The organism is Ruegeria conchae, from assembly GCF_000192475.1.
GTDB classification, from domain to species: Bacteria; Pseudomonadota; Alphaproteobacteria; order Rhodobacterales; family Rhodobacteraceae; genus Ruegeria; species Ruegeria conchae.
This window is the reverse complement of sequence record NZ_AEYW01000006.1, coordinates 1-57,100: the sequence shown is the minus strand read 5'-3', so window position 1 is coordinate 57,100 and position 57,100 is coordinate 1. Positions and strand designations below refer to the sequence as shown.

54 protein-coding genes and 1 pseudogene (1 of these 55 cut by a window edge) are annotated in these 57,100 nt (G+C 57.2%); 38 read left to right on the top strand and 17 right to left on the bottom strand.

All coding sequences use genetic code 11. The features are described from left to right. From G7G_RS0104710 to mdoH, 13 genes are all read left to right on the top strand, one after another. On the top strand, window positions 1–121 hold the 3' portion of the coding sequence (locus G7G_RS0104710; protein ID WP_010438968.1) for a bifunctional cobalt-precorrin-7 (C(5))-methyltransferase/cobalt-precorrin-6B (C(15))-methyltransferase. 1,079 nt of this gene lie to the left of the window's left edge; 121 of the gene's 1,200 nt are visible here — the last part of the coding sequence; its start codon lies off the left edge, out of view; the stop codon is at window positions 119–121. Then, window positions 118–486 carry a cobalamin biosynthesis protein gene (locus G7G_RS0104705; RefSeq protein WP_010438966.1) on the top strand — a complete coding sequence of 123 codons (369 nt, stop codon included), beginning with the start codon at window positions 118–120 and terminating at the stop codon, window positions 484–486. Before G7G_RS0104710 ends, G7G_RS0104705 begins: the two co-directional genes overlap by 4 nt. Further along, complete coding sequence (cobM, locus tag G7G_RS0104700) at window positions 483–1,277, top strand: precorrin-4 C(11)-methyltransferase (RefSeq protein ID WP_010438965.1); 795 nt, start codon at window positions 483–485, stop codon at window positions 1,275–1,277. Before G7G_RS0104705 ends, cobM begins: the two co-directional genes overlap by 4 nt. Next, window positions 1,270–2,586, top strand: coding sequence for a cobyrinic acid a,c-diamide synthase CobB (locus G7G_RS0104695; RefSeq protein ID WP_029621727.1), 1,317 nt, complete (start codon window positions 1,270–1,272; stop codon window positions 2,584–2,586). The genes cobM and G7G_RS0104695 overlap by 8 nt, the downstream gene beginning before the upstream one ends. Beyond that, window positions 2,583–3,311 (top strand): uroporphyrinogen-III C-methyltransferase, encoded by a 729-nt coding sequence (gene cobA, locus G7G_RS0104690; RefSeq protein WP_010438961.1) that lies wholly within the window; start codon window positions 2,583–2,585, stop codon window positions 3,309–3,311. Before G7G_RS0104695 ends, cobA begins: the two co-directional genes overlap by 4 nt. Then, window positions 3,304–4,047 (top strand): precorrin-6A synthase (deacetylating), encoded by a 744-nt coding sequence (cobF, locus tag G7G_RS0104685; RefSeq protein ID WP_010438958.1) that lies wholly within the window; start codon window positions 3,304–3,306, stop codon window positions 4,045–4,047. Before cobA ends, cobF begins: the two co-directional genes overlap by 8 nt. A gap of 76 nt (window positions 4,048–4,123) precedes the next feature. Beyond that, complete coding sequence (locus tag G7G_RS0104680; RefSeq protein ID WP_010438956.1) at window positions 4,124–4,588, top strand: DUF302 domain-containing protein; 465 nt, start codon at window positions 4,124–4,126, stop codon at window positions 4,586–4,588. A 79-nt stretch (window positions 4,589–4,667) separates the two neighbouring features. After that, window positions 4,668–6,287, top strand: coding sequence for a thiamine pyrophosphate-binding protein (locus G7G_RS0104675; protein WP_010438954.1), 1,620 nt, complete (start codon window positions 4,668–4,670; stop codon window positions 6,285–6,287). Next, window positions 6,274–7,458 (top strand): CaiB/BaiF CoA transferase family protein, encoded by a 1,185-nt coding sequence (locus G7G_RS0104670; protein ID WP_010438953.1) that lies wholly within the window; start codon window positions 6,274–6,276, stop codon window positions 7,456–7,458. The genes G7G_RS0104675 and G7G_RS0104670 overlap by 14 nt, the downstream gene beginning before the upstream one ends. Before the next feature lie 180 nt (window positions 7,459–7,638). After that, a complete protein-coding gene (locus tag G7G_RS0104665) occupies window positions 7,639–9,009 on the top strand; it encodes a tetratricopeptide repeat protein (RefSeq protein ID WP_010438951.1) in 1,371 nt (456 codons plus the stop codon). Window positions 9,010–9,044: 35 nt separating this feature from the next. Further along, the gene (locus tag G7G_RS0104660) at window positions 9,045–10,262 is read left to right on the top strand and encodes an OpgC family protein (RefSeq protein ID WP_010438949.1); all 1,218 of its coding nucleotides are present in this window, start codon (window positions 9,045–9,047) and stop codon (window positions 10,260–10,262) included. Further along, window positions 10,259–11,758, top strand: a complete 1,500-nt coding sequence (locus G7G_RS0104655) for an OpgD/OpgG family glucan biosynthesis protein (protein WP_010438947.1) — start codon at window positions 10,259–10,261, stop codon at window positions 11,756–11,758. The genes G7G_RS0104660 and G7G_RS0104655 overlap by 4 nt, the downstream gene beginning before the upstream one ends. Then, complete coding sequence (gene mdoH, locus G7G_RS0104650) at window positions 11,755–13,626, top strand: glucans biosynthesis glucosyltransferase MdoH (RefSeq protein WP_010438942.1); 1,872 nt, start codon at window positions 11,755–11,757, stop codon at window positions 13,624–13,626. The genes G7G_RS0104655 and mdoH overlap by 4 nt, the downstream gene beginning before the upstream one ends. Here the strand turns inward: mdoH and G7G_RS0104645 are convergent, their stop codons facing one another. Both G7G_RS0104645 and G7G_RS0104640 read right to left on the bottom strand, forming a co-directional pair. Further along, entirely contained in the window at window positions 13,627–14,442 is an 816-nt protein-coding gene (locus G7G_RS0104645; protein ID WP_010438940.1) for a CE1 family esterase, read from the bottom strand. Continuing rightward, the gene (locus tag G7G_RS0104640) at window positions 14,442–14,912 is read right to left on the bottom strand and encodes a rhodanese-like domain-containing protein (RefSeq protein ID WP_010438938.1); all 471 of its coding nucleotides are present in this window, start codon (window positions 14,910–14,912) and stop codon (window positions 14,442–14,444) included. Before G7G_RS0104640 ends, G7G_RS0104645 begins: the two co-directional genes overlap by 1 nt. Before the next feature lie 212 nt (window positions 14,913–15,124). On the opposite strand from G7G_RS0104640, the gene G7G_RS0104635 reads away from it, so the two are divergent. From G7G_RS0104635 to selD, 7 genes are read left to right on the top strand one after another with little or no spacing between them, the layout of a single operon-like run. Further along, window positions 15,125–17,995 carry a monovalent cation/H+ antiporter subunit A gene (locus G7G_RS0104635; RefSeq protein WP_029621726.1) on the top strand — a complete coding sequence of 957 codons (2,871 nt, stop codon included), beginning with the start codon at window positions 15,125–15,127 and terminating at the stop codon, window positions 17,993–17,995. Next, window positions 17,995–18,354, top strand: a complete 360-nt coding sequence (locus tag G7G_RS0104630; protein WP_010438934.1) for a Na+/H+ antiporter subunit C — start codon at window positions 17,995–17,997, stop codon at window positions 18,352–18,354. The genes G7G_RS0104635 and G7G_RS0104630 overlap by 1 nt, the downstream gene beginning before the upstream one ends. Then, window positions 18,351–19,898 carry a monovalent cation/H+ antiporter subunit D gene (locus G7G_RS0104625; protein ID WP_010438933.1) on the top strand — a complete coding sequence of 516 codons (1,548 nt, stop codon included), beginning with the start codon at window positions 18,351–18,353 and terminating at the stop codon, window positions 19,896–19,898. The genes G7G_RS0104630 and G7G_RS0104625 overlap by 4 nt, the downstream gene beginning before the upstream one ends. Then, window positions 19,898–20,395 (top strand): Na+/H+ antiporter subunit E, encoded by a 498-nt coding sequence (locus G7G_RS0104620; RefSeq protein ID WP_029621724.1) that lies wholly within the window; start codon window positions 19,898–19,900, stop codon window positions 20,393–20,395. Before G7G_RS0104625 ends, G7G_RS0104620 begins: the two co-directional genes overlap by 1 nt. Continuing rightward, window positions 20,392–20,661: a K+/H+ antiporter subunit F gene (locus tag G7G_RS0104615; protein WP_010438928.1), complete on the top strand. Its 270-nt coding sequence runs from the start codon at window positions 20,392–20,394 to the stop codon at window positions 20,659–20,661. Before G7G_RS0104620 ends, G7G_RS0104615 begins: the two co-directional genes overlap by 4 nt. Before the next feature lie 7 nt (window positions 20,662–20,668). After that, complete coding sequence (locus G7G_RS0104610) at window positions 20,669–21,055, top strand: Na+/H+ antiporter subunit G (RefSeq protein ID WP_010438925.1); 387 nt, start codon at window positions 20,669–20,671, stop codon at window positions 21,053–21,055. Between the two features lie 5 nt (window positions 21,056–21,060). Further along, window positions 21,061–23,220, top strand: coding sequence for a selenide, water dikinase SelD (gene selD, locus G7G_RS0104605; RefSeq protein WP_010438922.1), 2,160 nt, complete (start codon window positions 21,061–21,063; stop codon window positions 23,218–23,220). Here selD and mnmH read toward each other — a convergent pair. Continuing rightward, window positions 23,211–24,263 (bottom strand): tRNA 2-selenouridine(34) synthase MnmH, encoded by a 1,053-nt coding sequence (mnmH, locus tag G7G_RS0104600; RefSeq protein ID WP_010438920.1) that lies wholly within the window; start codon window positions 24,261–24,263, stop codon window positions 23,211–23,213. The genes selD and mnmH overlap by 10 nt on opposite strands. Before the next feature lie 146 nt (window positions 24,264–24,409). On the opposite strand from mnmH, the gene G7G_RS0104595 reads away from it, so the two are divergent. Then, the gene (locus G7G_RS0104595; protein WP_010438919.1) at window positions 24,410–26,062 is read left to right on the top strand and encodes a tetratricopeptide repeat-containing sulfotransferase family protein; all 1,653 of its coding nucleotides are present in this window, start codon (window positions 24,410–24,412) and stop codon (window positions 26,060–26,062) included. Window positions 26,063–26,114: 52 nt separating this feature from the next. Here the strand turns inward: G7G_RS0104595 and G7G_RS0104590 are convergent, their stop codons facing one another. Continuing rightward, window positions 26,115–27,692: a bifunctional metallophosphatase/5'-nucleotidase gene (locus G7G_RS0104590; RefSeq protein WP_010438917.1), complete on the bottom strand. Its 1,578-nt coding sequence runs from the start codon at window positions 27,690–27,692 to the stop codon at window positions 26,115–26,117. Between the two features lie 109 nt (window positions 27,693–27,801). Here G7G_RS0104590 and G7G_RS0104585 point away from each other — a divergent pair, with 109 nt between their 5' ends. The 4 genes from G7G_RS0104585 to arsC are packed head-to-tail and all read left to right on the top strand — an operon-like array spanning window position 27,802 to window position 29,961. Beyond that, window positions 27,802–28,140, top strand: coding sequence for a DUF952 domain-containing protein (locus tag G7G_RS0104585; RefSeq protein ID WP_010438914.1), 339 nt, complete (start codon window positions 27,802–27,804; stop codon window positions 28,138–28,140). Next, the gene (locus tag G7G_RS0104580) at window positions 28,137–28,568 is read left to right on the top strand and encodes a DUF1330 domain-containing protein (RefSeq protein ID WP_010438912.1); all 432 of its coding nucleotides are present in this window, start codon (window positions 28,137–28,139) and stop codon (window positions 28,566–28,568) included. The genes G7G_RS0104585 and G7G_RS0104580 overlap by 4 nt, the downstream gene beginning before the upstream one ends. Further along, window positions 28,565–29,623 carry a quinone-dependent dihydroorotate dehydrogenase gene (locus G7G_RS0104575; protein WP_010438911.1) on the top strand — a complete coding sequence of 353 codons (1,059 nt, stop codon included), beginning with the start codon at window positions 28,565–28,567 and terminating at the stop codon, window positions 29,621–29,623. Before G7G_RS0104580 ends, G7G_RS0104575 begins: the two co-directional genes overlap by 4 nt. Further along, window positions 29,620–29,961, top strand: a complete 342-nt coding sequence (arsC, locus tag G7G_RS0104570) for an arsenate reductase (glutaredoxin) (protein WP_010438909.1) — start codon at window positions 29,620–29,622, stop codon at window positions 29,959–29,961. The genes G7G_RS0104575 and arsC overlap by 4 nt, the downstream gene beginning before the upstream one ends. Here arsC and G7G_RS0104565 read toward each other — a convergent pair. Genes G7G_RS0104565 through G7G_RS0104555 form a run of 3 tightly spaced genes read right to left on the bottom strand, consistent with a single transcriptional unit; the run spans window position 29,958 to window position 32,213 of the window. Further along, window positions 29,958–31,274, bottom strand: a complete 1,317-nt coding sequence (locus tag G7G_RS0104565) for an MATE family efflux transporter (protein WP_029621722.1) — start codon at window positions 31,272–31,274, stop codon at window positions 29,958–29,960. The genes arsC and G7G_RS0104565 overlap by 4 nt on opposite strands. Window positions 31,275–31,276: 2 nt before the next feature. Further along, window positions 31,277–31,792 (bottom strand): PaaI family thioesterase, encoded by a 516-nt coding sequence (locus tag G7G_RS0104560; RefSeq protein ID WP_010438904.1) that lies wholly within the window; start codon window positions 31,790–31,792, stop codon window positions 31,277–31,279. A gap of 1 nt (window position 31,793) precedes the next feature. Continuing rightward, window positions 31,794–32,213 (bottom strand): PaaI family thioesterase, encoded by a 420-nt coding sequence (locus G7G_RS0104555; RefSeq protein WP_010438901.1) that lies wholly within the window; start codon window positions 32,211–32,213, stop codon window positions 31,794–31,796. A 117-nt stretch (window positions 32,214–32,330) separates the two neighbouring features. Between G7G_RS0104555 and G7G_RS0104550 the strand changes: the two genes are divergently transcribed. From G7G_RS0104550 to G7G_RS0104515, 8 genes are all read left to right on the top strand, one after another. Beyond that, a complete protein-coding gene (locus G7G_RS0104550) occupies window positions 32,331–32,699 on the top strand; it encodes a MerR family transcriptional regulator (RefSeq protein ID WP_010438899.1) in 369 nt (122 codons plus the stop codon). 174 nt (window positions 32,700–32,873) lie between these two features. Then, on the top strand, window positions 32,874–33,275 hold the full coding sequence (locus tag G7G_RS0104545; RefSeq protein WP_010438897.1) for a MerR family transcriptional regulator: 402 nt from the start codon (window positions 32,874–32,876) through the stop codon (window positions 33,273–33,275). A gap of 36 nt (window positions 33,276–33,311) precedes the next feature. Next, a complete protein-coding gene (locus tag G7G_RS0104540) occupies window positions 33,312–35,093 on the top strand; it encodes an acyl-CoA dehydrogenase C-terminal domain-containing protein (RefSeq protein ID WP_010438894.1) in 1,782 nt (593 codons plus the stop codon). A gap of 53 nt (window positions 35,094–35,146) precedes the next feature. Beyond that, complete coding sequence (locus G7G_RS0104535; RefSeq protein WP_010438892.1) at window positions 35,147–35,359, top strand: hypothetical protein; 213 nt, start codon at window positions 35,147–35,149, stop codon at window positions 35,357–35,359. 66 nt (window positions 35,360–35,425) lie between these two features. Beyond that, on the top strand, window positions 35,426–36,064 hold the full coding sequence (locus G7G_RS0104530; RefSeq protein WP_010438890.1) for a glutathione S-transferase family protein: 639 nt from the start codon (window positions 35,426–35,428) through the stop codon (window positions 36,062–36,064). Between the two features lie 12 nt (window positions 36,065–36,076). Beyond that, on the top strand, window positions 36,077–37,288 hold the full coding sequence (locus tag G7G_RS0104525) for an acetyl-CoA C-acetyltransferase (protein ID WP_010438887.1): 1,212 nt from the start codon (window positions 36,077–36,079) through the stop codon (window positions 37,286–37,288). After that, window positions 37,288–37,776 carry a cupin domain-containing protein gene (locus G7G_RS0104520; protein WP_010438885.1) on the top strand — a complete coding sequence of 163 codons (489 nt, stop codon included), beginning with the start codon at window positions 37,288–37,290 and terminating at the stop codon, window positions 37,774–37,776. Before G7G_RS0104525 ends, G7G_RS0104520 begins: the two co-directional genes overlap by 1 nt. Beyond that, window positions 37,769–39,970 (top strand): 3-hydroxyacyl-CoA dehydrogenase NAD-binding domain-containing protein, encoded by a 2,202-nt coding sequence (locus G7G_RS0104515; RefSeq protein WP_010438882.1) that lies wholly within the window; start codon window positions 37,769–37,771, stop codon window positions 39,968–39,970. The genes G7G_RS0104520 and G7G_RS0104515 overlap by 8 nt, the downstream gene beginning before the upstream one ends. 44 nt (window positions 39,971–40,014) lie before the next feature. On the opposite strand, the gene G7G_RS0104510 is transcribed toward G7G_RS0104515, so the two are convergent. After that, window positions 40,015–40,773, bottom strand: a complete 759-nt coding sequence (locus tag G7G_RS0104510; RefSeq protein WP_238528764.1) for a Hint domain-containing protein — start codon at window positions 40,771–40,773, stop codon at window positions 40,015–40,017. 215 nt (window positions 40,774–40,988) lie between these two features. Further along, window positions 40,989–41,933 (bottom strand): DMT family transporter, encoded by a 945-nt coding sequence (locus G7G_RS0104505; RefSeq protein ID WP_010438875.1) that lies wholly within the window; start codon window positions 41,931–41,933, stop codon window positions 40,989–40,991. Between the two features lie 148 nt (window positions 41,934–42,081). Here G7G_RS0104505 and G7G_RS0104500 point away from each other — a divergent pair, with 148 nt between their 5' ends. Then, the gene (locus G7G_RS0104500; protein WP_010438872.1) at window positions 42,082–43,095 is read left to right on the top strand and encodes a hypothetical protein; all 1,014 of its coding nucleotides are present in this window, start codon (window positions 42,082–42,084) and stop codon (window positions 43,093–43,095) included. 3 nt (window positions 43,096–43,098) lie between these two features. On the opposite strand, the gene upp is transcribed toward G7G_RS0104500, so the two are convergent. The 7 genes from upp to G7G_RS0104465 all read right to left on the bottom strand — a co-directional run bounded on the left by upp (window position 43,099) and on the right by G7G_RS0104465 (window position 49,491). Next, on the bottom strand, window positions 43,099–43,731 hold the full coding sequence (gene upp / locus G7G_RS0104495) for a uracil phosphoribosyltransferase (RefSeq protein ID WP_010438870.1): 633 nt from the start codon (window positions 43,729–43,731) through the stop codon (window positions 43,099–43,101). Then, a complete protein-coding gene (locus G7G_RS0104490) occupies window positions 43,728–44,714 on the bottom strand; it encodes an adenosine deaminase (protein WP_010438868.1) in 987 nt (328 codons plus the stop codon). Before G7G_RS0104490 ends, upp begins: the two co-directional genes overlap by 4 nt. Next, window positions 44,711–45,922 (bottom strand): phosphopentomutase, encoded by a 1,212-nt coding sequence (locus tag G7G_RS0104485; protein WP_010438866.1) that lies wholly within the window; start codon window positions 45,920–45,922, stop codon window positions 44,711–44,713. Before G7G_RS0104485 ends, G7G_RS0104490 begins: the two co-directional genes overlap by 4 nt. After that, entirely contained in the window at window positions 45,919–47,226 is a 1,308-nt protein-coding gene (locus G7G_RS0104480; RefSeq protein WP_010438864.1) for a thymidine phosphorylase, read from the bottom strand. The genes G7G_RS0104485 and G7G_RS0104480 overlap by 4 nt, the downstream gene beginning before the upstream one ends. Before the next feature lie 4 nt (window positions 47,227–47,230). Next, a complete protein-coding gene (locus G7G_RS0104475) occupies window positions 47,231–47,623 on the bottom strand; it encodes a cytidine deaminase (RefSeq protein WP_010438862.1) in 393 nt (130 codons plus the stop codon). A 97-nt stretch (window positions 47,624–47,720) separates the two neighbouring features. Beyond that, window positions 47,721–48,824: a cupin domain-containing protein gene (locus tag G7G_RS0104470; protein ID WP_010438860.1), complete on the bottom strand. Its 1,104-nt coding sequence runs from the start codon at window positions 48,822–48,824 to the stop codon at window positions 47,721–47,723. Further along, window positions 48,787–49,491, bottom strand: coding sequence for a hypothetical protein (locus G7G_RS0104465; RefSeq protein ID WP_139056594.1), 705 nt, complete (start codon window positions 49,489–49,491; stop codon window positions 48,787–48,789). Before G7G_RS0104465 ends, G7G_RS0104470 begins: the two co-directional genes overlap by 38 nt. Before the next feature lie 196 nt (window positions 49,492–49,687). Here G7G_RS0104465 and G7G_RS0104460 point away from each other — a divergent pair, with 196 nt between their 5' ends. The 3 genes from G7G_RS0104460 (at window position 49,688) to G7G_RS0104450 (ending at window position 55,753) form a co-directional block, all read left to right on the top strand. Then, on the top strand, window positions 49,688–51,961 hold the full coding sequence (locus G7G_RS0104460) for an NADP-dependent malic enzyme (RefSeq protein WP_010438856.1): 2,274 nt from the start codon (window positions 49,688–49,690) through the stop codon (window positions 51,959–51,961). A 287-nt stretch (window positions 51,962–52,248) separates the two neighbouring features. Next, window positions 52,249–54,138, top strand: coding sequence for a propionate-CoA ligase PrpE (gene prpE / locus G7G_RS0104455; RefSeq protein WP_010438852.1), 1,890 nt, complete (start codon window positions 52,249–52,251; stop codon window positions 54,136–54,138). Between the two features lie 181 nt (window positions 54,139–54,319). After that, complete coding sequence (locus tag G7G_RS0104450) at window positions 54,320–55,753, top strand: amidase family protein (protein WP_010438849.1); 1,434 nt, start codon at window positions 54,320–54,322, stop codon at window positions 55,751–55,753. Between the two features lie 281 nt (window positions 55,754–56,034). On the opposite strand, the gene G7G_RS0104445 is transcribed toward G7G_RS0104450, so the two are convergent. Next, window positions 56,035–56,796: an NAD kinase gene (locus tag G7G_RS0104445; RefSeq protein WP_010438846.1), complete on the bottom strand. Its 762-nt coding sequence runs from the start codon at window positions 56,794–56,796 to the stop codon at window positions 56,035–56,037. A 168-nt stretch (window positions 56,797–56,964) separates the two neighbouring features. Between G7G_RS0104445 and glyA the strand changes: the two are divergent. Beyond that, window positions 56,965–57,100, top strand: a pseudogene (gene glyA / locus G7G_RS24200) (serine hydroxymethyltransferase); the annotation flags it as partial.

Below are 57,100 nucleotides of genomic sequence, written 5' to 3'. Positions count from 1 at the left end.
GTGGCACGACAAGCTGGGCGGAGACCTGTTGCGTATCGAATTGGCGCAAGCTGCTTCGCTTGGTCCACGGCGGGGTTGGAAATCTGCCTACCCCGTGATGCAGTGGAGTCTTACGCTATGATCGTCGCCGGGCTCGGATTTTCGTCTTCTGCTACGCTGGTCAGTCTGCGCGCTGCCTTTGATCTGGCCTCGAAAGGAAAAACAGTCGATGCCCTGGCAACCGTTGCAGACAAGGACGGACATGCCGCACTTGTCGCACTTGCAGAGGTAACTGATCTACCGGTTCATTTCGTCCCGGCACATGATCTTGCCGGACAACGAACCCTCACCTGCTCGCCCCGCAGTCGTGCCACATACGGCACCAGCAGCGTGGCCGAAGCATCCGCTCTTGCTGCCGCCGGGCATGGCGCGCGGCTGATTTCACCCAGACAAATCTCGGACGACCGGCTTGCAACCTGCGCCGTCGCCATTGGAGGACAACCATGACCGTTCATTTCATCGGCGCCGGACCGGGTGCCGCGGACCTGCTGACTCTGCGCGGGCGCGATATCATCGCCTCGTGCCCGGTGTGCCTCTATGCTGGCTCATTGGTTCCCGAGGAGATTTTGAGCCACTGCCCCGACGGCGCGAAGATCGTGAACACGGCTCCGATGGATCTGGATCAGATCATGGCCGAGATCGAAATAGCGCACAAAGCCGGGCAAGACGTGGCGCGGCTGCATTCCGGAGACCTCTCTGTCTGGTCGGCAATGGGAGAGCAAATCAGACGTCTGAAAGAGATGGGAATCCCGGTCAGCGTCACGCCCGGTGTCCCGTCTTTTGCCGCCGCAGCTGCTGCTCTAGGAACTGAACTCACCCTTCCGGGACTGGCGCAATCGGTGGTGTTGACCCGGACGCCTGGGCGCGCGTCCTCGATGCCTGAAGGTGAGACGCTGAAAAACTTTGCTAAAACAGGTGCTACTCTGGCCATTCACCTGTCGATCGGAAATCTGGACAATGTCATCGCCGACCTGACCCCTGCCTATGGTGCGGACTGCCCGGTCGCCGTTGTCTACCGCGCCAGCTGGCCAGATGAACGGATCATCCGTGCGACTCTGGCCACGCTGAAAGAGGCGCTGGACGAAAGCATCTCGCGCACCGCACTGATAATGGTTGGTCCGGCGCTCGCAGGTGAAGGGTTTGACGAAAGCTGCCTGTATTCAAAAACATACGACCGCCGCTATCGCCCTCAAAGCGCCGACAGCCCGTGGTCGAGCTGGAGCCACGGTGATGACTAACCCTCCGGGACTACTGATTTCCGCGCCGTCGTCGGGTACAGGCAAGACTACAGTAATGCTGGGGTTGCTCCGGGCGCTGGCTGAGGACGGATTGACCGTGCAGCCGTTCAAAAGCGGGCCCGACTACATAGACCCAGCCTTTCACCGCGCTGCGGCAGGCCGCGCTTCGTTCAATTTGGATAGCTGGGCGATGGGAGAGCCGCTGCTCAGCGCGATCTCAGAGCAAGCCACGGGCGCGGATATCGTGGTGGCCGAGGGCTCAATGGGTTTGTTTGATGGCGTCGCCAAACCCGGAGAGCTGGGGCATGGGTCGAGCGCTGAAACGGCTCAGCGAATGGGATGGCCAGTCGTATTGGTTCTGGATGTCGGAGGACAGGCGCAATCAGCGGCGGCGACCGCGCTTGGGTTTCGGATGTATAACCCCGATTTGCCTTTTGCCGGTGTCATCCTGAACCGCTGTGCTAGCCCTCGCCACGAACGACTGACCCGTTTGGGCATGGAGCGTGCCGGATTACCCGTTCTGGGCGTTCTTCCGCGCCGGGGAGACCTTACCTTGCCCGAAAGGCATCTGGGCTTGATTCAAGCGGTTGAACATCCCGATCTGGAAACGGCGATCGCCGGTTACGCCGCATTCCTGCGTGAACATGTTGATCTGGATACGATCAAAAAGGCGGCCTCCTCAGGCCCTAATGGGCCATCGTCGGCCGCACTGCCGCACCCCCCGGCTCAGCGGATCGCACTTGCCCGAGACGCCGCGTTTTCGTTTACCTATCCGCATCTTCTGAAAGGATGGCGCAGCGCGGGTGCAGAGATACTGCCCTTTTCGCCGCTGGCAAACGAAGCGCCAGCTGCAGACGCCGATCTGGTCTGGCTACCGGGGGGCTATCCTGAGCTGCACGCAGGAACATTAGCAGCAGCAGATACCTTCTTGACCGGGCTGCGGAAACACGCGGAAACGCGGCCAGTGCATGGTGAATGCGGGGGGTACATGGCATTGGGGGAAGTGCTGGTCGACAAAGATGGCACCCCGCATCAGATGGCGGGGTTGTTGGGTCTGCAAACCTCATACCAAAAGCGCAAATTCAACCTTGGCTATCGTAGGGCTGAACTTTTGGCCTCGATGCCCGGCTTTGCAGCAGGTACCGCTCTGCGCGGACATGAGTTCCATTATTCCTCGATCATCGAACAACCTGACGCTCCTCTTGCGCGGGTCTTCGATGCCGAAGGGGCTGAAGGCCCTCAGACAGGATCGCGACGCGGCAATGTCACCGGCACGTTCTTTCACCTGATTGCGGAGGCAACGGTATGACCGGGTTTGTCTCATTCATCGGCTCCGGTCCGGGTGATCCGGAGCTGCTAACGCTCAAGGCCGTGGACCGGATGCAGAAGGCCGATGCGGTGCTGTTTGATGATCTCAGCAGTGGCCCGATCTTGACCCATGCACGTGACGACGCTGATCTGGTGGGCGTAGGTAAACGCGCCGGTCGCCCCTCGCCCAAGCAGGATCACGTCAGCCGGTTGCTGGTTGAGTATGCGCAGACCGGCCAGCATGTCGTGCGGCTGAAATCCGGTGATGGAGGATTGTTCGGTCGACTAGAGGAAGAACTGGTCGCGTTGCAGGCCGCCGGTATCAAATACGAGATCATTCCTGGCATCCCCTCTGCCGTCGCGGCGGCTGCGACTGCGGGAATTCCTCTGACACGACGCCTGACTGCGCGTCGTGTTCAATTCGTCACCGGGCATGATGCGAGTGGAAAACTGCCTGCCGATCTGAATCTTCCCGCCCTAGCTGATGCTGGCGCGACAACGGTCGTATTTATGGGCAAGCGCACTTTTCCATTGCTGGTCGAAGCGCTGAGCGCGCATGGCCTGCCGCTGGACACACCTGCCTTGATGGCCGAATCCGTTTCAACCCCCGAACAATCTTTGCATCGTTCCACCATCGGAGAGCTTTCCGACAAACTGCGCACCGAGATCGGTACTGCTCCTGCCTTGATCCTGTATGGCCCGCTGGCGGAGTTCGGCGATGTTTGATCTCACACTGATCGGGATCGGCACCGGCAATCCCGACCACCTGACCTTTCAGGGGGCGCAGGCAATCAGATCAGCAGACCTGATCCTGATCCCGCGTAAGGGAGAGAACAAAGCTGATCTGGCCGGTTTGCGCGAAGACATCATCGCGCAGGTCACCGATAAACCTGCGCGGATCGTCTATTTCGACGTTCCCAAACGCCGGGCAGATGACGGTTATCTACGAGGTGTCGACGAATGGCACGACGCAATTGCCCTGCGCTGGCACGAAGCGATTTCAGCCCACCCCGACGCGCAGAAGGTCGCGTTGCTGATCTGGGGTGATCCGTCGCTGTATGACAGTTCGCTCAGGATCGCCGCTCGACTGGACCCACAGCCGCAGGTCCAGGTTGTGCCGGGCATCACCGCGTTGCAGGCGTTAACTGCGGCCCATGCGATCCCGATCAATGATCTGGGGGCACCCTATGTCGTGACCACCGGTCGCCGCATCCGCGATGAGGGATGGCCTGAAACGGCATCGAAAGTGGCTGTTATGCTGGATGGCGAATGCTCGTTCCAAAGCCTAGAGATGGCCGATTATGACATCTGGTGGGGGGCATATGTGGGCATGAAAGAAGAGATTCTGATCAAAGGCCCATTGGCGGATGTGGCGCAAGACATTCTGGACTCGCGCGCGCAAGCCCGTTCTGATCACGGCTGGATCATGGATATCTATCTGCTGAAGAAACGTACGGCCTGACGCGCGCACAGGATTGTGAGCCCCGTTTCAGCGGTTTTCTGTCATCTATTCTCCAATCAACAGGAAGGGATAGAACATGAGGGCGCTTTGGGCTGCGATCTGCCTGCTGGCCATGCCTGCTTGGGCTGACAGCATCGAACCACTTGCCGGATGGGCGGTCTACCCCAGCGGAAAAAGCTATGAGAGCCTCGTGGAAGACACAAAGGCCGCGGTAAAAGAGAACGGCCTGATCGTGGTCACTCAGGCCGGACCGACCAAAGCAGCGGCCTCGCGCGGCATTACCATTCCGGGCAACCGAGTGATCGGCGCATTCAACAACGACTACGCAGTTCGGGTCCTTGAAACCTCGACCAATGCGATGATCGAAGCGCCCATCCGTTTCTACGTGACCGAGGAAAAGGATGGCACTGCGACCCTGTCCTACAAAACGCCAAGTTTTGTGTTCGCCCCATATACGGATGAAGGCGGTGAGGCGCTGCGCGAGATTGCCGCCGAATTAGACGCAAAGTTTCAGGCCGTGGCGGAACGCGCCGTCAAATAGTCACACTGACGTGAAGCTGCTTGCGTCCGGGCGCGTCCTCCGCAATCTGCTGAAAGATAAACTTGTCGGAGCTTGATTGATGCAGGACCTGTCCCCCCGCGCTGCGGATCTGTTGGCACAACGCCTTTTCGAGGCCGGATGCCGCCACGCGTTCGGAATGCCCGGTGGCGAGGTTCTGACATTGGTGGATGCACTGGAAAGCGCAGGTATCACCTTTCATCTGACCAAACATGAAAACGCAGCCGGTTTCATGGCCGAAGCCGTTCATCATCGCGATGGTGCACCTGCGATTCTGGTGGCCACGCTTGGCCCGGGCGCAATGAATGGGATTAACGTTGTCGCGAACGCATTGCAGGATCGCGTTCCGATGATCGTGTTGACCGGATGCGTCGATGCGGACGAAGCACTGACCTACACTCATCAGGTGATGGATCACTCGCAAGTCTACCGCTCGATCACCAAGGGCACTTTCATGCTAACTGCTGACGGGGCCGATATCATCGCCGACAAGGCGGTATCGCTTGCGAACCAGCCGCGCCCCGGTCCGGTGCACATCGATGTGCCAATCTCAGTGGCCGATACGCGCGTATCGGGGGTTAAACACCGTCGTCTCGCGAAAATCGCACCCGTCGCACCTGGCGCTGAATGTCTGGAAAAGGCTCGCCGTTGGGTGGCCGAGGCCGAACGCCCCTTGGCGATCATTGGTCTCGATATTCTCTACGACGACTCGCGCTTTGTCGTGCGGGCGTTTTTGGAGCATTTCAACATTCCCTTCGTCACGACCTACAAGGCCAAGGGGGTGGTGCCCGAGGATCATCCGCTATGTCTGGGTGGGGCGGGTCTTTCGCCGCTGGCCGACAAGCATCTGATCCCGTTGGTGGAACAAGCTGATCTGGTGCTATGCTTGGGCTATGACCCCATAGAAATGCGCCCTGGCTGGCGCGAGATTTGGGACCCGGAAGACAAGCGAGTGATCGACATTGCTGCTGTAGTGAACGATCACTATATGCATCAGGCCGGATTAAATTTGGTGGCGGACACCAGCGCAACGCTTGAGGCCATCGCCAAGGGCAACCCTGCCCGCAAGACTTGGTCGAATGGTGAACCGGATCAAGTCAAGACAGCACTGGCAGAAGCCTTCCCAACCGATGAAGACTGGGGACCGGCGGCGATCATCGCGGAAACCCGTGCAGTGCTACCAACTGAGTCACTCGCCACCGCCGACAGTGGCGCCCATCGCATTCTGCTCAGCCAGATGTGGGAGTGTTCGGAGGAGCGCGGGCTGATCCAGTCTTCGGCGCTATGCACAATGGGGTGCGCTGTCCCTATGGCGATTGGACTGAAACTGGCTGAACCGGACCGCCCCGTGATCAGCTTCTCGGGCGACGCCGGGTTTCTGATGGTCGCCGGAGAGCTTTCGACTGCCGCCGAAATGGGCGGCAACCCGATCTTTCTTGTGTTTGTCGATTCCAGCCTTGCCCTGATTGAATTGAAGCAGCGCCAGCGCCAGATGGGCAATCGAGGTGTCGATTTCGACCGCCACGACTTTGCCGCCATGGGGCGAGCCTTTGGCGGGTACGGTCATACGGTGCGCAACCGCGACGAATTGCGGGCAGCGCTGGATCAGGCGTTGAAAGCCGACAAATTCACTGTCATTGCTGCGGAGATCGACCGTGGAGGATATGATGGCCGCATCTGAAGGACCCCTGAAGGGCGTCAAGGTACTGGATCTGTCGCGCATTCTGGCTGGCCCGACCTGCACGCAACTGCTGGGTGATTTGGGAGCCACCGTCATCAAGATCGAAAACCCAGCGACCGGAGGTGACGACACGCGGCAATGGGGTCCTCCCTACATCGAATACGCGGATGGTAACCGCTCGGATTTGAGCGCCTATTTCATGTCATCCAATCGCAACAAGAAATCGGTCGCGTTGGATATCGCCTCGGCGGAAGGTCAAGCGGAAATCCGGAGATTGGCGTCTCATGCGGATATCCTGATCGAGAACTTCAAGCCCGGCGGGCTGGCGAAATACGGGCTCGACTACGCCACCCTGTCCAAAGAGTTTCCCAGCCTAGTCTATTGCTCGATCTCGGGTTACGGGCAGACCGGTCCGAACGCATCGAAACCCGGTTATGACCTGATGGCACAAGGCTATGGCGGAGTTATGTCGCTGACTGGAGATCCCGAAGGCGCACCAATGAAGGTTGGCGTTGGCATCGCCGATGTGATGTGCGGCATGTATGCCTGCGTCGGTATTTTGGCGGCTCTGCGGCATCGCGATCTGACCGGCGAAGGCCAGCAGGTCGACCTTGCGCTGGTGGATTCGCAAGTGGCCTGGCTGATCAACGAAGGCGTGAACTACCTGACCTCGGGCAATGTGCCTCAACGACGCGGCAACGGGCATCCAAACATTGTCCCTTACGACGTATATGCAACCAGCGACGGGCACGTGATTCTTGCGGTCGGAAACGACAGCCAGTTCAAAAGATTCTGCAGTTTCATCCAACACCCAGAGCTTGCTGACGATCCGCGATTTGCCACCAATCCTGCCCGTCTTGAAAATCGTGACGCATTGAATGCAATCCTTCGCCCCGCCGTACAGGCGCTGGATACCAGCCGCGTTATTGCAGGACTGGAAGAATTGAAAGTACCGGTTGGTCCTGTGCAAACACTTGATCAGGTCTTCACCTCAGATCAGGTCGCTGCCCGGCGGATGCAGGTCACCATGCAGGCTGCACCCGGTGAGGTGCAATTGATCGGAAACCCTCTGAACCTGTCCCGTACACCTGTAACATATCGCAGTGCACCTCCAGTCTGTGGCGCTGACACACAAGCTGTTCTAAACGCAGAAAATCCCTTCGAAGATTGAAACACTCTGCCTGATTAGGCGGCAAGTTGCTGAAACATGCCCTTGAATCGGCGGTTTTTTTCGCGTTTTCCACACACGCGTTTTCACCAATTCGAGAGCAGGGTCGATACTGTTACGACCCCGCGGCACACTCTGTTACATCAAACACTATAGAATGCCGCAATCAGATTGGACCCAAGCATGAAACAAGACGTCTTTGGACAGATGAACACCCTGACCCAGCCCGCAAGCGTCGAGGCGTGGGATGGTGTTCTCCTTGGGTTCATGGCGCACGCAGCCGTAACGCCGCAGCATCTGGGCAAGGTGCTGGAGCTTGAGCCGGACTTTGCCCTGGGTCACGCGATCAAAGGTCTGTTCATGGTCCTGCTGGGTCGCCGCGAGATGATCGCGGTCGCGGCCGAAGCGCTGACCGCAGCCAATGCAGCGATGGAGCGTCAGCCGGTTTCGGACCGTGAAAAGCTGTATGTCGAGGCACTGGCGATGTATATGGCTGACCTCCCCACTCAAGCGGTACAGAAATTCGAAGAAATCCTTCGGGCGCACCCCACGGACACTCTGGCGATGAAACTCAGCCACGCCACTCGGTTCGTTCTGGGGGATTCGCACGGTATGCGCCGTTCGATTGAGCGCGTGATGCCCGCTTACGAACCCGACCACGCTGGGCGTGGATATCTGCTGGGCTGCCATTCATTTGCTCTTGAAGAAACGGGTGCCTACGAGAAAGCCGAGATCGCCGGGCGTCAGGCCTTGTGGATGGTCTCGGACGACGCCTGGGGACTGCACGCCGTAGCGCATGTGCACGAGATGACCGGCAATGCCCAGTTGGGTCTGGACTGGCTCGCGGGACGCGAGGACGCCTGGGCGCATTGCAACAACTTCCGCTATCACGTCTGGTGGCACAAGGCGCTGATGCGTTTGGATCTGGGACAGGTCGATCAGGTGATGGCGCTTTACGATCACCACATTCGTCAGGACAAAACCGACGATTACCGAGATATCTCGAACGCCACCTCGCTTTTGTCGCGGCTTGAGCTTGAGGGCGTCGACGTAGGCAACCGTTGGGAAGAACTGGCCGATCTCAGCGCCGCCCGCACCGAAGACGGATGCCTGATCTTCGCCGACCTGCATTACTTGCTGGCCCTGACTGGCGACAACCGTTCGGATGCGACCAGCAAAATACTGCACCGCATCCAGAGCGATGCCCAGCGCAACCAGGGCGATACGCCGATCCGCATGTCTGATCCCGGCGTCGCTGCGGCCAAGGGGCTTGAGGCCTTTGGCGAAGGCCTCTATGGCCAAGCCTTTGACTTTTTGTCAGACGCACGTGGTGGAATGCAGCTGGCTGGTGGCAGCCACGCCCAACGTGATGTATTCGAGCGCATCACAATTGATTCAGGCCTGCGCGCCGGCCGTCTGGATGCTGTCGAGCGCATTCTTGACGACCGCCGCGCCAAGCGCTCCGGTGGCGAAGACAACTATGCCCTCGCCCGCCGCGCGTTGATCGAGGCCGCACGCGACAATGGCGACGCACAAAGCGTCCCCGCCGAATAAGAACAATAAAAAAGACCAAGAAGGACAGAAACCGTATGGCGACTGCATCGCCCGCTTCTGATTTTGCTCCGGTGGCCTCTCAAAGCGCTGCCCCTGCCCGCACGCGCGACCCGCGCCTTGATTTCTATCGCGGTATCGCGATGTTCATCATCCTTATTGCCCATATCCCGAACGATCCCTGGGCCAAGTGGATTCCTGCCCGGTTCGGGTTTTCGGATGCAACCGAAATCTTTGTTTTCTGCTCCGGCATGGCCTCGGCCATCGCCTTTGGCGGAGCGTTCATGCGCAAGGGCTGGTTGATGGGCACCGCGCGCGTATCGTTCCGTATTTGGCAGGTCTATTGGGCCCATATTTGTCTGTTTTTCTTCGTCGCTATGACCATGGCAGCGCTGAACCAAAGCGGGCTGTTCGAGAAAAACTATATCTCGTCGCTGAACCTGCAGCATTTCTTCAATGACCCCGCGCCACAGATCGTAGGGTTGTTCACCCTGACCTATGTGCCCAACTATTTTGACATCCTACCGATGTATCTGGTGGTGCTTGCGATGATGCCGCTGTTCATGGGGCTGCATCGCATCGGGTTTTGGGCAGTCGCCCTGGCCTCGGTCACGATCTGGCTGATCGCGCAATACGACTATCTCGATCTGCCTGCTGAGCCCTGGTCGGATCGGCAATGGTTCTTCAACCCGTTTGGCTGGCAATTGCTGTTCTTCACTGGCTTCGCGTTCATGCGCGGCTGGATTCCCGCCCCGCCGGTTTCAAAAACGTTGATCTGGGCGGCCTCATTATTCCTGATCTTCTCGATGCCGTTTGGTTCGTGGAAGGTTTTTACCTGGATAAATGCCGCAGCACCCGATCTGGCCGATGAAATCCGCAAAGTCTGGCCGGTAACCAAAGAGTTCCGCAACAAGACAGACTTTGGCCTTTTCCGATATTTGCATTTCCTCTCACTGGCCTATCTGGGCTGGGTTGTTGCCGGTGAGCATGGCCATCGCCTGATCACCACCGGTCAGGGAGCCGCAGCGAAGGTTTGGCAGTTGCTGCTGAGTGTCATCACCAAAGTCGGGCAGCAGTCGCTTGCGGTCTTTGTATTTTCCATGGCTGCAGCACGACTTATCGGCGTCGGATTGGACCTGAGTGGGCGGGATGTTGCCAGTGTCTTTGTCGCCAACATGATTGGCTTTGCCATGATCATCGGCGTGGCCTATCTGGCCGCGTGGTTTAAGTCACACCCTTGGAAGACTAAGAAATGAATTTTACACGCCGCGCATTCCTCGCCTCATCAACGGCATTGATCCTCGCTCCGGCAGCTCATGCGACCGGCGGTGAGGTCGCCTTTGACCGCAACACAGTTATCGAAATGGCGCGTGACCTGGCAAGCCGACCTTATGTAGAACGCGAGATGGTGCCGCAAGAATGGCAGGATCTGAATTATGAGCAATATCGCTCGATCCGTTTCCAGTTGGAAAAAGGCCTTTGGTACAGCACCAAGTCACCGTTCGAAGTCGACTTCTTCGCGCCCGGACTTTACTTCCCTCGCGCAGTGCAAATTTCAACCGTCGACCATGGTCATGTGACACCTGTTGCCTTTGATCTGGACATGTTCACAAAAAGCGAAGACGTTCCCTCTTTGCCTGCAGATGAAACGCTGGGCTTTTCGGGGTTCCGCCTGCGTGCCGAGATGCATCGGCCCGGGTTAACCGACGAGTTCTGCGTCTTTCAGGGTGCCAGCTATTTCCGCGCGATCGGTTTGCACGAAGCATATGGTTTGTCAGCACGCGGTTTGGCGCTGAAAACCGGCGATCCCGATGGGGAGGAATTTCCCGATTTCATTCGCTTCTGGCTCGAAAAGCCTGCGTCGGGACAGCGGAACATGGTGGTCCACGCCCTGATGGACAGCCCCAGCGTCAGTGGTGCGTACCGGTTTGAAATCACGCCAGGTGACGACACCATCATGGACGTCAGCGCAACGCTGTTTCCGCGCACCGACCTGTCCCATGTCGGCATCGCACCAGGCACATCCATGTTCCTGTTCGATCAGACCAATCACAGCCGGTTCGATGATTTTCGCCCCGCAGTTCACGACAGCGACGGGTTGCTGATCCGGAATGGTGCGGGCGAAGTCCTATGGCGGCCATTGGCCAATCCAACCCGCCTGCAGATCGCCTCATTTGTGGATATGAACCCACGTGGCTTTGGCCTGATGCAGCGTAAGCGCGAATTCTCAGACTACGCTGATCTTGAGGCCAACTATCACAAGCGCCCCAGCCTGTGGGTCGAGCCCAATGGGGACTGGGGCAAGGGGTCTGTCACGCTGGTAGAAATACCCGCAGATCAGGAAATCTATGACAACATCGTCGCCTACTGGCGGCCGATGGAACCGTACGCGGCAGGCAGCCAAGTTGATATGTCCTATCGCCTGATCTGGGGCGAAGAGCCTCAGCACACACCCGTCGCGCGGGTCATCAATACAGCCATGGGCGATAATACCTTTGGCGAAGGACGGTTGGCCGTGATCGACTTTGAACCAAGCGATCTGTTTGACGACCCCGAGGAGATGACTGTTTTTGTCGACTCGCCTCATGCTGAGACGTCGGACGGGGTGTTGCAGCGTAATCCAGATACAGGTGGATTACGACTGGCGTTCTCGTTTGAACCTGGTGAACGCAACCATGTCGAATTGCGCGCACAATTGCTGAAAGACAAACAGCCGGCCTCTGAAGTCTGGCTATACCGTTGGACCTCATGAGCCGCGATCTTCATATCATGCCGCCCGAGGCCCCTCTGGCGATGCCCGCGCAGAACTTTGCGCAGGGGTTCCGCGATGCGCAGGCCCCGACTGGCGGTCGGAGACCATCAGCCGGATTCTGGCGTGCGCTGGCCTTTTCACCGGCGATGGCGGCAACTTTGGGCCTGCTCTGGGTCATGTCTGACTGGTTCAGCGCCGAGGGGATCAACCTGGTCGAAGGTATCCTGCTAACGTTGATCTCTTTCAACTTCTTCTGGATTTCATTCACGGTCTGTACCGTGTTGCTGGGCATGGTTTCGCTGTCCCGTCAGGAGCAGCCCAAACGCGAAGGCCGACCGCAGCCGCTGCGCGTGGCGCTGTTGACGCCGGTCTACAACGAGGTGCCCTGGAACGTTCTGGGCAATGCTCGCACAATGCTTGAAGACCTGCAGCAACGCGGCGGTCAGCACCATTATGCCATGTTCATTCTATCCGATACCCGCGATCCCGAAATTGCGGCGCAAGAACAGGCCAGTGTCGAGGCATTGCGCACAACCTTGGCACCAGGTTTGGAACTTTACTATCGCCGCCGCCCTGCAAACACGGATCGCAAGGTCGGGAACATTGCCGATTGGGTCAGCCGCTGGGGCGCGGATTGGGATGCGATGCTGGTGCTGGATGCCGACAGCTTGATGACAGGTCGCGCGATCAGCCGTTTGACCGACGCGCTGGCGCGTGATCCGGGTGCAGGCCTGATCCAGAGCTATCCGCAACTGATCGGCGCGCAGTCGGTTTTCGCCCGGATGCAGCAATTTGCCAATGGTGTCTATGGTATCGCATTTGCCGAAGGTCTGGCCCGCTGGTGCGGGCAAGAAGGCAATTACTGGGGCCATAACGCCATCATCCGCACAAGCGCTTTTGCCTCCAGCGCGGGCTTGCCGAAGCTGAAATCTCTCAATGGGCAGGACAAGCTGATCATGAGCCACGATTTCGTCGAGGCCGGACTGCTGCGTCGCGCCGGATGGGCCGTGCGCTTTTTGCCACGCATTCGCGGATCGTATGAAGAAACACCACCCACCCTCATCGACCACGCCATGCGCGACCGCCGTTGGTGTCAGGGCAACCTGCAGCACCTGAAACTGCTTGGTTCGACGGGGTTCCGTGCGGTCTCACGCTTCCATATGTTTCACGGTGCGGTCGGATATCTGATGTCGCCGCTATGGTTTGCGCTTTTGGTGATGTGGGCTTTGATCGGCCAGGGCAAGGATGCCTCGGTTCTGCATTACTTCAGCCCCGACAATCCGCTTTTCCCGCAATGGCCTGAGATGTCCGAAACACGCCACGTACTGATCATTTTGGTGATGTACGCAATGCTGCTGGCCCCAAAGGTTCTGGGCGTGGCCGCACTGCCCCTCAGCGGCGTACGATATTCCGATTTCGGCGGTACCCGTAAGTTCTTTACTTCATTCCTGTCCGAGGTCGTTTTATCAGTTCTCTATGCTCCGATTTTGATGGTGCAGCAGATGATCGCGGTTTTCCGGACCACCCTGGGCATTCAAAAAGGCTGGTCACCGCAGGCCCGCGATGGCGGCAGCTATGGGCTGCGGACCCTGATCTTGTGTCACGCGCTTGAAACCGTAAGCGGTGTGGCATTGAGCGTTGGTATCCTTGCTGGTCTCGTCTCAGTTTGGTTGGCCCCAATCGCGATCAGTCTTGCGCTGGCAATCCCGCTTTCGGCGCTCAGCGGCGTATCAGCGGGCGCTGCGCGTCGTATGGTCGGGATGCGCGAAGACGTCAGCGAGCCTGCCATCACCCGGTCAGCACGGCTCTATCGTGATGAGTTGAAGCGCCTGATCGAAGGTAAGGGCATCGTCACCCCAGCAGAGTAATCAACTGCCGGGTAAGCCCTCGTACCAATCCACCATCATATCGGCCCAACCTTTGGGCACTGTATGTCCACCTGGAAACAGCGCGAATTCCAGCGCGCTGCTTTCAGCGCATCCCATCCAGTTCCGACGCATGAACTGGCCAGTGGTTGAAAACCCGCTGGGTTTGGTATCGACGCATTCATTGGCAACGCGCCAGATCTCCAATCCAGCAAAGATATCACCTTGATGGAACCGGCCTCCGCCCAGTATGCGCCCTTCCAACGGAACCACATTGTCTGTCCAACCGTGGGTGTGGAACAGACGGACCGGTCCTTCGCAAGTCTCGGGATGCGGCCTCCAGAAACCGCCTGAAACCGGTGCATAGGCCGAGAAGTTTTCCGGCGCAGCGCAGGCAAGGTAATAAACCATAAATGCACCCGCTGAAAAACCGCTTAGCACCACGCGACCGGGGTCTACGTCAAACCGCTTGGCCGCATCCTGAACGGCTTCGGTCAAAAATGCGGCCTCATCACGCCCGTCCCAACCAGGGAAGAAGTTCCAGCTTTGACGACCATTCCGCTCGGAACCTTCCGGGGCCATCACGGCGTAGCCGCGATTCAGGAGCGGATCGACCATTGCCCTGTTCTTGAGTGTCCCAGTACCCGTGCCACCGTATCCATGCATGAATACGACTAGCGGCGGATTGTCAGTTGCCGGCAACTCGATCTGATACGCGCCTGCATCTGTCTTGCAAACCCCATCTTGATCACCGCAAACGGCCAGAGCGGTTTCCCCCGTAAAGGCAAGGCCCAAAGCCAGCAATAATCTCGCTCGCATTACGTATCCTCTTTGTAATCATTGACTGGCAGACCCGCACGAACCCAACCTGGTCCGGCGGCCGACCCCAACATACCCTCAGGCACATCGATGACATTGGTGAAACCCGCTTCGGTCAGTTGGTTGCTTAACCGGGCAGAACGTACACCACGCGCGCAAATCAATGCCACCGGCACGGTGCGATCGCCCTCGAGCAATTGATCCAAAACGGGCACAAAATCTTTGCGTCGCATGTCGAGCGGATGGGCACCTTCACCGATCCCCGTTGCGCGCCATTCGCGAGGGGTACGGATGTCGATCAGAACAATATCCCCCTGCCGCACCTGCTGGTGGGCAGTGGAAACCGCGATCTGATGTCCTGCGTAATCCTGTGGAATCAAACGGTATTCCCGGAGCGCCAAGCCTCCGGCTATCACCGTTCCTGCACCAAGCAAGACCCATCGACGGGTTTTGATCGCGTGTTCTGCCAAATTGCGACTCCTGATGTAAATTTGGGTCATATCACAAGCACGCCACCATTTCGCGCCCCAGTTCGCGCGCGTCGTTCAAGATATCGTCATCGCCCCCCGAACAACTTTGCAATGGTCAATCTCTTCGAAAAAACAGCCCAATCTCTGGACAGTTCGGAATTTTTCCCTACAAAATCAGGACTAACTTGACCGCACAGACCGGAGTATCGCACTTGTCCCTATTCCTTATCGCGGCCCTTCCCTTCCTCGGAGCTGTTTTTCCAGCCCTCTTGATCCGGGCAGGACGAAACGCAGCAGCTTCCGCGGCAGGGCTGACCACATTCCTCGCCCTCATGGGACTATTGATCCATATTCCCAGCGTCATGCGCGGCGAGGTGGTGACTGCGCGATTTGACTGGATACCGGGGCTGGGGCTGAACGCGAATTTCATGCTCGACGGGCTGGGTTTTCTGTTCGCGCTGCTGATCTTAGGGATCGGCTTGCTGATAGTCCTGTATGCGCGGTTTTACCTGTCACGCGAAGATCCGATGGGGCAGTTCTATACCTATCTACTGTTGTTTCAGGGCGCGATGGTCGGTATCGTTCTGTCTGACAACATATTACTTCTTCTTATTTTCTGGGAACTTACGTCCCTAAGCTCATTCCTTTTGATCGGCTATTGGAGGCATCTGCCCGAAGGGCGGCAAGGTGCCCGGATGGCGCTGGCTGTCACCGGCTCAGGCGGGCTGGCGATGATCGCCGGGATGCTGATCCTGGGCAACATCGTTGGCTCCTACGATCTAAGCGTCATCCTGCAGAACAAAGAACTGATACAGGCGTCGCCCTACTACCTGCCCGCGCTGATCCTGATACTGCTGGGCTGTTTCACCAAGTCGGCACAATTCCCGTTTCATTTCTGGCTACCGCACGCCATGGCTGCACCGACACCAGTTTCAGCCTATCTGCACTCTGCCACGATGGTAAAAGCCGGTCTGTTCTTGATGGCCCGGATGTGGCCGGTTCTGGCTGGGACGGATGCGTGGTTTTACATCGTCGCCACCACCGGGCTGATCACCATGCTGCTGGGTGCAGTGATTGCGCTGTTCAAGGACGATCTCAAGGCACTGCTTGCATTTTCGACAGTCTCACACCTTGGATTGGTGACCATGCTGCTGGGCTTTGGCACCAAGATCGCGGCTGTGGCAGCCATCTTCCACATCATCAACCACGCGACGTTCAAGGCGGCCTTGTTCATGACCGCTGGGATCGTGGATCACGAGACCGGAACGCGCGATGTCAAAAGGCTGGGCGGCCTGCGGCACCTCATGCCAATCACCTTTATCATTGGCACCATTGCGGCGTTATCGATGGCCGGTCTACCACCACTGAATGGGTTCCTGTCAAAAGAGATGATGCTGGAGGAGACCGTTCACACCACCTGGCTGAACTCGCATTATCTGGTGCCCGGTCTAGCCCTGCTGGCGGCGCTGTTTTCGGCGGCCTATTCCTTCCGCTTTGTCAGCCATGTTTTTCTGGGCCCCGAGCGCGACGATTATCCCGCGCATCCGCACGACCCGCCCGTCGGTCTTTGGCTGGCCCCGGCGTTCCTTGTGGTGCTGGTCGTCCTGATCGGTCTTTATTCCGCAGCCATCGTTGGCCCGCTTGTCGCGGTTGTCTCCAGCGCGGTGATCGGGGGCGAGAAGCTGCCCTATTACTCGCTGAAACTATGGCATGGTTTCACTCCTGCGCTTTACATGTCGGCAGTGGCAACGCTGGGTGGCCTGTTCCTGCTGTCGCTGCATAAACGCGGCGACCAGATCTGGAACGTCCTGCCCCGCCCCGAGGCCAAGGTGATCTTCGAAGCGGTCATCGACGCGCTTACCCGCCTTAGCCGGTGGATTACGGATGAGCTGCACAACGGCGTGATCAGCCGCTATGCCATCATCCTGATCGCCTTCACGGTCGGCATCGGTTACTACGCCTTTGCAACTGGCACGATAGGCTTAGAAACCCGGGTGCCGCTCCCGGCCCAGATCATTCCCATCATCGGTTGGATTTGCCTTGTCGCGGCGACACTTGCGATCATGTGGTTCCACCGCAACCGCCTGCTCTCACTGGTGTTGATTGGGGTTGTCGGTCTGATCGTATCCATGGCGTTCAACTATCTCTCGGCCCCCGATCTGGCACTGACGCAGATCTCAGTTGAAGTTGTAACCATGATCCTGTTGTTGCTGTCGCTGAACTTCCTGCCCACCGAAACGCCTTGGGACAGCAGCGCCGCACGGCGCTGGCGCGATGCAGCGATTTCGGTTGTTGCCGGGGTCGGCTCGGGCGCGTTGATCTACGCGCTGATGATGCGGGATTTCGCCTTTCCGACGATTTCGGAATTCCATCTTGCGAATTCCTACAAGGGCGGTGGCGGTACCAATGTGGTGAACGTAATTCTCGTCGACTTCCGGGGTTTTGATACATTCGGTGAGATCATCGTGCTGGGTATTGCCGCCCTGATCATCTTTGCCCTGACCGAAGCGGTTCTGAGCACCAACGTGCGCGGCTATTTGCTGAACCGCAAACCGCACTGGCCGCAGTCAGGTGACTCGCATCCTCTGATGATGGTTGTCGCCACACGGGTAATGATGCCAATTGCCTTGATGGTTGGTGCCTACATCTTCTTCCGTGGCCATAACCAGCCCGGAGGTGGCTTTATCGCAGGCCTCATCGTCGCCATCGCATATCTGATGCAATACATGGCCAGCGGATACACATGGGCCATCGAACGGCAACGGTTCTACTACCACGGCACGATCGGCTGGGGTGTCCTGATTGCCGCCGCCACCGGTTTAGGCGCGTGGTTTAATGAGCGCCCGTTCCTGACAAGTGATTTCGGTTATATCCACTGGCCACCTCTGGAAGAGTTCGAATGGGCCACTGCAATTCTGTTCGATACCGGAGTGTTCCTCGCCGTATTGGGGGCGGTGATGCTGGCGCTCGACAGTCTGTCGCGGTTCGCCTGGCAGCCGGGCATGGCGCAGGAATTCCCGATGGATATCAATCCGTTGCGAGACAATCCTCCGGAAGATGAAAATGAGAAGGAGCAGGCCTGATGGAAGCGCTCGTAGCCTCTGCCGTAGGTGTGATGACCGCCGCCGGGATTTTCCTGATCCTGCGCCGCCGAACCTTCCCGGTTATTCTGGGCCTGTCTCTGATCACCTATGCCGTGAACGTATTCCTGTTCGCCACAGGACGTTTGGCGCTGGACGCCCCGGCCGTTCTGAACAAATACGAAGATGTGCCCTATACCGATCCGCTGCCGCAAGCGCTGGTTCTGACGGCAATCGTGATCTCGTTCGGGATGACCGCGGTGATCGTGATGATCGCCCTGTCTGCCTATCTGTCCTCGAAGGATGACCATATTGACATGAGTGCGAGTGACAGCGTGGATGCACCGGGAGAAGACGCATGAACCACTGGATCGTTGCGCCGATCGTCCTGCCCGCGATCCTGGCCCCGTTCATCATCATGGTCCTGCGATATCATCTGGATTTGCAACGCATATTCTCGGTCGCGGGGGTAGTCGGGCTGCTGGGGATCGCACTGACCATCACAGCGCAAGCCACAACCGGGGAAATCCAGGTCTATGAGCTGGGCGATTGGCCTGCGCCATTCGGCATCGTGCTGGTATTGGACCGGATGTCGGCCATGATGGTGCTGCTTACTGCGTTGCTGGCCCTGCCCATCGTTCTTTACGCCATCGGATCCGGGTGGGATGATAGGGGCAAGCATTTCCACGCCCTTTTCCATTTCCAGCTCATGGGTGTTTGCGGGGCCTTTCTGACAGGGGACGCCTTTAACCTATTTGTGTTTTTCGAGGTCCTTCTGATCGCTTCGTACGGGCTCATGACACACGGAGGCGGAGCGGTCCGGCTGAAGGCAGGGGTGCAATACGTCACCTACAACCTGCTGGGATCAACCCTTTTCCTGTTTGCGCTTGGAACTATCTACGCCGTCACCGGCACGCTCAACATGGCTGATCTTGCTGTTCGGGTCGCAGAAATTCCACCCGAGGATACCGCCCTGCTACGGGTTGGGGCCGTTCTGCTGCTGTTGGTGTTTTGTATCAAGGCTGCCGTGCTGCCGCTGCATTTCTGGCTTCCTGCAAGTTATGCCAATGCGCCTCTACCTGTGGCCGCCCTGTTTGCAATCATGACGAAGGTCGGGGCCTACTCTATCCTGCGGGTGTATACTCTGGTCTTCGGACCGGACGTTGCCGCAACCGAAGGCCTGGTTGGTGCGTGGTTGCAACCTGCAGCATTGGTCACCTTGGCGGTTGGTACCGTAGGCATTCTGGGCTCACAGCATATCGCACGGATGGTTGCTTTCTGCGCCATTACCTCGATGGGAACATTGCTCATCGCTATCTCGCTATTCAGTGAGGTCGCAGCGGCAGCAGCCCTGTATTACGTCTTCCATTCGACGCTCGCGACCGCTTTGCTATTCCTGGTGGCGGATATGGTGATGGAACGTCGTGGAGGTGCCATCTCGCCGACTGCACCGATGCCGCAAACCGGGCTGATCTCGGCCCTCTTCTTTGTTGGTGCCATTGCTATGGCAGGAATGCCCCCACTATCCGGCTTCATCGGCAAATTGCTTGTTCTTGACGCCTCGCGCGGGGCACCGGATGCCAATGCGGTCTGGGCTGTGATCTTGATCGGATCATTCGTGACCATTGTCGGACTGGCCCGTGCCGGCACACTCATTTTCTGGAAGTGCCACGACGTGCAGGCAATCCCGCCAACTGAACCAGATTCCGAAGAAGAACCTGTTGCCACCGCAATTGCGCCTGAACCGCACGCAGCCCTTGCGTTTACCTCAGTCTTTGGCGCGGTTCTTGGTCTGGTACTGCTCACACTATTTGCTGGTCCGGCACTGCAGTACACCAGTAAAACCGCAGAACAGTTGTTTACACCCGACAACTACATCTCTGCCGTGTTAGGGAGGGAAGAATGATAAAGCTGCTGCACCGGATTTTCCCCCACCCTCATTTGACCGTTTTGCTGACGCTTGTCTGGATTTTACTGGCGAATTCGCCGTCGCTGAATTCGCTTGTGTTCGGCTTGTTGCTGGGGATCATTATTCCGTTCATCACGCAACCCTATTGGCCTGACCGTCCCAAGCTGCGCAATTGGCCAATGGTCGTGGAATATATGCTGGTCGTGCTGTGGGATATCGTGATCGCAAACATTACTGTCGCCAGGATCATCCTGTTCAAACGGGATGCCGACCGCCAACCCGGATTTGTCTGCGTTCCCCTCGAACTGCGCACGCCCGAAGCGATCACAGTGCTTGCTGGAACTATCACCATGACACCCGGTACCGTAAGCTGTGATCTGTCCGCACAAGGGCACAATCTGCTGGTACACTGCTTGGATGCGCCAAACCCCGAGGAAGTGCGCGACCAGATCAAAAGCCGCTACGAGCGCCGCCTTAAGGAGATTTTCGAATGATCGAATATGCGATATATTTTGCATTCGCCTGTTTCGGAGCGGCGATCATGATGTGCCTTTGGCGGATCATCACTGCAGATGGCGTGGGCACCCGTGTACTGGCACTGGATACAATGGTGATCAACACCATCGCATTGCTGATACTGTATGGGCTTAGCATCGAAACCGAGATTTTCTTTGAGGCCGCGATGATCATCGCCATGCTGGGCTTTGTCTCAACCGTGGCCTACGCGCGCTTCATGCTGCGCGGCAACATCATCGAGTGAGGGCGGCATGACATTCATCTTCGAACTGCTCATTGCCTTCTTCCTGATCGTCTCGGGCATATTCGGCTTTGTCGGCTCGTTTGGCATGATTAAGCTGAAAGACCCGATGTCGCGATTGCACGCACCAACCAAAGCGACAACGCTGGGTGTGGGAGGTGTACTCCTGGCTTCGATCGCACATTCAGTACTGCTTGAGGGCAAACTTTCACTGCATGAGCTGTTGATTACGCTGTTCCTTTTCCTGACGGCACCGATCACGGCCCTGTTCATTGCCAAATGGCACATTCATCGACATGAAAAGCCCAGTGATTTGCCTGATGCGGGCGAGGATGAGCTTTGGGCCACCCACGCCGTTGAGCAGGTTGAAGACGTCCCGGACCACAGCGCGAACTAGTTACAATGCACACACCACCGCTGCCCCTGACCCGCGATCTGGTTCTGATTGGCGGGGGTCACACCCATGCGCTACTGCTACGCAAATGGGGGATGAACCCGTTGCCGGGTGCGCGTATTACGGTGATCAATCCCGGCCCGACCGCGCCCTATTCGGGAATGTTGCCGGGCTTTGTTGCTGGCCATTATCAGCGTTGGGAACTTGATATCGATCTGGTCCGTCTCGCCCGCTATGCAGGGGCTCGGGTAATATTGGGCACAGTTGAGGGGATCGATCCGGACAGACGTCAAATCAATGTTCCCGGACGCGCGCCGGTGGCGTTTGATGTCGCCTCGGTCAACGTGGGGATCACGTCAGATATGCCTGCCTTGCCCGGTTTTTCCGACCATGCGGTCCCCGCCAAACCCCTTGGCCGCTTCGCCGCACAATGGGAGGAGTATCTTTCAGAGCCCGGCCCCGCCTCGGTCGCGGTGATCGGTGGCGGTGTTGCCGGTGCTGAATTGGTCATGGCAATGGCCCATGCCCTGCGCGCCAACGGGCGTGACGCAAAGGTCACTTTGATCGATAATGCAACCGCCCTGTCCGCAACAATTCCAAAAGCCTCAGCAACCATCCGTCAGGCCATGAAGCAACTAGGGATCGAGGTTCTTGAGCACGCTTCCATTCAGCAAATTTCAAAGGGGCGAATTGATTTGTCAAACGGTCATCAGATCGTTGCCGAATTCATCACCGGAGCGGCAGGCGCACGGCCATATGATTGGATTTCCAACAGCGACCTCGCGCTTCAAGACGGCTTCATCCAGGTGAACGCGTTCCTGCAATCCAGCGATCCTGCGATCTTTGCCGCCGGCGATTGTGCGCACCTCTCAGATAACCCGCGCCCCAAAGCCGGGGTATACGCGGTGCGCGAGGCACCGATCTTGTATGACAATCTGCGCGCGGCACTGGGTGCCGGGAAGATGAGGCGATATGCCCCTCAAAAGGATTACCTGAAGCTCATCTCGCTCGGCCAAAAATCTGCGGTTGCCGAACGATTGGGAACCTCGTTCAGAGGAACGCTCATGTGGAAGTGGAAGAACCGCATCGATCAGCGTTTCATGAACAGATTTCGTGAACTGCCCCAAATGCCCGCCCCCCCTCTGCCTCGGTATCACACTGCTGGGATGCAAGAGGCACTGGGAGAAAAGCCGATGTGCGGTGGATGCGGTGCCAAAATCGGTCGAAGAGCGCTGCAAACCGCGCTGGCCGAACTGCCGCGGCTTGAAAAGCCTGACATCACTCAGCTGCCCGGCGACGACGCGGCATTGCTGAAGACCGGCGGTGTACGACAGGTTATAACTTCGGATCATCTGCGAAGCTTCACCAATGATCCGACCTTGATGACCCGGATTGCCGCAGTTCACGCACTTGGTGATATTTGGGCGATGGGCGCACAGCCACAAGCCGCGACGGCCACAATCATCCTGCCCCGCATGTCCGCTGAACTCCAGCAACGCACGATGGCCGAAATCATGCAGGTTGCCAGCTCTGTCATGCATCAGGCCGGTGCCGAAGTTGTCGGTGGGCACAGTTCGATGGGCGATGAATCGACCTTTGGCTTCACGTTGACAGGTCTTTGCGAAGCCGAACCCATCACGCTAGGCGGTGCGAAATCCGGTGATGCCTTGATCCTGACAAAGCCACTGGGCAGCGGTGTGTTGATGGCCGCTGAAATGGCCGGGCAAGCAAAAGGAGATTGGGTCGTATCCGCCTTCGAGCACATGATACAGCCGCAAGGCGAGGCATCCCACATCTTAAGAAGCGCCCACGCGATGACCGATGTCACAGGATTCGGTCTGGCAGGTCACCTGCAGGGCATGTGTGAGGCTTCGGGATGTGGCGCGACCCTGTCTCTGGCGCAGGTCCCGGTTATGAAAGGTGCAGTTGAACTAAGTGATCAGGGCATCCGATCCACAATCTACGCCGATAACCGCACCATAACCCCTGAACTTCCAACCGGAGGCAAAGCTGACCTGTTGTTCGACCCCCAAACAGCCGGAGGCCTATTGGCAGCCGTTGCATCCGAGGAGGCTGAACATCTGTGTGCCCAACTGCAGGCCGTCGGCTATCCTGCTGCTCTGATCGGCCACTTGAACACGACACCGGTCCTGCGCGTTCACAACTGATCAAGTATCCTTTCGATCTGTTCCGCTGTCGCGGACAACCCCTTGCCATCAAGTGACGGCGCATCAATCTGGGCGATTACCTCAGCGTGTTGTGCTTTACGGGATTTGGCGTAAGCCGGATCATAGTGCTGCTCCATCAGTGCCTGAGTCAGAGCCCTTTTGTCCCCCGCGTCAATCAAATCCAACCAACCATCTACAACATCATGGCCACGATGAAGCCGCAGCGGTGACAATCGGTCTCGTAGCCTTTCTCTATCTGACAAGATGTCGTCATAGGCCGAAACCAGATACTCCGTCCGCGCCTCGATCGGCGCATTGATTTGAATTCTAGGTGCCGAACACAGGGCAGACCAAAGGCTGGGTGGCAGGATCAGGCTTCCGATTTTCGACGACTCCGCCTCAACTACGATCGGCCGGGCCTCGTCCATTTCGACCAGAGCTGCGGTCAAAGCGGATTCAAACGCTTTCTGACTCGGTTGGCCGCCGGGCATTTCGCCCAACAATGATCCTCGGTGATTGGCCAACCCTTCCAGATCAACCACCTGAACACCTAACGTCTGCAGGTGTGCTAGCAGGTTAGTTTTGGCCGTCCCGGTGTATCCGTCCAGTGCGACCAGCCGATAGGGCAGCGCATCATCATAAAGGTATTGCTTCACCATCCGGCGATAGGATCGGTATCCGCCTTCAACCACCTCGGCGCGCCAGCCAATCTGCTGAAGCATCCAGCCGAAGGACCCGGATCGCTGACCACCACGCCAGCAATAAACCAAGGGTTTCCAGTCTCCCTCATGGTGGCTAAGTCGGTTCTCAATGTGATCCGCTGCATTGCGAAATACCAGTGCCGCACCCAACTTGCGGGCCAGAAACGGGCTTTGCTGGACATACATGGTGCCAACCCGCGCACGCTCTTCATCGTTCAGAACGGGAAGGTTGATGGCGCCGGGCATGTGATCCTCGACGAACTCAGCTGGGCTTCGCACGTCGATGACCGTATCAAACTCGTGGCTGTAAAGCTGTGCCAGACTGGAGAATTTCAATGTCATGCCAACGGTCTATCGCGCCTATCGGCAGAAGAAAAGCAAGCGGCCATCAGTGACACCGGAACGCCGCATTGATGAGCCATTGCAATACGCGTGCGCTTGGGTAATGAACTTTCTAAATAGATTTCATTCATGGGACCTGCGCTCGAATGGCACAACAGACCCCGAACTCTCTCAAAAGCAAAGCACTAAGTGATCTTGAGGCGGGAAAGCTGCCTCAGGCACTGAAAAAGGCGCAACTGGGCATCAAGAAATTCCCCAAGGATTCAGATTATCAAGCCATTGTTGGTTTTGTGCTGACTGAGATGAAGCGGTACAAGCAAGCCATTCCCCATTTCGCCGAAGCATCGCGCATGAAGCCAGACGATGTGCAATTTGTTGAAAATCTGGCAAATGCGCTGATGCAAACAGGGCAAATCCCACGCGCGCTTACGTATGCCGAACAAAAGCTGGCGCGTTTCCCCAACAGCAAAGAACTGGTTCGTGTCATCGACGAAATCCAGCTCAAAGGGCAGAACTGGCGCTTGATCATCGAACATGCCACGCAAAAATTGGCGACTGATCCTGATAATGCTGATCTGCTTTCATCGCGTGCCCGGGCCTATGGGCAGATCGGCTTTGCGCAACAAAGCACCGAAGATATTTCACGCGCCTTTGAGATAGCACCTGAAAAAGAAGACATCGCCATCCGAAAAGCAGTGAACCTGCATCAGGCCGGCGACAAGGACGGGTCAAGGCAGATCTTGCTCTCTGTTCTTGCGGCAAATCCTGTTTCAGCTGCGGCGCTATACCAAATGTCGATGGTAGCGGATGAAAAGCAAGCAGAGGAACTTGCCGACACCATTGAAACCGCGATTTCACAAAGCGATCACGACGATTCATTGCTTGGCTTTGCAAAGGCAAACGTGACTTTGGCACGCAAAGGGTTGCATGTGGCGTTGCCTCTATTCGCGCGCGCCAATGCGGCACAACATGCGACGAACCCGTATGACTTCGCAATTGAAGAGAAAAAGCAAAGCGAAATTTGCAGCCTGTTCACCGATGATATGTCTTCAATTGGTTCGATGCCTGACGGCGAGCCAAGACCGATTTTTGTGGTGGGGCAGCCCCGGTCGGGCACGACATTGATGGAAATGATGTTGAGTTCCCTACCCGGTGTTGTTGGCTGCGGAGAGCTTATGCTGGGGGCTGATCTTTCAAATTCCTATCTGGATTCGAACACGCCTTTTGACGCGAATGCAGCCGCAGACTTTGCACAGGAATTCCGCAGACTAATGCCACCGCCCCCCAAGGGTTCAACTGCATTTGTCGACAAGATGCCTCACAATTATCAGCGGGTTGGATTTTTATTAGCGGCTTTCCCTGAAGCCCGGGTTATCAACATGATCCGCGATCCGCGGGATGTTGGCCTGTCCAAATGGATCAGGCGTTTTCCTGAACCGGGGCTGCGCTATGCGTCTGATCTTAAGGCAATTGCGCATTCGGCCAACCTGTACAGGCGCTATATGGCGCACTGGAACAACATCTTCGGGGACCGTATCCTGTCGGTATCTTACGAAGAGCTGGTCGCCGATCCCGAAACTCATAGCAAGAACATTACAGCGTTTTGCGGCATCGGATGGGACGAACAGATGATGCACCCTGAAAGAAATACACAGCAAGTGCGCACTGCCAGTGTCGATCAGGTACGCCAGAGAATCTCGACCCGTTCCATAGGCGGCTGGCGTGATGTCACATACCACATTCAACCTATGTTAGACGGCTTCGACCAAGCGCTTTGGCCTGAGTACAAGTTCGACTGAACCAAAAAAAGGCCGCCTGCAATGGGCGGCCTTTCCGTTTGTTGTGCTAGCCTTACTTTTGTTTGATACGACCGTCCAGATAGGGCTGGTATGGGGCGTTTTCGGCAAGGTATTCGGCCGTTACATCCGCCAAATCGGGGCCAAAGTCATAAGCGTTCTTGTCATCGCCTGAGAATACGCTGTACCCGTCACCACCGTTGCGGACATAGTTGTTTGTGACAACCAGATATGTCGCCGCCGGGTCAATTGGTGCGAACCCGTCGCCGTTGGCGACCAAGACCTCGACAACCCGGCCTTCATTCGGTGCAACCGATGGATCCCAGGTAAAGGTCATACCCGCCACCTGCGGGAAGCGACCTTTGACCTCTTCAACCTGGCTCACGCCATTCTCAAGCGCATCAATGACACCCTGGCCGCTGATCTCAAAGGTCGAGAGCGTGTTCTGGAACGGCAGAACCGTCAGCACCTCGCCCATGGTCACCTCGCCTGGGTCGATTGAGGCTCGCAGCCCGCCCGAGTTTGCAATCGCAAGCTGGACGCCCTGATCCGCGACCCGCGCCAACATCGCATCCGCAACAAGATTGCCCATCGCGCATTCCTGTACGCGGCAGACCGACCGATCGCCTTCAATCGCGTCTGCAGCCTCGGCCACAACTTTTTTACGAATCTCTTCGAGCGGAACGGCCAGCTCAGCGATGCGGTCCAGCGAACTCGGGTCCTCGGTCACGGAATTGTCCATGATCAGCGGCTCACCAACAGCCGCAACGACATTGCCGTCATCGTCGAATGTCACATTGAGTTCGCCCAGGAATTTGCCATAGGCATACGCCTGCACGATCTGCACCCCGTTCACTACGGTCGGATACGGTCCCGCTGCTTTATCGGACGTGTTCGACAAGTAGGTATTCGAATGACCGCCTACAATCACGTCGACACCAGTGGTTTCCTGCGCCACGCGCTGATCCACCCCATAACCCGAATGGCTGAGGACGATGATCTTGTTCACGCCCTCTGCGGTCAATCTGTCCACTTCATCCTGAACCGCAGGCACTGGATCCGAGAAGGTGATATTCGGTCCCGGCGACGCCAGGTCATGTGTGTCTTCCGGCGTCAAACCAATCAGGCCGATCTTCTCACCGCCCACCTCAATCACGGTGGATTTCTTGATCTTGTCGGTCAGAAGTTCTTCGTCCGCTATATCGGCATTTGACATCAGAACCGGGAAATCAACCGAATCGATGAAGCCACGTAACACTTCGGGGCCATCGTCAAACTCGTGGTTGCCTACGGTCATCGCGTTATAGCCCAGTTTGTTCATGAACTCAGCGGCGACTTTGCCCTTGTAGTAGGTATAGAACAAAGAGCCCTGAAACTGGTCACCTCCGTCCACGAGAATCGAGTTTTCGGCCCGTCCACGCGCCTCTTCCACCGCGGTCACCAGACGTGCCGAGCCGCCAAAACACTTACCCTCGGCATTGTCTTCATCACCACAAGCGCTGTCGTACTTGTTGATCGGTTCAATGCGCGAGTGAAAGTCATTGGTGTGCAAAATCGTAAGCTTGTATTCGGCAGCCGCCATACCGGCTGTCAGGCCCAATACAGCCACCGAAGTTAAAAATCGGGTGAACATCTCAAAACTCCCTATCGTTGTTTTGTCGTGATCGTGCGCGTTGCGCGGCGAAGAGTCAAAGGGGGAAATCCGGCTTGATTCTACCCGACGCGCAAGGCATCAGACCGATATGCTGATTTACAAGATTTTCCGGGCCGACGAGTGGGCCGACTTGCAGGCACACGGAGCCTCGAACGGGGCTCCGATTGATGTGACAGATGGGTTCGTCCATTTCTCAACCGCCGAACAGGCTGCAGAGACAGCCGCCAAGCACTTCGCTGGTGTCGCGGGGTTAACACTTCTGGCATGTGATGCGGATGCCATGGGCGACGATCTGAAATGGGAGGTCTCGCGCGGCGGTGCGCTGTTTCCTCACCTTTATCGTCAAATTCGAATGTCGGACGTGATTTGGTCGCAAGACCTGCCCTTTGATGGTCAAGCCCACCGGTTCCCGGAGGGGATGGAATGACCCGCTTCATCGACCCGGATCGGGAACAGTTTGAGGCATTCAAAGACCTCAACCGTGACCATCCGATCGAGATGCTCAACTTGGTGAAGTTCCGCGACACAGCGCAGTATCCGTCGGATCATCCGCTGGCCAATGCTGGGTTGACCGGAGCGCAAGCCTACCGCAATTACGGGGCAGAGACTACCCCAATCATCGCCCGCATAGGTGCAACGATCCTTTGGCGCGGTACGTTTCAGACCACGCTAATCGGGCCGCAGGATGAAGAATGGGACGAAGTGTTTATCGCCCGCTATCCCACCACCCATGCGTTTCTTGAGATGGTGACCGACCCAGCTTATCGCGCTGCCGTGATGCACCGGCAAGCCGCCGTTGAAACCTCGCGCCTGATCCGCTGCGCGCCAACAGAGGGTGGAGCTTCCTTCGGATGAAACTGACTGAGAAACTGGGGCTGGCCGCCCTGCACCGCCTTGACCCTGAAACTGCACACGGGCTTTCGATCAAGGCCCTGACCTCGGGGCTGGCACCGACGCCCGGGCCGGTCACATCGGATCGTCTTAAAACCCGTGTTGCAGGCCTGGATTTGCCAAACCCCGTTGGACTGGCTGCGGGGTTTGACAAAAATGGTGAGGCGCTGACACCGCTCTCGCGCGCCGGATTCGGGTTTATCGAAGTGGGCGCGGTGACACCCCGCCCACAGCCCGGCAATCCAAAACCACGCCTCTTCCGCCTGACCGAAGACCACGCGGCGATCAACCGCTTTGGTTTCAACAATGAAGGTATGGAGGTCATGGCCGCGCGTCTGGCGCAGCGCCCAAAGGATGCAGTGATCGGGTTGAACCTTGGGGCCAACAAGGACAGTGACGCTAGGCCTGGAGACTTCGCCAAAGTGCTTGCCCATTGCGCTGCGCATCTGGACTTTGCCACCGTCAACGTGTCCTCGCCCAATACCGAAAGACTACGAGATTTGCAGGGCAAAGCGGCGCTAACTGCGCTGCTCAGCGGTGTGATCGAAACCCGAAACGCCCTGCCCCGCCCGATCCCGATCTTCCTGAAAATCGCCCCTGACCTGACCGAGGCCGAATTGCAGGACATCGCCGATGTCGCCGGTGAAACCAGTGTGGACGCGGTGATCGCAACCAACACCACACTGTCGCGCGATGGCCTGCGCAGTGCACACAAGGATCAGGCTGGTGGCCTATCCGGCGCGCCCCTGTTCGAGAAATCGACACGTGTGCTGGCGCAGCTCAGCCAGTTGACGGGCGCAGATATCCCGCTGATCGGGGTTGGCGGCATCAGCTCAGCAGAACAGGCCTATGCCAAGATCTGCGCCGGTGCTTCCGCAGTGCAGTTCTACACGGCGATGGTTTATGGAGGGATTTCTCTGGCCGCTGAAATCGCGCAGGGGTTGGATGACCTGCTGGCACGCGACGGATACACCTCGGTCGCGCAGGCGGTGGGCAGCAAACGAGAGGACTGGCTATGATCGAATATTGGCACAACCCGCGCTGCTCCAAGTCCCGCGCGGGTTTGGCATTGTTGCAGGAAAACGGTGCACAGCCTGAGGTGCGCAAATATCTTGAAGACGCGCCCTCGGCTGATGAAATCCGGACAGTTCTGGCCAAGCTGAATATCCCGGCGATCAGCATGATGCGCAACGGAGAGAAGACGTTCAAAGAGCTGGGTCTGACCAAGACCTCACCCGATGAGGTGCTTATTCAGGCCATGGTCGACCACCCAATCCTGATCGAGCGCCCGTTGGCCATCGCGGGCGACAAAGCCGCTATCGGACGCCCGCCGGAAAACCTGCTGGACTTGCTTTAGGCGATCTGTGCCTCAAGTCGAGGATAGCGCCAGCCAAGCGTAAGCCCACGCGCGATGTTCAAGACCATCAGCGCGGCCCAGAGGCCATGATTACCCATCGTCGGCACCAGCACGAACAGCGCGACCACGTACAGTGCGACCGACTGGATCATCGCATTGCGCATATCGCGGGTCCAGGTGGCACCGATATAGATACCGTCGAACATCCAGCTTGCCACCCCGATGACCGGTGCCAGAGCAGCCCAGAACAGATATTCGCGTGCCGTCGCCCGAACCTCGGGCGATGTTGACATCAGATCGATGAGCGCCGGCCCTGCCAAATAAAACATCAGCCCAAGCCCGACGGCCCCGCCAACGCCCCATTGCGAAGCCATGACCGATGCGCGCCGGACTTTCCGGCGGTCGCGCGCGCCGACGGCTCCACCGACAAGCGCTTCAGCCGAAAAGGCAAAGCCGTCCAAAGCAAAGGCAGTGATTTCGAGAAACTGCAACAGCACCTGATTGGCCGCCAAATTCACGTCGCCCAGATCGGAACCGACAAACAGAAACGTTGTGAATGCCCCGGTCAACAAAACCGAGCGCACCATAATATCACCGTTTACCTGCATCATCCGGCGCAAACGCATTGGGTCAAAAATTCGCGGCCAATCCCGCCACTGGTTGCCGCCAAACGCCTCTCGACACAGGCATAAGCCCAACGCAAGGCCTGTCCATTCGGCGATCAGAGTGGCAATGGCAACGCCTTCGACACCCCATCCAAGGCCAAGCACGAACCATAGATCCAGCACGATATTCAGCCCGTTCATCCATATCTGCAGGATGAATACGCCTCGCGTGCGTTCGACTGCGATCAGCCAGCCTGTCACCGCATAAAGGGCAATCGTGGCCGGAGCGCCCCAGATGCGAATTTCCAGATAGGCGCGCGTCAGAGACTCGACCTCGGCGCTGGCTGGAGACAGTGCAAAAGCCCCAAGGAATACCCAAACTTGTGCAGCGATAAAGACCAAACCGGCCGTTGCGCCCAGCAGCAAGCCGCGCATGAGCAACGCTCCGGTTTCTGCTGTATCGCCCGCACCGCGCGCCTGTGCGGCCAGCCCGGTGGTCCCCATCCGCAGAAAGCCGAAAATCCAGTAGATCGCCGACAGGATCACCGCACCCATGCCCACTGCCCCGATAGGTGCTGCCAGCCCCATCTGACCGACAACGCCGGTATCGACCGCGCCAAGGATCGGCACGGTCGCGTTCGACAGCACGATCGGCATCGCGATTTTCAGGACGCGCCGATGGGTGATGGGCGCGTTGGCCTCCTCCAAGCTCACGGCTTTGTCGGAGGCTGCGGCATTAAGAAATGCCCGGTGCCTTGCGCAAAGAGTTTGGCGTGGTTGTCCTGCCAAGCCTCGACCCGGACAGAAGCATAACGTCGACCCGATCGGTTGATGAATGCGCGTGCATAAGCGTCTCGCGGCAAACCAGACCGCAGGTAATCGACCGTGAAGTCGATGGTTTTGGGAAAGCGGATATTCTCGTCGGTCAAGATATCTTCGGCACCGATCTCACCGCTTTCAATCCTGGGGAACATATGCTCCCAACTCAGCGTGATAACGGCAGTGACTTCCAGGAACGCCGCCGTCACACCGCCGTGGATGGCAGGCAGAAAGGGATTGCCGATCAACTTCTCATCGAAATTCAGTACACCTGTCAGTTCGTCCCCACGCCGGTCGAATGTAATGTTGAGGAACCGAATATACGGCACACCTTCGACCAAAGCGGTCAGAGCGGCATCACGGCGTTGCTTGACTACCTGCATGGGTTCGGGGCGAGGTCTTGCCATCTCAGCGCCCCTCCACGGTGAATGCGCCCGAGGCAGTAGCAACCGGTCGGTCGCTGTCATCATCCGTCGCCGTCGCACGAACAAAGGCCACATTGCGCGTGATGTGATAGCAGGTCGCCCGTGTCCGGATACTTTGACCGGGCGTCGCGGCCCGCATGTAGTCAATACGAAGATCGATTGTAGCGGTTCCTCCGGGGGCCGATGGGTGGCTCATCACCGCAGCACCACAGCAAGTATCAAGCATGGCAGAAACCGCGCCACCATGGATTACTCCGGTTCTGGGGTCGCCGATTAGTTGCTCGTTGTAGGGCATCGAGATTTCGGCCTCACCCTCTCCGATATGGGTCAAATCAAGCCCCAGGGCTTTTGCATGCGGAATCGCCTCGATGAACTGCCGCGCTAAAACTGTCTTATCGACCATGGGGTTGGGTCCTATCCTTATAGCCACCCCTTTATGGGCCTGCGTTTACGCCAAGGGCAAGCCCACCTGTTGCGCTTGCCGCAACGACGCCCTAGGTTGCAGCCGAGGAGACCCAGAATGTCCGACACCCGTTTGTCATTCAAAGAGATGTGCGCCGAGTTCGACGTGACCCCGCGCACCCTGCGCTATTACGAGTATATCGAGTTGCTGCAACCGGACCGCGAAGGTCGGTCGCGGTTCTATGGTGCTCGTGAATGCGCAAGAATGAAACTGATCCTACGTGGTCGCAAGTTTGGATTTCCTCTGGAAGAGATTCGCCAGTGGTTGCTGATCTACGAAGATCAGGGCGATCAGGCCCAGATGGCGACCTTCATCGAGATGGCAGATCGGCAAATGGAAGAGCTGCGTCAGCAACGCGCGCAGCTGGATGAGGCGATGGATGCGCTGCAGCAATTGCGCGACCAGACCGTCAATCTGTTGAAGTAATCGCCCTTCCCTTACGGCAACAAAATTGCCGAAACCCCTGCTTACGCGACCGGATGTTACGTCAACTTATTTGTGACGTAGCGTCCGCATTACGTAAACGTCACTTGTGTGTTGTAAAACGCTCATCGACTGCGCAACTCAGGTTGCATGACGCCAGTGATGAGAGTTTGAACCATGACCGAAGATCTGCTGACCATCCGCGAAATGTGCGAGACATATGATGTCACGCCCCGCACATTGCGGTTCTACGAGGCCAAAGAGCTTTTGTTTCCGATCCGCGAGGGCCAAAAACGCCTGTTCACCAAACGGGATCGTGCACGCCTGAAACTGATCCTGCGCGGCAAGCGCTTTGGCTTCAGCCTCGAAGAAATCCGCCAGCTTCTGGACCTGTATCACGTCGGTGACCAACAGCTGACACAGATGTCCCGCACATATGGAATCGCGTGCGAGCGCCTTGCTGACATGGAATCGCGCCGCGAAGAGCTGACACAGGCCATCGACGAGTTGAAAGAGCAGTTGCGCTGGGGCGAGAAGGTGATCGCCTCGATGAAACAGGAAAAGAAGGCGGCTGAATAAACCCGCCTCCGGACATATGAATTAAGGGAGCTTCACATGCCCGTCTACAACGCGCCAACCAAAGACACGCAGTTCATCCTGCACGACGTTTTGAAAATCTCACAGTCGGATATCCCCGGCTATGACGAACTGGAAGCCGAGTTTACCGGCGCGGTTCTGGAAGAGGCTGGCAAGGTTGCCTCCAACGTATTGCACCCGCTGAACGTGGTGGGCGACACCGAAGGGTGCCGGTTGGAAAACGGTATTGTGTACACCCCCACAGGTTTCAAAGACGCCTTTGAGCAGATGAAAGAAGGTGGCTGGACGGGCCTCGACATGCCGGGAGAGTATGGCGGCCAGAACATGCCCTATGTGATGGGCACAGCGGTGGGTGAGATGTTCTCGGGCGCGAACCAGGCATTTGTGATGTATCAGGGCCTGACCCACGGCGCGGCCTCAGCCATTCTAGCGCACGGCACTGACGAGCAGAAGAACACCTACCTGCCGAACATGGTCAGCTGCGAATGGACCGGTACCATGAACCTGACGGAACCGCATTGCGGCACCGATCTTGGGCTTATGCGTACCAAAGCCGAACCGCAGGACGACGGCAGCTACAAGATTTCCGGTCAGAAGATCTTTATCTCGGCTGGCGATCACGACATGGCCGACAACATCATCCATCTGGTGCTGGCCAAAATCCCTGGCGGCCCCGAGGGCATCAAGGGCGTATCGCTATTCATCGTCCCCAAATTCATCGTGAACGAAGACGGTTCGCTGGGCGAGCGCAACGGTGTTTCGGTCGGCAAAATCGAAGAGAAGATGGGCATCCACGGCAACTCGACCTGCGTCATGAATTATGACGAGGCAACCGGCTGGCTGCTGGGCGAAGAGCACAAAGGTATGCGCGCCATGTTCACCATGATGAACGAAGCGCGTCTAGGTGTGGGCATGCAAGGCCTGTCTCAGGCCGAAGCGGCCTATCAAAACGCCTTGGAATACGCAAAAGATCGCCTGCAAGGCCGCGATGTAACAGGCGTAAAAAACCCGGACGGCCCCGCCGATCCGCTGATCGTACACCCCGACATTCGCCGCAACCTGATGGATCAGAAAAGCTTCACCGAGGGTGCGCGTGCGTTCATCCTGTGGGGCGCGACCATGATCGACAAGGCGCACCGCTCGGGAGACAAAGACGCGGACGGGCTGATCTCACTGCTGACGCCAGTCATCAAAGGCTTCCTGACTGACGAAGGCTACGACATGACTGTTCAGGCGCAGCAGGTCTATGGCGGCCATGGCTACATTGAAGAATGGGGCATGTCGCAATACACCCGCGATGCCCGGATTGCGATGATCTACGAAGGTGCAAATGGCGTTCAAGCGCTGGATCTTGTGGGTCGGAAGCTGGCCCAGGACGGCGGCAAGCATGTCATGGCCTTCTTCGAGATGGTCAAAAGCTTCTGCAAGGAGAACGGTGGCAAGGACGAAGCTTATGATAAAGCCTTCATCGAACCACTGAAGGCCGCCTCCAAGGACCTGCAGGCCGCCGGCATGTATTTCATGCAGGAAGGTATGAAGAATCCAAACAACGCTCTGTCCGGGTCATACGACTTCATGCACATGTTCGGCCATGTCTGCCTGGGCCTGATGTGGGCGCAGATGGCAAAGGCCGCTCAGGACGCACTGGACGGCGGTGCCTCGGATAAAGAGTTCTACGAGACCAAGATCAATACCGGTCGCTTCTATATGGCCCGCCGCCTGCCCGCGACAGCCATGCATCTGGCCCGCATCCAGACCGGAGCGGACACGGTAATGGCGCTGGACGCGGCGAACTTCTGATCTCAGTGTGGGCTCGGTTAAAGCAACCCGAGCCCACCAACGGAGGAGACAAGATGCCAAAACGCTTTCGCCTGACCCGCCGATTTCCGGTCGCGATGACCGAGGACGGCTACCGTAAGCTCCGCGGTTTCGCACGTGAAGCGGGATTGGATGAAGGTGAGGCTTTGTCGTTCCTTTTTGAGAACTTCAACAGCGTGATCGATCACGAAAACCTGACGCATAGGCTGCGCATATTTAATTCAGAGCTGGAAGCTCGAAAACGTTAAAACTTCGTGCTGGCCACTGAAGGTAGCACCGAAAACATATCTTTATGCCTTGGGAGGGGCGCACTCATGACCATTCAACTGCATTGCTTTGGTGAAAGCGGAAACAGCTACAAAGCCGCGCTTGCGTTGGAAATGTCCGGTCTGGACTGGGAGCCGGTCTTTGTTGATTTCTTCGGGGGTGTGACGCGCACCCCTGAATTTCGGGCAGAAGTGAATGAGATGGGTGAAGCCCCCGTGATGGTGGACGGTGATTTTCGCACCAGTCAGTCCGGCGCGATTCAGGCTTATGTGACGGAAAAATCCGGAAAATTCGGTGGCAAGGATCGTGATGAGAATTACGAGATTTTCAGATGGGTTCTGTGGGACAACCACAAGCTTAGCTCGATGGCCGGGCTGACCCGTTTCCTGATCAACTTCTTGCCCGAGAAGCACCGCAACCCGGATGTTATCGCGTTTAATCAGGGTCGCCTAAAGGCAGCTTATCAGACGCTGAACGCCCATCTTGACGGCCGTGACTGGATCGTTGGCAACGGCGTGACCAATGCTGACATCAGCTGCTGCGGCTACCTCTATTACCCCGAACCATTCGGCTTTAATCGCGCCGACTGGCCCAATATTGACGCCTGGTTGACGCGCCTCAGCGAACAGCCCGGCTGGAAACACCCCTACGACCTGATGCCCGGCAACCCGTCGGATCGAGCTTAAGGAGAAGACCCCATGACCGAAGCCTATATCTATGACGCCCTGCGTACTCCGCGCGGCAAGGGCCGCAAGGATGGCAGCCTGCACGAGGTAACCTCGGTGCGTCTGTCGGCCCTGACTCTGAACGCAATGAAAGAGCGCAACAATCTGGAAGGTCACGCCGTCGAGGATGTGATCTGGGGCAACGTCACGCAGGTGATGGAGCAAGGTGGCTGTCTGGCACGCTCGGCAGTTCTGGCTTCGGATCTGGATGAATCGATCCCCGGCCTGGCGATCAACCGTTTCTGTGCCTCGGGCATGGAGGCCGTGAACTTGGCCGCAAACCAGGTCAAAGGCGGCGCGGGTGAAGCCTATATCGCAGGCGGTGTCGAGATGATGGGCCGGGTGGCCATGGGCAGCGATGGTGCGGCGATTGCCGTTGACCCGTCTTTGGCGATGGAAACCTATTTTGTGCCGCAAGGTATCTCCGCCGACATTATCGCAACCGAATATGGTTTCAGCCGCGACGATGCGGATGCGCTGGCCGTTGAATCTCAGAAACGCGCGGCTGCTGCGTGGGAAGACAACCGCTTTGATAAGTCGGTGATCTCGATCAAGGATCAGAACGGCCTGACCATTCTGGACCGCGACGAATACATGCGCCCCGGCACCGACATGCAGAGCCTCGGCGCGCTGAACCCGTCCTTCCAGATGATGGGTGAGCAGATGCCCGGCTTCGACAAGGTTGCGATGCTGAAATACCCGCATCTTGAGCGCGTGAACCACATTCACCACGCCGGCAACAGCTCGGGCATCGTGGACGGTGCGGCCGCCGTTCTGATCGGCAACAAGGAATTCGGTGAGAAGTACGGCCTCAAGCCACGCGCCCGCATCAAAGCGACTGCCAAAATCGGCACAGACCCGACCATCATGCTGACCGGCCCGGTTCCTGTGACCGAGAAAATTCTGGCCGACAACGGTATGAAGATCGGCGATCTGGACCTGTTCGAAGTGAATGAAGCCTTCGCCTCGGTCGTGCTGCGCTTCCAGCAAGCGTTCGATGTCGATCCGGCTCTGGTGAACGTCAACGGTGGATCAATCGCGATGGGCCACCCGCTGGGCGCGACCGGCGCGATGATCATCGGCACGCTGCTGGATGAGCTTGAGCGTCAGGACAAGGAAACCGGTCTGGCAACACTCTGCATCGCGTCCGGCATGGGTGCGGCAACCATTATCGAGCGTGTCTGATGCCTAAAATTGATCTTTCCAAAATACCGTTTCGGAACGGTTCGGGCTATCCCGGCAAACTGGCAAGAGCGGGCGATGACCGCTACGTCCAACCCTTGGGCGATGCGAACGGTCTGACGCAATTTGGGGTCAACATCGTACGGCTGGAACCGAACGGCCTGTCCTCGCTGCGCCATTACCACATGGAGCAGGACGAGTTTGCCATCATGCTCAGCGGCAAATGTGTGCTGATCGATGATGATGGCGAGCATGAGATGCTGCCCGGTGACTGCGCCGCCTGGCCTGCAGGTGACGCCAATGGCCATCACCTTGTGAACAAAACCGACGCGCCCGCGAGTTTTCTGGTGGTGGGCACACGGACCCCGACCGAGACCGGCTATTACAGCGACATAGACATGATGGTGAAGTTCGAAGGCGACGACTTTCGCTTTACCCGCAAAGACGGCAGCCCGCTGACGGCTGACCAGATTGGAGATGACAATGACTGATTTTACCCTCAGCAAAGACGCCGACGGCGTTGCCTTCATCACCTGGGACGTTCCGGGCAAATCCATGAATGTTCTCAGCCGCGAGGCTTTTACTTTGGTCGGTGAACTGATCGATCAGGCGCTGGCAGATGATGAGATCAAAGGGATTGTTATCACCAGCGGTAAGGAAGGGTCGTTTGCGGGCGGCATGGATCTGAGCACCCTCGCCACGATCCGTCAGGAAGCCGGAGACGAGCCGGCTCAGGCTTTGTTCGACTTTGTCATGAGCGGCCACAACATCCTGCGTCGATTGGAGCTGGCGGGCATGGACCCCAAGTCCAAAAAAGGCGGCAAACCAGTGGCTTGCGCCATCAACGGCACTTGTGCTGGTATCGGGACCGAGATCGCATTGGCCTGCCATCACCGCGTGATGACCAGCAATCCCAAAGCTAAAATCGGCTTACCTGAAATCCTTCTGGGCATCTTCCCCGGCGGCGGCGGCACCATGCGCTACAGCCGGATGGTTGGTGCAATGGCGGCGGCTCCGGTGCTGCTGGAAGGCAAGATGATGGACTCAAAGAAGGCCAAAGGCGCGCAACTGATCGACGCCGTGGCGGACGATCCGGTTGCCGTGGCCAAGGAATGGGTTCTGAACGCCAAGGATGCCGATCTGGTCAAACCATGGGATGCGAAAGGCTACAAAATGCCCGGCGGTGCGCCCTATCACCCTGCAGGCTTCATGACCTTCGTCGGCGCAAGCGCAATGGTGAACGGCAAGACCCAAGGTGCATTCCCCGCCGCCAAGGCTCTGCTGAGTTCAATCTACGAAGGCGCTTTGGTTGACTTTGACACCGCCCTGAAGATTGAGGCGCGTTGGTTTACAAACGTCCTGATGAACCCGTCCTCATCGGCGATGATCCGGTCGCTGTTCCTGAACAAGGAAGCGCTGGAAAAAGGCGCTGTGCGGCCCAAGGATGTGCCCGATCAGAGGGTCAAGAAGGTCGGCGTTCTGGGTGCTGGCATGATGGGCGCAGGCATTGCTCTGGTCTCGGCTCAAGCGGGCATGGAAGTTGTTCTGATCGACCGTGATCAGGAAGCAGCCGACAAAGGCAAAGCCTATTCCGAGACCTATCTGGACAAGGGCATCAAGCGCGGCAAGGTTACGGCTGAGAAGAAAGAGGCCATGCTGGGCCAGATCACCGCGACCCCCGACCTAGAGAACCTAAGAGGCTGTGATCTGATCATCGAAGCCGTGTTCGAGGACCCGTGCGTCAAGGCTGAGATGACCAAGAAGGTCGAAGCGATCATCCCCGAAGATTGCATCTTTGCCTCGAACACTTCGACCCTGCCGATCACCGATCTGGCTAAAGCTTCGGTGCGGCCCGAGCAGTTCATCGGCATCCACTTCTTCTCGCCCGTAGAGAAGATGTTCCTGGTCGAAATCATCAAAGGCAAGGAAACTGGCGATCGCGCGGTGGCCAAAGCGCTAGATTACGTGCGCCAGATCCGCAAAACGCCGATCGTGGTCAATGACGCACGCTTCTTCTACGCCAACCGCTGCATCATCCCCTATATCAACGAGGGTGCTCGGATGATCACCGAGGGCGTCAGTCCGATCTTGATAGACAATGCCGCGCGGCAGTTGGGTTTCCCGGTAGGACCGATCCAGTTGACGGACGAAACCTCAATCGATCTCGGGGCCAAGATAGCACGGGCAACGAAAGCAGCGATGGGCGATGCCTATCCTGATAGCCCCTCGGACGATCTGATCTTCTGGATGGAGGAACAGGGGCGTCTGGGCCGCAAGGCCAATGCCGGATTCTTCGACTATGACGACAAGGGTAAACGCGTCGAATACTGGAAGGGTTTGCAGGACAAATACCCGCTGGCTGCCGAACAACCCGACCTGATCGAAGTGCAGGAACGCCTGATGTTCGCGCAGGTTTTGGAAGCGGTTCGTGCGTTGGAAGAAGGTGTTCTTGAGGACATCCGCGAAGGCGACGTGGGTGCAATCCTTGGATGGGGTTTTGCCCCTTGGTCGGGTGGTCCGCTCAGTTGGCTGGACATCATCGGCACGCCCTATGCATCTGAGCGTTGCGACCAACTGACCGAGGCCTATGGCGAGCGTTTTGCGTGCCCACCGCTCCTGCGCGAAATGGCCGAGAAAGGTCAGAGTTTCTATGGTCGCTTCAACCCAGAGGCCGAAGCTGCCTGATATTGAGCTGCTGGCGCAATCTGTTTTGCGCCAGCAGATTACGTTCAGATGCGCCAGTCCGATCGCAGAAACAAGATCGGGGCATTAGGCCGCCCTGGCCGCCCTGGCCGACGCATGCCCTTGGGGGGGCGAATAGGGAATATTGGTTCCTGCGGGATGGGCGCAGGCAGCGCACCCAATGGGTTTGCAAAAACCGATATGTCGCCTTTCATGGCCACCGCTTCGATCAACAGATCAGCATCTTCTTGGTCGGCAACTTCGTATGTGCAGACCGGTCCCATACCTCCCGCAGGACAGTAGGCTTGGAATCCCCCCTCGATAAAGACAATCTCATCCTGATCAAAATACAACGACGTCACATCAAAGGTTTGCGCCGGAGTATTTGATCTGAGATTGCCAACACCGCTTAGCATACGCGCAGGGACAATTGAGAGCCCCTCAATTCCCAGATCCAGTTTAGTCTGATCCAGCGCCATTCCCTGCTCTGGCATCAGCCAGACCGGCCGCCCATTATACGCGGCGCGAGCCGGGACAAGGACCGGCAGATACTCTGGCCTGCGTTCCCCCCCTGGAACCACAACGCTATCGGCGCAGACACGGCGCAATTCTCTAAACCCGTGATCCAGCGTTCGCACCAGTTCGCCAGTAACCAGATTTTCAACCGGCTTCCAGCCACTGGTTGTTGCAACCCTGGTCCCATGCAGCAATCCACCGCGGCGCACTGAAACGGCTGACTCTTGAACAGGTTGCGGGCCTTGACCCTCACGTTTCGAATACCCCGAAACACTCACTAACTCTAACACTTGCGCCCCCCTCTTGGCACTTCGACATAGTTCAGATTGACCATGCGAATGTGCCACGAGCTGGCTAAGTTTTGCCACAATTGCGGCGAAACAAGGACCTTTTGGCCATATTTCACGTGACGTTCCGGAACAATATGGGCGGCGAAGATCGCTTTGCACGACACCTGGAAACTATAAGCGATGTGCAAGTAACTTTGCTTTATCTACACACGTCCTCAATTTGGCAGAGCTTTGGGCAGCTTTCCGGCAGTGCGCTTCTCTCTCCATGCCAATAAAATTCCTGCAGTTGCGATCATGCCAATACCGACGACCTGCATTAATCCTACCGATTGTCCAAAGGCGATCCATGCAAAGAAGGGTCCGAATATCATGACCGAATACTCGAATACGGCGACGTAGGAAGGCTCTCCTAATTGGTAAGCTTTGATCAGCATGAAAACGGCGATCGTAGACCCAATCGCCTGCAGCACCACCCAAGGCAGGGCTTCATGTATCGGCCAGACCCAACCGCGCATGGCAAACCCCTCTGGGCCTTCAGGCACGTCAACCGGAAACACAGCCAGCCATATCAGACCAATCAACCCTGCCAATCCCAGAGTTACCACCATCGCGGCCAGCAGGGCGACGGTGCTTTCATCACGGCAATGCGTGCGGGTTACAACGGCGCTGAGAGCATAGAAAAAACCTCCAGCTACTGGGATCAGCGTCTTGAGATCAAATGAATTGGGGTCAGGCTGCAAAACACTGAGTATTCCGGCAAAGCCCAAAAGAACGGCCACGATCCGCCAGGGGCCGATATGCTGCTTCAGAAAAAGCGCGGAAATCAGCAGCACAAAAATCGGTGAGGTAAACAGCCCTGCCAACGCCTGCGCAATCGGCATCAGAGCCAGAGCTGTAAAATAAAAAAGCATCGCCATGGTTATCAATACGCTACGCACCGCGACGATGCCGTACCGGCGCGGTTTCAAACCGCCCAAGCCAAGAACCGAAAGAAGCGCAATCAGGGGTAACATCAACGTCGCGCGGCTTAGATGAAACTGCCAAAGCCCAATGCTTTCGGCGACCCGGATCACAAAGTTATCGATGACGCCGATAATGGCCATCGAGGCGACCATCAGTAAAGAGGCCAGCATCGAATGGGATTGTTGTTGTGACTGCATTCCCGCCTCTGCGCTTGATTAGCCAGTGCTGGCCAGAAAACTACCCGCTACAATCAGCACATTTCACAAACCTGACGCAACAGGTTTGCGCCGCTGGTTTTTGCCATGCTAAGCTTAGTGCAAAATAATACTCGAGCAGCATTAACCGATGACCGCACTCAAACAGTACCAGCGGATCGAAGCCACCGGTTTGTGGCGCCCTTCGCCCGATGAACAGCGGCGTGAGGTTGTGGTTTCGATTGGCGAAGCCACTCTGACGATCTCGGATTTCAATGACAGCGCGCTCACGCATTGGTCTTTGGCTGCGTTAGAGCGTCAAAACCCGGGTGCGTATCCCGCCATCTATTGTCCCGACGGCGATCCCGGCGAAACGCTGGAGCTTGCAGAAACGGAAACCACGATGATCGAGGCCATCGATCGTCTGCAACGTGCTATCGACCGCGCCAGACCGCACCCCGGCCGTCTGCGCTGGCTCAGCGTTGCGGGGGTGGCGCTGGCCGTTGTGGCAGTTCTTTTGCTGTGGTTGCCCAGCGCTTTGCAGCGTCATGTCGTTTCAGTCGTGCCAGAGATCAAACAGCAAGAGATCGGTGATACGATCCTGCAGCGCATTGAAAGGGTCTCAGGCAAGGCATGCAATTCACCCGAAGCGCAGGACTCGTTGGACCGGCTTGCAAAACGAACTGGTGTTCGACAGATCGTAATTCTGCCCGCAGGTTTGTCCAACAGCCTAAGCCTGCCGGGGGGGACTGTATTGCTGAATCGCGCGCTGGTGGAGGATCATGAAGACCCCGCCGTTGCCGCGGGGTATGTTATCGCCGCGCGCGCTCGCGCGGCACAACAGGCACCGTTGGACGACCTGTTAGATCGTACCGGCCCAACAACCGCGTTTCGGCTGTTGACGACTGGCGAGTTGACCACTGAAGTAGTCGATACCTACACCGAAGAAATCCTGGCTGAACCTCAACCACAAATTAGCGATGATGATCTGCTGGCAGTGTTCGCTCAGGCCGCCCTTCCCTCAACACCGTACGCTTATGCTGTTGACATCACAGGCGAGTCCGTTCTCGGGTTGATAGAGGCGGACCCCATGGCAGGTCGAACTTTGGAACAGGTATTGCCGGACCGCGATTGGGTCCGGCTGCAGAATATCTGCGGGCAATAGCGCCTATTTGGTGCCGAACATCCGATCCCCGGCATCGCCCAGGCCCGGCATGATGTAGCCCTTGGAGTTCAACTCACGATCCAGCGCCGCAGTCACGATTTTGACATCCGGATGCGCCTCTTTCATGCGAGCCACGCCTTCGGGTGCAGCCAGAAGACAAAGGAAACGGATATCTGCGGCCCCCTGCTCTTTCAGCAGATCGATCGCTGCGGCCGAGCTGTTGCCAGTTGCCAGCATCGGATCAACAGCAATGACCAGACGGTCCTTCAGCCCTTCGGGGGCTTTGAAATAATACTGAACAGGTTTGAGCGTCTCTTCATCGCGATAGAGACCCACAAAGCCGACCCGTGCCGAGGGGATCAGCTCCAACACCCCGTCCAGCATCCCGTTTCCGGCCCTCAGGATCGAAACCAACGCAAGCTTCTTGCCCGCCAATATGGGTGCGTCCATCTCTTCCATCGGGGTTTCGATGTGGCGCGTCGTCAGCGACATCTCGCGGGTGACCTCATAGGCCAACAGCAACGTGATCTCGCGCAACAACTGCCGGAACACGGCGGTCGAGGTGCCCTTGTCCCGCATGAGCGTCAGTTTGTGCTGCACCAGCGGGTGGTCGACGACGGTCAGGTGATCGCTCATGATGTCTCCAGTCTTTTCTTGACCCGCGCGCGGGTCTCTTCATCACAAAAGGCCGCATTAAGGGCCGTTACATTAAGGGCTGCAAAATCTTCGGCTTGCCAGCCGAATGCTGCACCCAACATCTCATATTCGCGCCGCATCGTGGTATGGAAAAACGGCGGATCATCAGTAGATACGGTGACATTGACACCTGCATCGCGCAGTTTCGCAATGGGATGCGCCGCGAAATCGGGGAATAGGCCAAGAACCACGTTCGAGCCCGGACACACTTCCAACGTGATATCTCGGTCGATCAGTTCATGCACAAGGTCCGGGTCTTCGATGGCACGGACACCATGGCCCACACGCTCGACCCCCAGATCGCGAATTGCGTCCCGCACACTATCGGGACCGCCAAATTCGCCAGCATGTGTGGTCAACTGCAGCCCTGCCTCGCGCGCGCACTCAAAGGACCATTTGAAATCACCCTGCGTTCCGACGGATTCATTGCCGCCCATGCCAAATCCGGTGATCCAGTTACCAGCAGTTTCGGCTGCACAATGTGCACTGCGCTTGGCTTGCTCGGGTCCGAAATGGCGCACACAGGTCACGACACCGCGCAGCGTAATCCCGAATTTGCGCTCGGCCTCATCAGCGGCATCCTGGATCGCGGTCAAATAGTCCTTCCATGCATGCAAATCTCCTCCGCCGCAAAAATCGGGGCTAAGGAAAGTTTCAGAATACGCCACCCCGTTGGCTGCGCTTTCTTCGAGAATGGCCAACGTCAATCGGCGAAAATCCTCTGGCGATTTCAGAACCTCGCAGGCAGCCTCGTAGACACTGAGGAAATGTGCAAAGTCGCGAAAATCATACGAACCATCTGGCTTGAAGATCCCGCTCAGATCCACGCGTTTTTCATGCGCCAACTGGCGAATAAAGGCGGGCGGTGCTGCACCTTCGTGATGCAGGTGAAGTTCGATCTTGGGTTGGTCAGCCACAGTCATAGAAAACTCCGCCCCGGTCCTTGCGCCGGGATATTCAGGTGATGCGCGATACTGGCAGCGACATCGGCAAAGTTGATCCGGCCGATTTCACCTGTGCCATGTCCGGCAATCAATACCGGCACTTGTTCGCGCGTGTGATCGGTTCCGATCCAACTGGGATCATTGCCATGATCGGCGGTTAGCAGCATCAGGTCGCCGGGGAGCAGTTTTTGAAGAATGGCACCCAACTCGCGGTCAAACCACTCCAACGCGCGGGCATAGCCGCTGATATCCCTACGGTGGCCATAGATGCTGTCGAACTCGACAAAGTTGGCAAATGTCAGGCTGCCATCTTCGGCTTCGTCCACCAGATCAGAAAGATGGGTCATCAGTTCGGCATCCGAACCTTTGCGCAACGTATCGATCCCCTGCATCGAGAAGATGTCGCCGATCTTGCCAACTGCATACACGTGCCGACCCGCGTCCTGCGCCCAGTTTGTCAGCACCGGGCTTGGGGGTACGATGGCAAAATCCTTGCGGTTGGTGGTGCGGGTAAATCCAGTTTCCGGTGTTCCGATGAATGGCCGAGCTATCACACGGCCAACTTTCATTTTGTGAAGCTGCGGCGCGAGCACCTTGCACAAATCCAGCAAACGGTCGAGGCCAAAGCTCTCCTCATGTGCGGCAATCTGGAACACACTGTCGGCAGATGTATAGCAGATCGGCCAGCTGGTTCGCATATGCTCAGCCCCCAATTCAGCGATGATCGCCGTGCCAGAAGCGTGGCAATCGCCCAGAATGCCCTCGGTACCTGCAGCCTGGGCCGCTGCCCGGCTCAGCTCGGCGGGAAAGGCAGGTGTCGTATCCGGGAAATAGTGCCAGTCCCACGGCACCGGAACGCCTGCCAATTCCCAATGGCCAGAGGGCGTGTCCTTGCCCGGCGAATACTCTCGCGCACATCCCCAGAGACCTGCTGGTGTGGCTTCTAACCCCGGCGTGACATCATTTGAGGCCAGTCGCGTTGCAGCGCCCAGTCCCAGAGCGTCGAGATTTGGCAAATGCAATGGGCCGGAGCGTCCTTCTTCTGCGCGCCCTTCGGCACAGGCCTGCGCAATATGAGCCACCGTGTTCGCACCCGTATCGGGCGTGGCGCCGTTGTAGAACTGATTGGCATCTGGCGCGCCGCCGATACCAACCGAATCCATAACAACAAGGAAAGCGCGGCTCATGCGCTGATCCTTTCGTGTATATGCGGAGGTTGTTCTACTGGCGCATCGCCAAGCGCTACGGCATTCAATACCGCCTCGGACGCAAGTCGCGCTGCATCTTCTCGGGCTGCGTGGACCACGGCCAATGGCGCGCCCTTCTGAACGTGCTGACCCAACCGCAAGATATCCGACAATCCAACCGCCGGGTCGATCTCATCACTCTCAACCTGGCGTCCACCACCCAGGGCAACCACCGCCAGTCCTAGTGCCTCACCATCTATCGCAGAGATGTAGCCATCGCGGGGCGCAGGCACCTCTTGGATCACGTTTGCTTCGGGCAGGAATCGCGCCCAGGTATCGACGAAGTGCACAGGTCCTCCGACAGCGGCCATCATGCGGCCAAACCGTTCGGCGGCGCGCCCGTCACGTATTACTTCTGCGATCCGCGCCCGGCCTTCTTCCGCCGATGCGCACATGCCCGCATCTGCCATCAACACGCCACCCAGTTCAGCAGATATTTCGGCCAAAGGTGAGGATTGACCACTGGTCATGACCTTCATCACTTCGGCAACTTCCAGCGCGTTGCCAAGCGCTGGCGCAAGCGGTTGATTCATGTCGGTGATCACCGCTGAGGTCCGGCACCCAGCGGTATTTGCAGTTTCGGTCAGCGCCCGAGCAAGCTTGCGCGCCTCATCCAACGTCTTCATGAACGCCCCGCTGCCCACCTTGACGTCCAGCACCAGCGCATCCGGGCTGGCGGCCAGCTTCTTTGACAGGATCGACGCAGTGATCAGATCAAGGCTTTCCACCGTCGCCGTCACATCGCGGATCGCGTACAGCCGTTTATCCGCCGGTGCGATCTGCCCCGTAGCGCCGACAATCGCAGCGCCGGTCTCATTCAGTATCTGCGCCAGCCTTGTCTGGCCGATCTGTGTTGTCACGCCGGGGATTGCTTCGAGTTTGTCCAAAGTGCCGCCGGTGTGGCCCAGCCCCCTGCCCGAGATCATTGGTACATAGGCCCCGCATTCGGCCAGGGCCGGTGCGAGAACCAGGCTGACGCAATCCCCGACTCCACCAGTCGAGTGTTTGTCGATCACCGGGCCATCAACATCCCAGTTCAGCACCTCACCGCTGTCACGCATGGCAACCGTCAAATCAGCCCTGCCCTGAGCCCCCAGCCCACCCATGCAGACCGCCATGGCAAAGGCTCCCGCCTGCGCGTCACTTACGCCACCATCAGCCAACCCCTGTGCGAACCAATGCAATTCGGCTGATGTCGGTATCTCGTTACGGCGAAGCTTGGCGATAATCGAACGCGCATCCATCTGATCAGGTGTCCCTCATATGCGCGGCACCAAATGCACCCGGCAACAGATCAGCTATTGTGGTTTTGGTTTCAAGACCATCGGCAGTCGCCATAGTGACCACCACATCGCCTTTTCCGAATTCAGCCAGTTTCTGACGGCAGCCGCCGCAAGGTGGCACCGGATGCGGACTGCTGGCAACCACGTAAACTTCGGTCAGTTCTTTGTCGCCTGCGGCGATCATCGCGGCAATCGCCCCTGCCTCGGCGCAGGTGCCTTCTGGGTAGGCTACGTTTTCGACATTGCAGCCGATGTAAACCGTGCCTGAACCTGCCCGGATCGCCGCCCCGACCTTGAAATTCGAATAAGGCGCGTGCGCATTTTCACGAGCAGCCAAAGCAGCATCTTTCAAAGACATGACGATTCCCAATTTTTGATCACTTGGTCAGAATGTCATACCCTAAATGAAAGCGCCGGGGAATTTGAAGCCCCCGAGCGCGGATAATCACAAGCATTTAGCCCAGAGTCGTGTTGAATGTGCCGGGCAGCGTTACTTCCAACAATTCGACATCGTCAGTTGGATCAGACAAACGAGTTCTCATGCCAGGTGGAATGACGAAGGCGTCGCCCTGTTCCAGCCGATAGGGTTCGCGCCCCTCACCCTCAAGTGTGACCTCGCCATCCATCACAAAGGTAAAGTGGATATCAGTATCGTGGCTGGCCCACTCTGGCTGACCTTGCCCGCGACGGAAGACCTGCACACCCGCGACACCCTTGGTGTTTTCGGCAATGGTTGTGTCGCGACAGACATATCCGGGCAGACGGAAAGGTATCCACTCCGCGTCTTTGGCCTGATTATAAACAAACCGTTGGCCCTGCCATTCCCGGTCCGGTCGGAAGTGTGGTGTTGGCAGGTCCATCTCGTGGTCGATCTCGGTCACATGTTCAGCCGGTACACCAATCTCGATCACCTGCACGTTGTCCGATGCCTCAAGCACTCGGTGACGGATTTCGGGCGGTTGAATAAAGCAATCACCCGCTGTCAGGCGCATTTTCTCACCCTGATCCTCGTAAACCACATCCACCCAACCGTGGATGCAGAAGATAAGCTGAAACCCGACCTTGTGAAAATGCACCATGTCCGGCACCGGGCCGCCATCGGGAATGCGGATATGACTGGCGATGATCGAACCGCCCAACCTGTCAGGCACCAGATCGCGATAATGCATCCCTGCCCGCCCTATGATCCAAGGTGCCTGATCTTTGAGGCGGCGAACAACAAATGAATGAACCGTTTCCGGCATAACCAGCGGTGGATCCAGTTCCTCTATTTCGATCCGGGTGCCATTTGGTGCGACAAGACTGCGCTGGCCGTCAGCGAACCTGTCGGGGTCAGACGTCAAAATGCGCAAGGTCCCAGGAGACCCGGATGCGTCTTTCTCGATCCGCAAACGTAAACCATGTCCGGAAAACACAGCGGTATTTGGATCGTCGGCTGGATAGATCATGTCCATCCGCATCCCCAGCACCTTGGTGTAGAACGGAATATCGTTGCGGAGTTCCTGCGTCGGCAGGCGGATTTCAGCGCGCGTCTGGAAGTCTTTCGGATCGCTTGTCATTCTGTATCTCTTCGGATCTGATTTTTGGCCATCCGATCAGAACAGCGGCCAAAATGCCAATTGAAAAGTACATTTCAAGCGTTTCTTCAAGCACGAACAGGCGCGTAGCCATCGTGACCGAAAGGCTTTCCGAGAAAAATCCACTGACTTCTTCGAGTATCTGCGCCAGTACAGCAACACTTCCGGCTAGGACAAATACCGTCAGAAATGGTGCGCGGATCCTAAGTGCGCGTACTCCGTTTGGTATCCCGTGCCAAAGCAAACCACCAATGACAATCACGCCCAAAGCGATCCGGACTGTGGTCGCATCAAGCAGTAAATCCAGCCATTCTAGCACGACGAAAAGTACGCTGCCTTCGGTGTAGACCTCTGCTTCCAGCTCGCGCTCGGCCAACAGTAGGCAGACAAGTGCAATATATAAGCGCGAGAGGCCTGGAAAACGCACCAGCGCGACCAGCCCGGCAGTCAGCAACGCAGTGGCTGAAATTGTCTCGATCAAGCCGCCCTCTTGGTTGAATGCTGCGGCCTGCAAAGGCCAGATCATGATCACGCAAAGCAGAACAACAGCCAAAGAAAGCGAACCAACCAAGGCACCCCCTTTGGTGCCAAGCCTGTCAAAAGCGGTGGCCATTTGCGCGTCAGCACAAGCTTTGTTTTTATTGCGCATGATCAGATCCATCGCTTCTGAGGCCCGTTAGATTGTCGGGAATTGACTGTACATAGAAGCAAAGCATCAAATCTCAACCAGCAACCCCTTAACGTATCCGTGAGACCTTATTTCGACAGCAATCCGAGGCGACATAGCCAAGCGTTGAGAAATGGTTTAACCATCAAACGAATATTGGAACGGAGTTGAATTGCCGATGTCTGACACACCGAACCTGCGACAGGCTGCGCTTGAATATCATGCCCATCCGAAGCCCGGAAAGCTTGAGATCAAGGCCACGAAGCCGATGGCAAACGGCCGGGACCTTGCACGCGCTTATTCGCCTGGAGTGGCCGAAGCCAGCCTCGAGATCAAAAGCGACGCAGCCAATGCAGAAAAATATACTGCGCGCGGCAATCTGGTGGCTGTTGTTTCGAACGGCACTGCGGTTCTGGGGCTCGGCGACATCGGTGCTCTGGCATCAAAGCCGGTGATGGAAGGCAAGGCGGTCCTATTCAAAAAATTCGCTGGCATCGACTGTTTTGACATCGAGGTGGATCAGCCTGACCCCGAAAAACTGGCAGATATCGTCTGCGCGTTGGAACCGACTTTTGGCGCGATCAACCTTGAAGACATCAAGGCACCGGATTGTTTCATTGTTGAAAAACTGTGCCGAGAGCGGATGAATATCCCCGTCTTTCACGACGACCAGCACGGCACCGCGATCGTTGTTGGGGCCGCTGCCAAGAACGCCCTGCATGTGGCAGGCAAGAAGTTTGAGGATATCAAAGTTGTCTCAACCGGTGGTGGCGCCGCGGGGATCGCCTGCCTCAGCATGTTGGTGAAGCTTGGGGTCAAACGCGAGAATATCTGGCTGTGTGACATTCACGGTCTGGTCTATGAGGGCCGCGCCGAGGATATGAACCCGCACAAGGACCAGTTTGCCCAAAAAACCGATCTACGCACTCTGGACGATGTGATCCCGGATGCCGATCTGTTCCTGGGGCTGAGTGGACCGAACGTGTTGAAGCCCGAGATGGTTGAAAAGATGGCTAAAACCCCGATCATCTTTGCATTGGCCAACCCAACTCCGGAAATCCTGCCACAAGCGGCACGCGAAGTTGCGCCAGATGCAATCATTGCAACCGGCCGCAGCGATTTCCCGAACCAAGTGAACAATGTCTTGTGTTTCCCGTTCATCTTCCGGGGTGCCCTGGATGTTGGTGCGACTGAAATCAATGACGAGATGCAAATCGCCTGCGTCGACGGAATTGCCGACATGGCCCGTGCGACAACCAGCGCTGAAGCTGCGGCAGCCTACAAGGGAGAGCAGTTGACCTTTGGGCCGGATTATCTGATCCCCAAACCTTTCGACCCGCGCCTCGTCGGAGTCGTTTCGTCATCTGTTGCGCAAGCAGCCATGAAAAGTGGGGTCGCAAAACGGCCCATTGATGACCTAGAAGCCTATAAGGAACGGCTAAATCAGACTGTGTTCAAATCGGCTCTTCTGATGCGACCAGTATTTGAAGCCGCAGCAGTTGCTTCCCGGCGGATCGTTTTTGCGGAAGGCGAGGACGAGCGGGTATTGCGTGCAGCACAGGCTATTTTGGAAGAAACCACAGAAACCCCGATCCTGATTGGTCGCCCGGACGTAATCGACGCACGATGCGAACGACTGGGGCTGACAGTTCGTCCGGGGCAGGATTTCCAGATTGTGAACCCGCAGGACGATCCGCGCTACTACGACTACTGGAACTCATATCACCAGATCATGCAGCGGCGGGGGGTCACTCCGGACCTCGCAAAAGCCATCATGCGCACCAACAATACTGCAATTGCGGCGATCATGGTGCATCGCGGCGAAGCTGACAGCATGATCTGCGGTACATTCGGCGAATACCGCTGGCATCTCAATTATGTTGAGCAAGTTCTGGATGATGGCGATTTACGCCCGCACGGCGCGCTGTCACTTATGATTCTGGAAGACGGCCCCCTATTCATCGCCGACACGCATGTACGGCAACTGCCCACCCCCGAGGAACTCGCCGAAACAACCATCGGCGCAGCCCGTCACGTGCGGCGGTTCGGACTGGAGCCGAAGATTGCATTCTGTTCGCAATCGCAGTTCGGCAATCAGGCAGAGGGATCGGGCAAGCGCCTTCGGGCGGGCCTTGAGATACTCGATTCTGAGCCGCGCGATTTCAGCTATGAGGGCGAGATGAACTTGGACCTGGCCCTTGATCCTGAATTGCGTGCACGTATTTTCCCGAACTCGCGTATGGAAGGCGCTGCGAATGTCCTGATTTTCGCACACGCGGATGCAGCAAGCGGGGTGCGTAACATCCTCAAGATGAAAGCGGACGGGCTAGAGGTGGGACCGATCTTGATGGGAATGGGAAACAAAGCCCATATCGTAACGCCATCAATCACTGCCCGGGGGCTGTTGAACATGGCGGCCATCGCCGGAACGCCAGTGGCACATTACGGGTAAACTGGGCGCGGCGGTAAGAGGATACTCACGAACGGGCTCCGGACCAGTTGCCCAAGTTGATTCTATTGGCACAGTCGCTTTTGCAGCGGTGAGTTAGCAAATTTGCAAAACCTTAGATGGATCAACTAGAGGGTCATAAATATCAGAGAATTTGCAAAACTTTGCAGTCCAATCTGAAAGGTTCTGCAAAGATTTTGCGATAAACTGACGCGCCGCATTCCGCGTCGCTTGCCCGAGGCACCTTCGGCGCCTAACACAAAACGCGAGGAATTTGGGAGGAGGCCATCATGGCATATCAGGACGTCTACGAGAGCTGGAAGAACGACCCCGAAGCATTCTGGATGGATGCGGCAAAAGGGATCGACTGGGTTCAAGAGCCCAGCAAAGCTCTGTTCGACGACAATGCGCCTCTCTATGAATGGTTCAGCGATGCCAAGGTAAATACGTGCTGGAACGCAGTCGACCGGCATGTGGAAAACGGTCGTGGCGAGCAGACCGCGATCATCTATGACAGTCCCATCACACATACCAAACGCGAAATCTCCTACGTCGAGCTGCGCAACAGGGTCGCTAATCTGGCCGGTGCGCTCCGCGCGAAAGGCGTTGAGAAAGGGGACCGGGTCATCATCTATATGCCGATGATCCCTGAAGCGTTGGAGGCCATGCTGGCCTGCGCCCGCCTTGGAGCGGTGCACTCGGTGGTGTTCGGCGGCTTTGCCAGCAACGAGTTGGCCGTGCGTATCGATGATGCGAAACCCAAGGCGATCATCGCCGCTTCATGCGGGATGGAACCGGGTCGTGTCGTGCACTACAAACCGCTGTTGGATGGCGCGATCGATCTTGCCAGCCACAAGCCCGAGTTCTGCGTAATCTTCCAACGTGAACAGGAGGTTGCACAACTTATAGAAGGGCGCGATGTCAATTGGCATGGGTTCCAATACGGAACTGAACCTGCAGAATGCGTGCCTGTAAACGGCAACGATCCGGCGTATATTCTGTATACCTCGGGCACCACCGGGGCTCCAAAAGGTGTCGTGCGCCCGACCGCTGGCCATCTGGTCGCGCTGAATTGGACGATGAAGAACATCTACAACGTTGATCCAGGTGACGTGTTCTGGGCAGCGTCAGATGTGGGCTGGGTCGTGGGGCATTCCTATATCTGCTACGCTCCGCTGATCCATGGCAATACGACCATTGTGTTCGAAGGCAAACCCGTTGGCACGCCAAACGCTGGCACCTTCTGGCGTGTGATCTCCGAACATAAGGTCAAAAGTTTTTTCACGGCCCCGACAGCCATTCGCGCCGTCAAACGCGAAGACCCCGATGGGAAGTTGATGTCGAAATACGACCTCTCCCGCCTGAAGGCGCTATACCTTGCAGGTGAGCGGGCCGACCCGGACACCATCATCTGGGCGCAGGATGCGTTGAATGTCCCGGTCATCGATCATTGGTGGCAAACCGAAACCGGATGGACAATCGCGGGTAATCCACTTGGTATCGAGGAACTTCCGATCAAATTGGGTTCACCTGCAAAGCCCATGCCAGGCTATGACGTTCAAATTCTGGACGAAGGTGGCCATCCCATGAAACCAGGTGAATTGGGAGCTATCGCGGTCAAGCTGCCATTGCCCCCAGGTACGTTGCCGACCCTCTGGAACGCCGAGGCGCGGTTCAAGAAGTCGTATCTGGAGCATTTCCCAGGCTACTACGAGACCGGTGACGCAGGCATGATCGACGAAGACGGTTATCTTTATATCATGGCGCGCACCGATGATGTCATCAACGTTGCTGGCCACCGTTTGTCGACTGGCGGGATGGAAGAGGTGCTGGCTGCGCACCCCGATGTGGCAGAATGTGCCGTGATTGGCGTGTCGGACCAACTAAAAGGGCAAATGCCGGTTGGATTCTTGTGCCTCAATGCCGGATCTGAACGGAACCACCAGGATGTGGTGGCGGATGTGGTCAAGATGGTCCGGGACAAAATCGGGCCTGTCGCTGCGTTTAAGAATGCGGTGGTGGTAGATCGCCTACCCAAGACGCGATCGGGCAAGATCCTGCGAGGCACGATGGTGTCGATTGCGGATGGCGATGAATACAAGATGCCTGCCACCATCGATGATCCAGTTATTCTGGACGAGATCAAATCGGCCCTGCAAACCATCGGTTACGCGCAGTAACTTTGCAATGGAATCCAACAGTGCACCAAAAAGGCGCACTTGATTTGCGCTAAAGCGCGAATGCGAGGCTCTGCCTCGCGCTCCGGGATATTTTCGGCCAGATGAAGGGTGGATCCGTTTTGTCTTACTGGGGCTTGTCATTGGTCGCGCCTCCCCTCAGGTTGAAGTGAGGAGGACGAGCATGACAAACGGCGAGATTTGGCGTCTGAGTGCGACCGAACTGACTGTTCTGACAAAAAAGGGCGATCTGAGCGCGGAGGAAGTCGTCAAGGATGCATTGGTGCGTATGCACCAAGTGAACCCCGAGTTGAATGCAGTTGTGGAAGATCTTGGTGCGGAGGCGATGGAGCGTGCATCCGCTCTTGACCGTGCCCGTCGTGATGGTGCTTTGGCTGGTCCCCTGCATGGTGTTCCGGTTACGATCAAGGTGAATGTGGACCAGAAAGGTCATGCAACCACCAATGGCGTGGTGGCCCTGAAGGATGTCATTGCACCAGATGATGCTCCTGTGGTCTCAAACTTGCATAAAGCAGGTGCGATTGTCATCGGGCGGACCAATACCCCCGAATTTTCATTCCGTGCTGATACGGACAACCCGCTTCATGGGCGCACGCATAATCCCTGGGGCCGCCATATTTCACCCGGCGGATCGTCTGGTGGCGCCGGCGCGGCCGTTATGGCGGGAATAGGCGCTCTGGGTCATGGCAACGATATCGGTGGTAGCCTGCGTTTTCCCGCCGCAGCCAATGGTGCGGTCACCGTGAAACCGGGGCTTGGCCGCGTGCCCGCGTGGAACCCAAGCCAAAAGGCCGAGCGGGGAATGCTGGCGCAGTCGATGTCGGTTCAGGGGGTGATTACCCGAACGGCCGCAGATTTACACCTGTCTATGCCAAGCCTGATTGAACCAGACCCTCGGGATCCCTTTCACGTACACCTACCCTGGCGCGGCAATATGCAAGACGGACCGATCAAGGTCGCCTTCACAAAAAACACGTTCGGCTACGCATTGCATCCAGAAGTAGACAAGGCGCTGGATACGGCACGGGACGCCTTAATCGATGCCGGATATCTGGTTGAAGAGATTGATCCGCCAGATGTGTTCGAATGCGGCAGGTTGGGCTACCGCGCGCTGATGGGCGAAGTGCTGACCTTGATGAAAGGTGATATCGAAGCTGCCGGATCGCAAATCATCCGCGACATTTTTGAAGTTTATTTCCAAGAGTTTCCCCCGATTGTCGGAGACGATCTGATTCAGGCCCTTGCGCAGCGCAGCCACCATGCGCGCGAATGGTCATTGTTCCTGCAGGATTATCCGTTAGTCCTGTCTCCATTTCTGCCGCAGCCATTTTTCAAGCCTGATCGAGACACCGAAGGCGCGGAGGGTGTTCATGAGGTGCTGGGCTGTGCAGTATATTCTTATGCGATGAACTTTCTGGGGTTGCCCGCTGCCAGCGTTCCCGCACGCCTTGCGGAATTGCCGAATGGCCCCCAACCGATCAACATTCAGATCGCTGCCCGGTGCTGGCGCGAAGATATGGCCGTAGATGCCGCAGCCGCCATCGAAGAGCGCGTCGGGCAGATGGCCCCGATTTTATGGGAGCAAATGAGCAATTAGGTCCAACTTGTGCCCACGTAGCAGCTTGCCATAGAGAATAGACCCCGGGGTTTTGTGCCCGGGGTCCGCATAATAAAATATGCCCGGATTTTAGAAGACGAGCGTAGCACCACCCACCCTCGCCAGCGCAAAAACTGCGCAATCATTCGAAAACACCGTCAGATGGCCACTCACTTCCACCTTGGCGTGTTCTCCGGGCAAGTTGAAGCTAACAAACCATTATCGGTGTGGATGTGAACTGGTTCACACAAACGACAGGAAATTTATCAATTCGCTCACATTTATGTGAACTGTTCGGAAATCAGTCGCTCCTCCAATCCATGCCCCGGATCAAAAAGTATCCGGTGTTGGATGCTCGTATCAGACCTAATTTCGACCCAGTCGATATCTGGAAAAGAGATTGAATCAGCCGCAACGATAACTGGTCGCTTGTCAGCATCGATCACGTCGAACCTGACCTTTGCCATTTTCGGCAGCAAAGCACCGCGCCACCTTCGCGGGCGAAATGCCGCGATGGGTGTCAGCGCCAACACGTCTGCGCCAATCGGAACAATAGGTCCATGCGCAGAGTAGTTATAAGCCGTTGAACCCGCAGGAGTGGCGAGTAATGCGCCATCACACACAAGCTCGGCCATGCGAACACGCCCATCCACACTAATCCTGAGTTGCGCTGCTTGCGGTCCTGCACGCAACAGCGACACCTCGTTGATCGCCAGCGCTTCGTGTTTTTGGCCAGACTGATCCATCGCGGTCATTGCCAATGGGTTGACGACCTCTTCCTCTGCCTCGGCAAGCCGAGCCATCAGATCGGTCTCGGCATATTCGTTCATCAGAAACCCGATGGTCCCGCGGTTCATACCGTAGACTGGTGTATTCAGATGCTGGATACCCTGCAGCGTTTGCAGCATGAAGCCATCCCCACCCAGCGCGACAACCACATCCGCATCCCTGGGTGCGGCATTTCCATAGCACGCCACAAGAGAGTCTCGGGCAGTTTGCGCCACTTTGGCATCGCTGGCCAGAAAGGCGATTCTCTTGGTCATGTTTTATGGTTTCCAGTGCTGCACATTTGGTTCCGAAACAAACATACCTTTCCGCAATAGGCCAGACTTGACGCCATAGCGGGCCAATTCGTCGCTTTACAGCCTTTCTGATTTCTACCGTTTCCGATAGGAAATCCGCCAGATAAACCCCAGCCCTGTGGAGCCATTATGAACGCCAATCTTCGTGATACCGGTTTCTTCACCCAATCCCTTGCCGATCGTGACCCCGAGCTATTTGGCTCGGTCACATCCGAATTGGGCCGCCAGCGCGATGAAATCGAGCTGATCGCATCGGAAAACATCA

What these genes read in the sequence shown, in the direction of transcription:
- G7G_RS0104505 (WP_010438875.1), bottom strand. Translation starts at nt 41,933, where the DNA reads ATGCAGTCACAACAACAATCCCATTCGATGCTGGCCTCTTTACTGATG.
- G7G_RS0104535 (WP_010438892.1), top strand. Translation starts at nt 35,147, where the DNA reads ATGCCAAAACGCTTTCGCCTGACCCGCCGATTTCCGGTCGCGATGACC.
- mdoH (WP_010438942.1), top strand. Translation starts at nt 11,755, where the DNA reads ATGAGCCGCGATCTTCATATCATGCCGCCCGAGGCCCCTCTGGCGATG.
- mnmH (WP_010438920.1), bottom strand. Translation starts at nt 24,263, where the DNA reads ATGACATTGAAATTCTCCAGTCTGGCACAGCTTTACAGCCACGAGTTT.
- G7G_RS0104460 (WP_010438856.1), top strand. Translation starts at nt 49,688, where the DNA reads ATGTCTGACACACCGAACCTGCGACAGGCTGCGCTTGAATATCATGCC.
- G7G_RS0104645 (WP_010438940.1), bottom strand. Translation starts at nt 14,442, where the DNA reads ATGCGAGCGAGATTATTGCTGGCTTTGGGCCTTGCCTTTACGGGGGAA.
- G7G_RS0104665 (WP_010438951.1), top strand. Translation starts at nt 7,639, where the DNA reads ATGAAACAAGACGTCTTTGGACAGATGAACACCCTGACCCAGCCCGCA.
- G7G_RS0104580 (WP_010438912.1), top strand. Translation starts at nt 28,137, where the DNA reads ATGACCCGCTTCATCGACCCGGATCGGGAACAGTTTGAGGCATTCAAA.
- G7G_RS0104540 (WP_010438894.1), top strand. Translation starts at nt 33,312, where the DNA reads ATGCCCGTCTACAACGCGCCAACCAAAGACACGCAGTTCATCCTGCAC.
- G7G_RS0104680 (WP_010438956.1), top strand. Translation starts at nt 4,124, where the DNA reads ATGAGGGCGCTTTGGGCTGCGATCTGCCTGCTGGCCATGCCTGCTTGG.
- G7G_RS0104660 (WP_010438949.1), top strand. Translation starts at nt 9,045, where the DNA reads ATGGCGACTGCATCGCCCGCTTCTGATTTTGCTCCGGTGGCCTCTCAA.
- G7G_RS0104445 (WP_010438846.1), bottom strand. Translation starts at nt 56,796, where the DNA reads ATGACCAAGAGAATCGCCTTTCTGGCCAGCGATGCCAAAGTGGCGCAA.
- G7G_RS0104450 (WP_010438849.1), top strand. Translation starts at nt 54,320, where the DNA reads ATGACAAACGGCGAGATTTGGCGTCTGAGTGCGACCGAACTGACTGTT.
- cobM (WP_010438965.1), top strand. Translation starts at nt 483, where the DNA reads ATGACCGTTCATTTCATCGGCGCCGGACCGGGTGCCGCGGACCTGCTG.
- G7G_RS0104585 (WP_010438914.1), top strand. Translation starts at nt 27,802, where the DNA reads ATGCTGATTTACAAGATTTTCCGGGCCGACGAGTGGGCCGACTTGCAG.
- G7G_RS0104630 (WP_010438934.1), top strand. Translation starts at nt 17,995, where the DNA reads ATGGAAGCGCTCGTAGCCTCTGCCGTAGGTGTGATGACCGCCGCCGGG.
- arsC (WP_010438909.1), top strand. Translation starts at nt 29,620, where the DNA reads ATGATCGAATATTGGCACAACCCGCGCTGCTCCAAGTCCCGCGCGGGT.
- cobA (WP_010438961.1), top strand. Translation starts at nt 2,583, where the DNA reads ATGACCGGGTTTGTCTCATTCATCGGCTCCGGTCCGGGTGATCCGGAG.
- G7G_RS0104670 (WP_010438953.1), top strand. Translation starts at nt 6,274, where the DNA reads ATGGCCGCATCTGAAGGACCCCTGAAGGGCGTCAAGGTACTGGATCTG.
- G7G_RS0104695 (WP_029621727.1), top strand. Translation starts at nt 1,270, where the DNA reads ATGACTAACCCTCCGGGACTACTGATTTCCGCGCCGTCGTCGGGTACA.
- G7G_RS0104475 (WP_010438862.1), bottom strand. Translation starts at nt 47,623, where the DNA reads ATGTCTTTGAAAGATGCTGCTTTGGCTGCTCGTGAAAATGCGCACGCG.
- G7G_RS0104610 (WP_010438925.1), top strand. Translation starts at nt 20,669, where the DNA reads ATGACATTCATCTTCGAACTGCTCATTGCCTTCTTCCTGATCGTCTCG.
- G7G_RS0104575 (WP_010438911.1), top strand. Translation starts at nt 28,565, where the DNA reads ATGAAACTGACTGAGAAACTGGGGCTGGCCGCCCTGCACCGCCTTGAC.
- G7G_RS0104675 (WP_010438954.1), top strand. Translation starts at nt 4,668, where the DNA reads ATGCAGGACCTGTCCCCCCGCGCTGCGGATCTGTTGGCACAACGCCTT.
- G7G_RS0104490 (WP_010438868.1), bottom strand. Translation starts at nt 44,714, where the DNA reads ATGACTGTGGCTGACCAACCCAAGATCGAACTTCACCTGCATCACGAA.
- G7G_RS0104625 (WP_010438933.1), top strand. Translation starts at nt 18,351, where the DNA reads ATGAACCACTGGATCGTTGCGCCGATCGTCCTGCCCGCGATCCTGGCC.
- G7G_RS0104470 (WP_010438860.1), bottom strand. Translation starts at nt 48,824, where the DNA reads ATGACAAGCGATCCGAAAGACTTCCAGACGCGCGCTGAAATCCGCCTG.
- G7G_RS0104705 (WP_010438966.1), top strand. Translation starts at nt 118, where the DNA reads ATGATCGTCGCCGGGCTCGGATTTTCGTCTTCTGCTACGCTGGTCAGT.
- G7G_RS0104560 (WP_010438904.1), bottom strand. Translation starts at nt 31,792, where the DNA reads ATGGCAAGACCTCGCCCCGAACCCATGCAGGTAGTCAAGCAACGCCGT.
- selD (WP_010438922.1), top strand. Translation starts at nt 21,061, where the DNA reads ATGCACACACCACCGCTGCCCCTGACCCGCGATCTGGTTCTGATTGGC.
- G7G_RS0104515 (WP_010438882.1), top strand. Translation starts at nt 37,769, where the DNA reads ATGACTGATTTTACCCTCAGCAAAGACGCCGACGGCGTTGCCTTCATC.
- G7G_RS0104545 (WP_010438897.1), top strand. Translation starts at nt 32,874, where the DNA reads ATGACCGAAGATCTGCTGACCATCCGCGAAATGTGCGAGACATATGAT.
- G7G_RS0104525 (WP_010438887.1), top strand. Translation starts at nt 36,077, where the DNA reads ATGACCGAAGCCTATATCTATGACGCCCTGCGTACTCCGCGCGGCAAG.
- G7G_RS0104595 (WP_010438919.1), top strand. Translation starts at nt 24,410, where the DNA reads ATGGCACAACAGACCCCGAACTCTCTCAAAAGCAAAGCACTAAGTGAT.
- G7G_RS0104485 (WP_010438866.1), bottom strand. Translation starts at nt 45,922, where the DNA reads ATGAGCCGCGCTTTCCTTGTTGTTATGGATTCGGTTGGTATCGGCGGC.
- G7G_RS0104520 (WP_010438885.1), top strand. Translation starts at nt 37,288, where the DNA reads ATGCCTAAAATTGATCTTTCCAAAATACCGTTTCGGAACGGTTCGGGC.
- G7G_RS0104500 (WP_010438872.1), top strand. Translation starts at nt 42,082, where the DNA reads ATGACCGCACTCAAACAGTACCAGCGGATCGAAGCCACCGGTTTGTGG.
- G7G_RS0104590 (WP_010438917.1), bottom strand. Translation starts at nt 27,692, where the DNA reads ATGTTCACCCGATTTTTAACTTCGGTGGCTGTATTGGGCCTGACAGCC.
- prpE (WP_010438852.1), top strand. Translation starts at nt 52,249, where the DNA reads ATGGCATATCAGGACGTCTACGAGAGCTGGAAGAACGACCCCGAAGCA.
- G7G_RS0104530 (WP_010438890.1), top strand. Translation starts at nt 35,426, where the DNA reads ATGACCATTCAACTGCATTGCTTTGGTGAAAGCGGAAACAGCTACAAA.
- G7G_RS0104480 (WP_010438864.1), bottom strand. Translation starts at nt 47,226, where the DNA reads ATGGATGCGCGTTCGATTATCGCCAAGCTTCGCCGTAACGAGATACCG.
- G7G_RS0104615 (WP_010438928.1), top strand. Translation starts at nt 20,392, where the DNA reads ATGATCGAATATGCGATATATTTTGCATTCGCCTGTTTCGGAGCGGCG.
- cobF (WP_010438958.1), top strand. Translation starts at nt 3,304, where the DNA reads ATGTTTGATCTCACACTGATCGGGATCGGCACCGGCAATCCCGACCAC.
- G7G_RS0104655 (WP_010438947.1), top strand. Translation starts at nt 10,259, where the DNA reads ATGAATTTTACACGCCGCGCATTCCTCGCCTCATCAACGGCATTGATC.
- G7G_RS0104465 (WP_139056594.1), bottom strand. Translation starts at nt 49,491, where the DNA reads ATGCGCAATAAAAACAAAGCTTGTGCTGACGCGCAAATGGCCACCGCT.
- G7G_RS0104550 (WP_010438899.1), top strand. Translation starts at nt 32,331, where the DNA reads ATGTCCGACACCCGTTTGTCATTCAAAGAGATGTGCGCCGAGTTCGAC.
- G7G_RS0104555 (WP_010438901.1), bottom strand. Translation starts at nt 32,213, where the DNA reads ATGGTCGATAAGACAGTTTTAGCGCGGCAGTTCATCGAGGCGATTCCG.
- upp (WP_010438870.1), bottom strand. Translation starts at nt 43,731, where the DNA reads ATGAGCGATCACCTGACCGTCGTCGACCACCCGCTGGTGCAGCACAAA.